Annotated in this window: 43 protein-coding genes (2 of these 43 cut by a window edge); 24 read left to right on the forward strand and 19 right to left on the reverse strand. The window is 71.3% G+C overall.

Features of this window, described 5'->3' with window-relative positions; translation table 11 throughout:
• Together solA and CF165_RS20825 are read left to right on the forward strand one after the other, a co-directional pair.
• Positions 1-1,025, forward strand: the 3' portion of a protein-coding gene (solA, locus tag CF165_RS20820) for an N-methyl-L-tryptophan oxidase (RefSeq protein WP_093949203.1). Its footprint begins 127 nt before the window's first position; the window shows 1,025 of its 1,152 coding nt (coding positions 128-1,152); its start codon lies beyond the left edge, outside the window; it ends in the stop codon at positions 1,023-1,025.
• 60 nt (positions 1,026-1,085) lie between these two features.
• Complete coding sequence (locus CF165_RS20825) at positions 1,086-2,366, forward strand: aminotransferase family protein (protein ID WP_093949204.1); 1,281 nt, start codon at positions 1,086-1,088, stop codon at positions 2,364-2,366.
• An 88-nt stretch (positions 2,367-2,454) separates the two neighbouring features.
• Here CF165_RS20825 and CF165_RS20830 read toward each other — a convergent pair whose 3' ends face one another.
• A complete protein-coding gene (locus CF165_RS20830) occupies positions 2,455-2,877 on the reverse strand; it encodes a MarR family winged helix-turn-helix transcriptional regulator (RefSeq protein WP_093949205.1) in 423 nt (140 codons plus the stop codon).
• 96 nt (positions 2,878-2,973) lie between these two features.
• On the opposite strand from CF165_RS20830, the gene CF165_RS20835 reads away from it, so the two are divergent.
• From CF165_RS20835 to CF165_RS20845, 3 genes are read left to right on the forward strand one after another with little or no spacing between them, the layout of a single operon-like run.
• Positions 2,974-3,771: an alpha/beta fold hydrolase gene (locus CF165_RS20835; RefSeq protein ID WP_093949206.1), complete on the forward strand. Its 798-nt coding sequence runs from the start codon at positions 2,974-2,976 to the stop codon at positions 3,769-3,771.
• 27 nt (positions 3,772-3,798) lie between these two features.
• Positions 3,799-4,554: an MBL fold metallo-hydrolase gene (locus CF165_RS20840; RefSeq protein ID WP_093949207.1), complete on the forward strand. Its 756-nt coding sequence runs from the start codon at positions 3,799-3,801 to the stop codon at positions 4,552-4,554.
• Positions 4,551-4,898 carry a putative quinol monooxygenase gene (locus CF165_RS20845; RefSeq protein WP_240521691.1) on the forward strand — a complete coding sequence of 116 codons (348 nt, stop codon included), beginning with the start codon at positions 4,551-4,553 and terminating at the stop codon, positions 4,896-4,898. The genes CF165_RS20840 and CF165_RS20845 overlap by 4 nt, the downstream gene beginning before the upstream one ends.
• Positions 4,899-5,018: 120 nt before the next feature.
• Here CF165_RS20845 and CF165_RS20850 read toward each other — a convergent pair whose 3' ends face one another.
• The 3 genes from CF165_RS20850 to CF165_RS20860 are packed head-to-tail and all read right to left on the reverse strand — an operon-like array spanning position 5,019 to position 11,327.
• Positions 5,019-7,418: a non-reducing end alpha-L-arabinofuranosidase family hydrolase gene (locus CF165_RS20850; protein ID WP_093949208.1), complete on the reverse strand. Its 2,400-nt coding sequence runs from the start codon at positions 7,416-7,418 to the stop codon at positions 5,019-5,021.
• A 29-nt stretch (positions 7,419-7,447) separates the two neighbouring features.
• The gene (locus tag CF165_RS20855; RefSeq protein WP_240521692.1) at positions 7,448-8,896 is read right to left on the reverse strand and encodes an arabinofuranosidase catalytic domain-containing protein; all 1,449 of its coding nucleotides are present in this window, start codon (positions 8,894-8,896) and stop codon (positions 7,448-7,450) included.
• Positions 8,897-8,927: 31 nt separating this feature from the next.
• Positions 8,928-11,327, reverse strand: a complete 2,400-nt coding sequence (locus tag CF165_RS20860; RefSeq protein WP_093949209.1) for a ricin-type beta-trefoil lectin domain protein — start codon at positions 11,325-11,327, stop codon at positions 8,928-8,930.
• A gap of 477 nt (positions 11,328-11,804) precedes the next feature.
• Here CF165_RS20860 and CF165_RS20865 point away from each other — a divergent pair, with 477 nt between their 5' ends.
• The 12 genes from CF165_RS20865 (at position 11,805) to CF165_RS20920 (ending at position 31,484) form a co-directional block, all read left to right on the forward strand.
• Positions 11,805-13,151 (forward strand): glycoside hydrolase family 6 protein, encoded by a 1,347-nt coding sequence (locus tag CF165_RS20865; RefSeq protein WP_093949210.1) that lies wholly within the window; start codon positions 11,805-11,807, stop codon positions 13,149-13,151.
• Positions 13,152-13,344: 193 nt separating this feature from the next.
• Positions 13,345-14,718, forward strand: a complete 1,374-nt coding sequence (locus tag CF165_RS20870; protein ID WP_093949211.1) for an RICIN domain-containing protein — start codon at positions 13,345-13,347, stop codon at positions 14,716-14,718.
• 15 nt (positions 14,719-14,733) lie between these two features.
• Positions 14,734-17,583 (forward strand): glycosyl hydrolase family 95 catalytic domain-containing protein, encoded by a 2,850-nt coding sequence (locus CF165_RS20875; protein WP_093949212.1) that lies wholly within the window; start codon positions 14,734-14,736, stop codon positions 17,581-17,583.
• Positions 17,584-17,648: 65 nt separating this feature from the next.
• The gene (locus tag CF165_RS53645) at positions 17,649-18,104 is read left to right on the forward strand and encodes a S1 family peptidase (protein ID WP_338023425.1); all 456 of its coding nucleotides are present in this window, start codon (positions 17,649-17,651) and stop codon (positions 18,102-18,104) included.
• 132 nt (positions 18,105-18,236) lie between these two features.
• The gene (locus CF165_RS20885) at positions 18,237-18,749 is read left to right on the forward strand and encodes an SET domain-containing protein-lysine N-methyltransferase (RefSeq protein WP_093949214.1); all 513 of its coding nucleotides are present in this window, start codon (positions 18,237-18,239) and stop codon (positions 18,747-18,749) included.
• 3 nt (positions 18,750-18,752) lie between these two features.
• Positions 18,753-22,928 (forward strand): non-ribosomal peptide synthetase, encoded by a 4,176-nt coding sequence (locus tag CF165_RS20890; RefSeq protein WP_205660921.1) that lies wholly within the window; start codon positions 18,753-18,755, stop codon positions 22,926-22,928.
• Between the two features lie 338 nt (positions 22,929-23,266).
• Positions 23,267-24,922 carry an ArnT family glycosyltransferase gene (locus tag CF165_RS20895; protein WP_240521694.1) on the forward strand — a complete coding sequence of 552 codons (1,656 nt, stop codon included), beginning with the start codon at positions 23,267-23,269 and terminating at the stop codon, positions 24,920-24,922.
• Positions 24,923-25,183: 261 nt separating this feature from the next.
• Positions 25,184-25,597, forward strand: coding sequence for a cysteine/serine endopeptidase inhibitor (locus tag CF165_RS20900; protein WP_093949215.1), 414 nt, complete (start codon positions 25,184-25,186; stop codon positions 25,595-25,597).
• Positions 25,598-25,661: 64 nt separating this feature from the next.
• A complete protein-coding gene (locus CF165_RS20905) occupies positions 25,662-26,471 on the forward strand; it encodes a glycoside hydrolase family protein (protein WP_093949216.1) in 810 nt (269 codons plus the stop codon).
• Positions 26,472-26,506: 35 nt separating this feature from the next.
• Positions 26,507-27,259, forward strand: a complete 753-nt coding sequence (locus tag CF165_RS20910; RefSeq protein WP_093949217.1) for a thaumatin family protein — start codon at positions 26,507-26,509, stop codon at positions 27,257-27,259.
• A gap of 33 nt (positions 27,260-27,292) precedes the next feature.
• On the forward strand, positions 27,293-27,904 hold the full coding sequence (locus CF165_RS20915; protein WP_276209736.1) for a tyrosine-protein phosphatase: 612 nt from the start codon (positions 27,293-27,295) through the stop codon (positions 27,902-27,904).
• 277 nt (positions 27,905-28,181) lie between these two features.
• The gene (locus tag CF165_RS20920) at positions 28,182-31,484 is read left to right on the forward strand and encodes a S8 family serine peptidase (protein WP_093949219.1); all 3,303 of its coding nucleotides are present in this window, start codon (positions 28,182-28,184) and stop codon (positions 31,482-31,484) included.
• Here the strand turns inward: CF165_RS20920 and CF165_RS20925 are convergent.
• The 5 genes from CF165_RS20925 to CF165_RS20940 are packed head-to-tail and all read right to left on the reverse strand — an operon-like array spanning position 31,459 to position 33,959.
• On the reverse strand, positions 31,459-32,022 hold the full coding sequence (locus CF165_RS20925) for a hypothetical protein (protein WP_093949220.1): 564 nt from the start codon (positions 32,020-32,022) through the stop codon (positions 31,459-31,461). The genes CF165_RS20920 and CF165_RS20925 overlap by 26 nt on opposite strands.
• Before the next feature lie 18 nt (positions 32,023-32,040).
• A complete protein-coding gene (locus tag CF165_RS51775) occupies positions 32,041-32,214 on the reverse strand; it encodes a hypothetical protein (protein ID WP_167441527.1) in 174 nt (57 codons plus the stop codon).
• Positions 32,214-32,780: a hypothetical protein gene (locus tag CF165_RS20930; protein ID WP_093949221.1), complete on the reverse strand. Its 567-nt coding sequence runs from the start codon at positions 32,778-32,780 to the stop codon at positions 32,214-32,216. Before CF165_RS20930 ends, CF165_RS51775 begins: the two co-directional genes overlap by 1 nt.
• Complete coding sequence (locus CF165_RS20935) at positions 32,746-33,270, reverse strand: hypothetical protein (RefSeq protein WP_093949222.1); 525 nt, start codon at positions 33,268-33,270, stop codon at positions 32,746-32,748. Before CF165_RS20935 ends, CF165_RS20930 begins: the two co-directional genes overlap by 35 nt.
• Positions 33,267-33,959 carry a hypothetical protein gene (locus tag CF165_RS20940; RefSeq protein ID WP_093949223.1) on the reverse strand — a complete coding sequence of 231 codons (693 nt, stop codon included), beginning with the start codon at positions 33,957-33,959 and terminating at the stop codon, positions 33,267-33,269. The genes CF165_RS20935 and CF165_RS20940 overlap by 4 nt, the downstream gene beginning before the upstream one ends.
• A 133-nt stretch (positions 33,960-34,092) precedes the next feature.
• Here CF165_RS20940 and CF165_RS20945 point away from each other — a divergent pair, with 133 nt between their 5' ends.
• Positions 34,093-34,632 carry a MauE/DoxX family redox-associated membrane protein gene (locus tag CF165_RS20945; protein ID WP_093949224.1) on the forward strand — a complete coding sequence of 180 codons (540 nt, stop codon included), beginning with the start codon at positions 34,093-34,095 and terminating at the stop codon, positions 34,630-34,632.
• 24 nt (positions 34,633-34,656) lie between these two features.
• On the opposite strand, the gene CF165_RS20950 is transcribed toward CF165_RS20945, so the two are convergent.
• Together CF165_RS20950 and CF165_RS20955 are read right to left on the reverse strand one after the other, a co-directional pair.
• Positions 34,657-35,958 carry an FtsW/RodA/SpoVE family cell cycle protein gene (locus tag CF165_RS20950; RefSeq protein ID WP_240521697.1) on the reverse strand — a complete coding sequence of 434 codons (1,302 nt, stop codon included), beginning with the start codon at positions 35,956-35,958 and terminating at the stop codon, positions 34,657-34,659.
• A 170-nt stretch (positions 35,959-36,128) separates the two neighbouring features.
• Positions 36,129-36,707 (reverse strand): PadR family transcriptional regulator, encoded by a 579-nt coding sequence (locus tag CF165_RS20955; protein WP_093949225.1) that lies wholly within the window; start codon positions 36,705-36,707, stop codon positions 36,129-36,131.
• Between the two features lie 54 nt (positions 36,708-36,761).
• On the opposite strand from CF165_RS20955, the gene CF165_RS20960 reads away from it, so the two are divergent.
• A complete protein-coding gene (locus CF165_RS20960) occupies positions 36,762-37,427 on the forward strand; it encodes a VC0807 family protein (RefSeq protein WP_093949226.1) in 666 nt (221 codons plus the stop codon).
• Between the two features lie 28 nt (positions 37,428-37,455).
• Here CF165_RS20960 and CF165_RS20965 read toward each other — a convergent pair whose 3' ends face one another.
• Positions 37,456-39,075 carry a tannase/feruloyl esterase family alpha/beta hydrolase gene (locus CF165_RS20965; RefSeq protein WP_093949227.1) on the reverse strand — a complete coding sequence of 540 codons (1,620 nt, stop codon included), beginning with the start codon at positions 39,073-39,075 and terminating at the stop codon, positions 37,456-37,458.
• Entirely contained in the window at positions 39,072-40,439 is a 1,368-nt protein-coding gene (locus tag CF165_RS20970) for an MFS transporter (protein ID WP_093949228.1), read from the reverse strand. The genes CF165_RS20965 and CF165_RS20970 overlap by 4 nt, the downstream gene beginning before the upstream one ends.
• Before the next feature lie 147 nt (positions 40,440-40,586).
• On the opposite strand from CF165_RS20970, the gene CF165_RS20975 reads away from it, so the two are divergent.
• Positions 40,587-42,299: a helix-turn-helix domain-containing protein gene (locus tag CF165_RS20975; protein WP_093949229.1), complete on the forward strand. Its 1,713-nt coding sequence runs from the start codon at positions 40,587-40,589 to the stop codon at positions 42,297-42,299.
• Here CF165_RS20975 and CF165_RS20980 read toward each other — a convergent pair.
• Together CF165_RS20980 and CF165_RS20985 are read right to left on the reverse strand one after the other, a co-directional pair.
• On the reverse strand, positions 42,262-42,699 hold the full coding sequence (locus tag CF165_RS20980) for a VOC family protein (RefSeq protein ID WP_093949432.1): 438 nt from the start codon (positions 42,697-42,699) through the stop codon (positions 42,262-42,264). The genes CF165_RS20975 and CF165_RS20980 overlap by 38 nt on opposite strands.
• 134 nt (positions 42,700-42,833) lie before the next feature.
• Positions 42,834-44,216 carry a glycoside hydrolase family 10 protein gene (locus CF165_RS20985; RefSeq protein WP_093949230.1) on the reverse strand — a complete coding sequence of 461 codons (1,383 nt, stop codon included), beginning with the start codon at positions 44,214-44,216 and terminating at the stop codon, positions 42,834-42,836.
• Positions 44,217-44,463: 247 nt separating this feature from the next.
• Between CF165_RS20985 and CF165_RS20990 the strand changes: the two genes are divergently transcribed.
• The gene (locus tag CF165_RS20990) at positions 44,464-48,483 is read left to right on the forward strand and encodes a tetratricopeptide repeat protein (protein ID WP_158226803.1); all 4,020 of its coding nucleotides are present in this window, start codon (positions 44,464-44,466) and stop codon (positions 48,481-48,483) included.
• On the opposite strand, the gene CF165_RS20995 is transcribed toward CF165_RS20990, so the two are convergent.
• Positions 48,458-50,602: a 2Fe-2S iron-sulfur cluster-binding protein gene (locus CF165_RS20995; protein WP_240521698.1), complete on the reverse strand. Its 2,145-nt coding sequence runs from the start codon at positions 50,600-50,602 to the stop codon at positions 48,458-48,460. The two genes, CF165_RS20990 and CF165_RS20995, sit on opposite strands and share 26 nt — an antisense overlap.
• Positions 50,603-50,717: 115 nt before the next feature.
• Here CF165_RS20995 and CF165_RS21000 point away from each other — a divergent pair, with 115 nt between their 5' ends.
• Complete coding sequence (locus tag CF165_RS21000; RefSeq protein WP_240521699.1) at positions 50,718-51,290, forward strand: TetR/AcrR family transcriptional regulator; 573 nt, start codon at positions 50,718-50,720, stop codon at positions 51,288-51,290.
• 61 nt (positions 51,291-51,351) lie between these two features.
• On the opposite strand, the gene CF165_RS21005 is transcribed toward CF165_RS21000, so the two are convergent.
• From CF165_RS21005 to CF165_RS21015, 3 genes are all read right to left on the reverse strand, one after another.
• Positions 51,352-52,239: a 1-aminocyclopropane-1-carboxylate deaminase/D-cysteine desulfhydrase gene (locus CF165_RS21005; RefSeq protein WP_240521700.1), complete on the reverse strand. Its 888-nt coding sequence runs from the start codon at positions 52,237-52,239 to the stop codon at positions 51,352-51,354.
• A gap of 21 nt (positions 52,240-52,260) precedes the next feature.
• On the reverse strand, positions 52,261-53,928 hold the full coding sequence (locus CF165_RS21010; RefSeq protein WP_093949233.1) for an aminotransferase class V-fold PLP-dependent enzyme: 1,668 nt from the start codon (positions 53,926-53,928) through the stop codon (positions 52,261-52,263).
• Positions 53,929-54,013: 85 nt separating this feature from the next.
• Positions 54,014-54,604 (reverse strand): TetR/AcrR family transcriptional regulator, encoded by a 591-nt coding sequence (locus tag CF165_RS21015; protein ID WP_158226804.1) that lies wholly within the window; start codon positions 54,602-54,604, stop codon positions 54,014-54,016.
• A 149-nt stretch (positions 54,605-54,753) separates the two neighbouring features.
• Between CF165_RS21015 and CF165_RS21020 the strand changes: the two genes are divergently transcribed.
• Together CF165_RS21020 and CF165_RS21025 are read left to right on the forward strand one after the other, a co-directional pair.
• On the forward strand, positions 54,754-56,223 hold the full coding sequence (locus tag CF165_RS21020) for an APC family permease (RefSeq protein ID WP_093949235.1): 1,470 nt from the start codon (positions 54,754-54,756) through the stop codon (positions 56,221-56,223).
• Positions 56,220-57,671: the 5' portion of an amidohydrolase gene (locus CF165_RS21025; protein ID WP_093949236.1), read on the forward strand. It continues 135 nt past the right edge of the window; 1,452 of the gene's 1,587 nt are visible here — the first part of the coding sequence; its start codon is at positions 56,220-56,222; its stop codon lies beyond the right edge, outside the window. The genes CF165_RS21020 and CF165_RS21025 overlap by 4 nt, the downstream gene beginning before the upstream one ends.

The following is a 57,671-nucleotide window of genomic DNA, read 5'->3' on the forward strand; positions in this document are numbered from 1 at the left end:
CCCGGAGCGCGGTCGGCGGCGACACGAGGCTGTTCCGGATGACCTACCGCGGTGGGACCGGTTACGCCCCGCTGCTGGAACGGGCGAACCTGCTGTGGCCGGAACTCGAAGCCGAGACGGGGCACGAGATCCTGACGCGGTGCGGCGGTCTGTCGATCGGCGCCCGGGACGGGGAGTACCTGCCGGAGCTGCTCGCGACCGCGACGGCGAACGGCACCCCGTTCGAGTTCCTCGACCACGACGAACTCGCCGCCCGCTACCCGCAGCACCGGCTGCGGCCGGACGACTGCGCGCTGTTCGACCCGCGAGCGGGCTTCCTCCGCACCGACCGCGCGGTGACCGCGGCGACGCAGGCCGCCCGCGAGGCCGGCGCCGAGGTGCTGGAAGGCACGGGCATCGACGAGCTCCACGAGGAACCCGGCGCGGTCGTGCTCCGGTCCGGGCCGCGCACCTGGCGGTTCGAGCGGGTGATCGTCACCGCCGGCGGCTGGTCGGCGCACCTGCTCCCGCCGCCGGTCGCGGCCGCCGTCCACCCGCGCCGGAACTACCTGACGTGGTTCGTGGCCCGGCGCCCCGAAGAGTTCGCCCCGGAGCGGTTCCCGGTGTTCATCCGGATCGAAGGCGACCGGTCCCTCTACGGCGCACCGAGCACCGACGGGGTGACCGTGAAAGCGACCCTCGACGGGCGCTCCACGCCCGCCGAGCACGCCGACCGGGTCCGGCGTGAGCTCACCGAGGAGGAGATCGCCGAGACCCACGAAACGGTGCGCGAGTTCCTGCCCGGCCTGGTCCCGAGCATCGTGCGCGCCGACGCGTTCCCGGACCTCTTCACAGCGGATCACGCGCCGCTGCTGGGCAGTCTGCCGGGGCGGCCGCGCACGGTCTTCGCCACCGGTTTTTCCGGACTGGGCTTCAAGATCGCCCCGGCGTCGGCCGAGGCCGCGGTCGCGATGGCGTTCGGCGAGCCCGCGACCGAGGTGACCGGCCTCCGCCCCGACCGCTTCGCGACCCTCGAAAACGCGTAGCGCCGGGAACGTCCGCGGTGGACGGTCCACTCCCCTCCCCCGAGCAGCCTGGAGAACACCGTGCCGGAGAACGAGTTCCGCGTCCTCGACGGGCCCGCGCTGTGGAGCGCGCAGGCCCACCTGCCGTCGGTCCTCGGCCGCCAGCTCGTCGTCACCCGGGCGGCGGGCAGCTACGTGCACACCGCCGACGGCCGCGCCCTGTTCGACGGCACGGCGGGCCTGTGGCACGCCAACGTCGGCCACGCCCGCGCGGAGCTGGCCGACGCCGCCTACGCCCAGATGCGGCGCCTCGAGACCTACCACGTCTTCGGCCGCTACCTCAACGACCGCGCGCTGGAGCTGGCCGACCGGCTCGCCGCGCTGTCGCCGGTCGACGACGTCAAGGTGATCCTCAACAGCGGCGGCTCCGACGCGATCGACGTGGCCTGCAAGCTGGCCCGGCGGCACTGGCAGCTCGCGGGGCGTCCGGCCAAGACGATCGTGCTGAGCCGGGAGTTCGCCTACCACGGCCTGCACGCCTACGGCACCAGCATCGCGGGCCTGGAGTTCAACCGCACCGGCTACGGCAGCGAGTCGCTCGTCCCGGAAACCGCGCGGATCTCGGCCGACGACGTCACCGCGGTCGAGCGCACCGTGGCCGAGATCGGCGCGGAGCACATCGCGGCACTGGTCGCCGAACCCGTCCAGGGCACCGGCGGGGTGAACCCGCCGTCGCCGGGCTACCTCGAAGGACTGCAGCGGATCTGCCGGGACAACGACATCCTGTTCGTCGTCGACGAGGTCATCACCGGCTTCGGCCGCACCGGCACGATGTTCGCCAGCGAGCGCTACGGGCTACTGCCGGACCTGCTGACGTTCGCCAAGGGAGTCACCTCCGGGTACGCCCCGCTCGGTGGGGTCCTGGTCACTCCCGCCGTCTGGCGGCCGTTCTACCGCGACTCGCCGGACACCCCGGTCTTCCGCTACGGCTCCACCTACTCCGGTCACGCCACGGCCTGCGCGGTCGCCCTGCGCAACCTCGCCCTGCTGGAGGAGGAGAAGCTGCTGCCGCGGGTCGTGGAGCTGGAGTTCCTGCTGGCTCAGGAACTCGAGGTCCTGCGCACCGTGCCCGGCGTCGCCGACACGCGCGTCGCCGGCTTGCTCGGCGGAGTCACCCTCGACGACCACCTCGGCGCCGAAGCGGTGGCGGACGAGCTCGTGGACCACGGGTTCGTCACGCGTCCGCTGCGCGGGAACACGCTGCAGATCAGCCCGCCGTTCATCACGACCGACGACGAGCTCCGGCAGCTGGTGAAGGCGATCGGCACCGTCGTCACCGAGCAGGGCGACCGGCGCGGTTAGCAGACCCGGCCGGCGCGGATGTAGTGAATGAGTCACTCACCTCGTCCGATGACAGGAATGAGTCATTCCTGTCATCCGGCCGGCACGGTCATACCGTCGGGTCGGGGCCGAGGACCGTGTCCAGCAGCGCGCCCAGCTGGTCGAGCTGCTCGGTGGACAGCCCGCTGAACGAGTCCTCGATGACGGCTTCGACGGCGTCCTGGCCGGCGGCCCGCAGCCGCTCGCCTTCCTCGGTGAGCCGGTGCTTCACGGCTCGTCCCGGCCCCGGCACGCGCTTGATCAGCCCGCGGTCGGCCATCCGGACGGCCAGCGAGCCGAAGGACTGGTCGGTCTGGAAGGTCAGCACCGCCAGCTCGTGCAGCGAGGCATCCGGCCGGCGGTGCAGGTGGCGCAGGGTGTCCCACTGGACCAGCGAAAGCCCCAGCGGCGCCAGCGCGCGGCTCAGCGCGCGGTGGTGGCGGTACTGCAGCCGCTTCACGGCCAGGGAGACGTCGGAGGGGCGGTAGGGCATGGCGGAGAGCCTACCGCAACGATGTCAGGTTGCTTATATCAGGAACCTTAGATAAGGTTCCTGATATCAATTCGTGTCGAGAGCTGAGAAGGACCGATGAGCACTCCGATCCCCGCGGGCACCCTCCGGCCCACCCACACCCGCACCCTCCAGGCCGGCGCTGACGGCGCGGTCGAGATCGCCCTCCAGGACCGCGACCGCACCCGGCCGTTCCTGCTGCTGCACGGCGGTGGCGGCGTGCAGACCATGGCCGGCTTCGCCGATCTGCTGGCCGAGCGCACCCATTCGCGGGTGCTGCTGCCCACGCATCCCGGCTTCGCCGGCACCCCGAAGGCCGCCACGCTGACCGGCGTCACCGCACTGGCCGAGGCCTACGTCTCGATGCTCGAGCAGCTCGACCTCACCGACGTGACCGTCGTCGGCAACTCCTTCGGCGGCTGGCTGGCCGCCGAGATCGCCCTGTGCCACAGCCCCCGCGTCAGCGGCGCGGTTGTCATCGACGGCATCGGCATCGAGGTGGAGGGACACCCCGTCACCGACGTCAGCGGGTTGTCTCGGACCGAACTGCTGGCGCACTCCTTCCACGACCCGCGCAAGGCCCCCGTTCCGCCGGGCGGCGGCACCGGCCCCAGCCCGGACGTGGCGGCGCTGATCGGCTACACCGGCCCGGCCATGGCCGACCCGGCGCTCGCCGGGCGCCTGGCCGGGGTGGACATCCCGGTCCACGTGGTGTGGGGCGAGAGCGACCGCATCGTCACGCCGGAATACGGCAAGGCCTACGCCGCCGCGTTCCCGCTGTCGACGTTCACCCTGCTCCCCCGCACCGGCCACATGCCGCAGGTCGAAACGCCCGAGGAACTGCTCGGCGCGCTGCTCGACCTCGGCAATGAGTGACTTCCTCTCCCTGACAAGGAAAAACGCATGAGCACACCCCTCACGGTGACCCGGATCGGCCACGCCTGCCAGCTGCTCGAGATCGACGGCATCCGGGTCCTCACCGACCCGTGGTTCACCCAGACCGCGATCTACTACCAGGGCGAGCCCGTCACCGCGACCGTCGAATCCCTGGGCCGCCTCGACGCCGTCGTGGTCAGCCACGAACACTACGACCACTGCGACCTCGACGCCCTCGTCGCCGGGGGCTTCGACCTCGGGACGCCGCTCATCGGCCCCGGCACCGTCGCCACCATCGCCCGGGACAAGGGCTTCCGCGACGTCCGGGCCATCGAGGCGTGGGAGTCCACCACCGTCGGCGGCCTCACCGTGACCGCGACCCCGGGCGAGCACGGCGTCCACGAAGTCACCTTCGTGCTCCAAGCCGGCGGCCGCACCGTCTTCTTCGGCGGCGACTCGCTGCGCGTGCCCGAGCTGGACACCATCCCGCGGCGGTTCGGCCCGGTCGACCTGGCCATCCTGCCCACCAACGGACTGTGCGTCCGCCCGATGAACATGCGCCAGGTCGTCATGGACGCCGAAGAAGCCGCCGGACTCACCGCCGCCCTGCAGCCGACCCTGGCCGTCCCCCACCACTACGCCTTCCACAGTGGACGGCTCGGCGACCGGATGATCACCCGCGGCGACCAGGACCCCCGCCACTACGCCGACGCGGTCGCCCGGCTCGCCCCCGGCGTCGAGGTCCGGCTGGTCCTGCCGGGCACCCCGGTGACGGTCCCGTGAGCGACCGCGAGTTCATGCCCGTGATCGGCGACGACCTCCCGCCCGGCGAGCGGCCGATGGTGGCCGTCGTCCGGGCGGTCCCCGGCCACGAAGAGCAGCTCGCCGCCGCCATCGTGACGCTGACCGCAGCCGTCCGGCGTGAACCGGGCTGCCTGGAGTTCCGGTCGTTCACCGACTTCGCGAACCCGGGGGTCTTCTACCTCTACGAGATCTACGCGAGCACCGACGCGTTCCGCGCCCACCTGGAGACCGCCCACGTGGCGCGCTTCTTCACCGAACTCGCCCGGCACAGCACCACCGACGCCACCGCGCTGGTCCAGCTCGCCGAGCTGCGCGTGCCGTAGCGACCGCGCGCTGAGGCCCTGGCCCGCTTCACCGCGCCGGAGCGGCGAAGCAGGCCAGGGTCCCTCTCCCTCAACGTGCCCGCCGGGCTCGCGGCGGGCTCGACCGGACGCTCCCGGGGGTCAGCAGGTGGAGCCGGTCTGGGTGAGCAGGCCCAGCCGCCACGGCAAGCTGTTGTAGTCGCCGCCGGAGCTGGGGTCCCGGCCCTGGTACAGGTAGCGGATGTGGCAGGGGTCGATGGTCAGCGTCTGGTCGTAACCGGCGCGGATCATCTCGCCGTGGCTGATGTCCTTCGTCCACTGGCCACTCGGGAACGTGACGTTCGCCGCGCCGGCGAACGGGGCGCTTTCGGTGTCGGCCAATGCCGTCCAGGGCCCGGCGATGCCGCTCGACGTCCACGACCGGAAGTACCGTCCCTGCGCGCCGATCGCCTCCACGATCAGCAGGTACTGGTTCGCCCCGGCCACCTTGTACACATTGGACGCTTCGAACAACGCGTACCTGTCCGCGTCCTGGGCGGCGATGACCGGGTCGCTCATGCCGTCCGGGAAGTTCGCGACCGACGTCTGCGACCGGTACAGGTGCCCGTTGTCGTCCGAAGAGAACAAGTGGCAGTCGGCCGCGTCGCAGATCACCCACATGTCGACCCAGTAGCCGCTGCCGATGTTCTGCTGGATGATCGTCGGCATCGACGGGTAGAAGTGCTTCGGGGCGCTCCAGCCGGCGGGGTTGGAGATGTCCGGGTTCGTCGAGTACGCGGCGTTCCCGTCCTGGTACACCAGGTACCACAGCTTCTGCGGCGCGAAGTAGAACACCTCGGGCGCCGCGCGGTAGCCGGTGCCGATCCCCGACTGGTCCAAATAGTACTGCGGGGCCGAGCCGGCCTGGGACCAGTCCGTGAAGCTCAGGTACACCATGTTGTACCCGGCCGCGTTCGCCACGCTGGCGAACACGTGGTACTTCCCGTTCGCATACACGACCGACGGGTCCTTGATCCCGGCGATGTCGTGCGTCGCGTCGGACTTCGGCGCGATCAGCGCACCGCTCGAACTCCACGCGTAGCGGGACGGCAGGGTCCCGCCACCTCCCGTCGGCACGGTCCACTGCTGGTTGGCTCCGCCGTGGCAGGTCCAGATGATCACCTTGGAGCCGTTGGCGGTCGCGGCGCCGCTCACGTCCAGGCACAGTCCCGACCGGCCGTTCGTGAGGGTGCCGTTCCCGCCGGCGGTCCACTTCTGGGTGGCCCCGCCGGTGCAGTCCGCGATGACCGCCGCCGTTCCCGCGGACGTCCCGCCGCCCGCGGTGTCGAGGCACCGCTTCGTGTCACCGGAGTAGACGGTCAGCTCCCCCGCCGCCGTGCGGGTCCACTGCTGGTTCGCGCCGCTCCCGCAGTCCCGGATCTGCAGCTGGGTGCCGGCCGTGGTCGACGAGCTGGGCACGTCCAGGCACCGGTTCGCGGCCACGGCGCGTACCGGGCCGGTACCGCCGCCGGGATCCGGGTTACCGGAGTTGAGCGCGTCGAGGACGGCGGTGTAGGCCTGTTTCTTGCCGTAGTTGCCGTCGAACAGCAGCGGGGTGTCGCCCGACCGCCACGAGTACTTGTCCGTGACGCCCCACACCGTGATGCCGGTGCAGCGGGAGACCGCCATGCAGGCCTGGGTGACCTGCCGGTACGCGTTCGCCTGCGCGGCCCCCGAGCCGCCGATGTCCAGCTCGGTGATCTGGACGTCGACGCCGAGGTCGGCGAAGCGCTGGAGGTTCGCCTGGTAGCTGCCGAGGTTGGAGTTCGAGGAGAGGTGGCTCTGGAAGCCCACGCAGTCGATCGGCACGCCCCGGTTCTTGAAGTCCCGGACCATGTTGTAGATGCCGGTGCTCTTCGCGTTGATCCCGTCGGTGTTGTAGTCGTTGTAGCAGAGCTTGGCGTTCGGGTCGGCCGTCCGGGCGGCGCGGAAGGCGTCCTCGATGTAGCCGTCCCCGAGCTTCTGCTGGAAGACCGACTGACGGCGGGTGCCGTTCTCCTCGAACGCCTCGTTGACGACGTCCCACGCGATCAGCTGGCCCTTGTAGTGCCCGGCCACCTGGCTGATGTGGTTCAGCATCGCCGAGCGCAGGTTGTTCGCGTCCAGGCCGCCGACCCACGGGGCGAGCTGCTGGTACCACACCAGGGTGTGCCCGCGGATCTTCATGCCCCGGCTCACCGCCTGGCTGACGATCCGGTCCGCGGGCGCGAAGTTGAACTGGTTGCGGTTCGGCTCGACCGTGTCCCACTTCATTTCGTTCTCCGGCGTGACGCCGTTGAACTCCGTCGTCCACGTGTTCACGTAGGCCGCCTCGCCGAGGTGGCTCGTCGAGATGGCGGCGCCGAAGTACCTTCCGGTCTGCGCCGCCGCGGCCCCGAGCGTGCTCGCCGCCCCGGCGGCCACACCGGGGGACAGCACCAGGGCGGTCGCCGACAAGCCCGCGGTGGCCAGGACGGTGACGGCGGTCCGGAGGCGCCGCCGGCGGGGTGAGCCCATGGTCATGGCAACTCTCGTTTCGTCGGGAGGCGCGGTCAGCCGAGCGTCCACTGCTGGTTGCTGCCGCCGTTGCAGGTCCACAGTTCGACCGGTGCGCCGTCGGCGGTGGAGGCGCCGGTGACGTCCAGGCACAGCCCGGACTGGCCGCCGGTGACCGTGCCGTTGGAGTTGACGGTCCACTGCTGGTTGGCCTGGCCGTTGCAGGGCCAGGTGACGACTTTCGTGCCGGCGCTGGTGCCCTGGCCGGACGCGTCCAGGCAGAGGGTCGCGCCGCCGAGGGTGGCCGTCAACCGGCCGTCCGACGTGCGTGTCCAGGTCTGGTTCGGCTGACTGGTGCAGCCGGCGATCTGCAGCTGCGTGCCCTGCGTCGAATTCGGCGCGGCGAGGCACTTGCCCGCTCCCACGGCGTGCAGCGGGCCGGTGCCCGTGTTGGACCCGCCGGTGCCGTAGCCGGCCGCGGTGATGTTGGCCTGCACCGCGTCCTCCGTCGCGTTCGACGGGTAGCCCGACGTCATGACGCCTTCGTAGAACGTGCCCGCGGACCCGATGCTGTTGTCGCCGCCGGTGCCGAGGATGATGGCGCCTTCCTTGCGCATCGGGTTGTAGCCCGAAACGTTCGGCCGCTTGCCGTCGTAGAAGGTCGACAGGCCGCCGGACTGCGCGTTGCCGCCGCGGATGGCCCAGTGGTTCGCCTCGCCCTTGATGATCGCGGTCAGGTAGCGGTGGTTGATCGTCGGGTCGTTGGCGTTGTAACCGGCGTTCACCCCGGAGTAGAGGCCGTTCTCCAGGTCGGACATGATCCACGGCCCGTTTCCGGTGCCATAGCCCCAGACCTTGATGTTGCCGAAGTAGATGGCCTCCATCGTGCCGTTGCCGTTGTCCCGGCTGTTGCGCTCGGCGTTGCCGTAGTCGAAGCAGCAACCACCGTTGTAGTGCGTGCCGTCGAAGATCGCGTACATGCCTTCCGGCTGGTCACCGGTCGCGGTGCCGGTGGCGTTGTTGTTGCGGTAGCCGGTGCCGGGAGCCACGAACACGCCGTACGCCTTCTGGCCGCCGATCGTGATCGGCGCCGCCGCCGCGTTGGCGAGGTTGTCGTAGCCGCCGGGAGCCGGGCCGGAGAACCCGCCCGGCGGCGCCTGGGTCAGGTGGTTGTTGCGGCCGGACTGGTCGTAGATAACGGTGATCAGGCACGTCGTGCCGGCACAGAACGAATCCTGGGCCGCCGCGTTCGCGAGGCCACCCGCGCTCAGCACGCCGATGTCCCGCGTCGTGTTGTCCGAAGCACGCCGCACTTGGTAGAGCGAGCCGTTGTACGCGCCGTACAGCGCCCGGGTGGTGGAATGCGCGGCCACGCACGGCGTGCCGCCCGCGGCGTAGATGTCGCACGGCCCCTGGGTGGCGGCCTGCGACGTCGTGGCCGTGCCGGCCACCGCACCCGCGGCGAGCGCCACCGCCGGCCACAACGTTCTCCAGCGTGCGTTCATCGGCGAACTCCTTTGTCCGGGCCGGACGCGGCTAGCTTCGCGTCCACTTCTGGGCGCTGCTCCCGTTGCAGGTCTGCAGGGTCACCGGCGTGCTGTTCGCGGTGCCGTTCCCGCTGGGGGTCAGGCACAGTCCGGATGGGACACCGGTGATCGTCCCGTCGCTTCCGGCGTTCCACTGCTGGTTGGCGCCGCCCGTGCAGTCCCAGATGATCGCCCTCGTCCCGGCGGTGGTGCCGGCGCCGTCGGCGTCGAGGCACTTGCTGCCGTACACCTGGAGCTGCTTCGCGGAGTTGAGGGTCCACTGCTGGTTGGTGCCGCCGTTGCAGTCCCACAGCGTCACCTGCGTGCCGTTGGTCTGGGACACGTTCGGGACGTCGAGGCAGCGCCCGGCCGCCGTGTTGCGCAGCACGGAGGTCGAGCCGCCGCCCGAGCCGGCGACGGAGAGGTTGTCGAACTGCGCGGTCTCCCCCACACCCGTGCCGATCCCGACCTGGCCGGCCGGGAAGGTGCTGTCGGTGACCGTGCCGATCACCGTGCCGTCGACGGAGGCGGTGATGGTGCTGCCGGAGAAGCCCAGTGACAGCTTGTGCCAGCTGTTGGTGCCGAGCGCGGACGTCGTGCCGGTGCGCAGCGTCGTGTTCTGCTGGCTGGTGTTGTTGCGCCGGATCGACCAGGCGCCGGTGTCACTCACCCGCAGGTAGTACGCGTTCAGCGCGCCCTGGTTGCCCGTGTCCTGCGAGCCGGCCCGGCCGAGCAGCTCGACGTACCCGGCCTTCTCCAGCAGCACGTCCGTGCTGAGCGTGTAGTTGCTCCAGGCGATGTTGCCCAGCAGCGCGTACGGATCGACGAACTTCTTCCAGGGGATCGTCTTCTGCGTCGCGGCCTGGCGCACGCACGTGCCCGCGCGGCCGGCGCCGCACGCGGCGGTCTCGAAGGCGCCCTCCATGTCCATCAGGTACTTGGCTTCCTTGCCCTTCGCGTACGACTCGAAATCGTCGCTGTAGGGCAGGTTCAGCGAGCCCTGCGGCGGGCTCGTCGCGGTGCCCTTGCCCTGCCCGGTGGTGGTCGTGACGGTGTACAGGTAGCCGGGCTGGACGGTCAGGGAGTAGGCGCCGCCGCTCGGCGTGATGTCCGTGCTGTGCACGAAGTGGTCGCCCGCGTTGTTCGAGTTGAGGTTGGTCGCCCACACGTGCACCGCGCCGGTGGACAGCCCGCCGGTGACGTTCAGGTTCAGCGTCTGGGCCGAGGTGGCGTCCATCGTCTCGATGATCGTGCTGTAGTCGGTGTTGTTCGTCGACTTCAGCGAAACGTAGCTGCCGTTGTTGCGGTTCCCGCCGAGGTAGCCGCTGGACGAGTCGAGGTACTTCCAGCCGGGCGCGGTGAACTGCGTCGTGTGCGCCAGCGCCCACGCGTCCTTGCCGACCGAGTAGTAGCCCGACCACGGCTGGTTGGCGAGGATCAGCCCGACGGTCGGCCAGGGGATGTTCGGCGTGACGGCGGCGATGAGGTCCCAGTTGAGGTAGGCGGTCATCTTGCCGTCGAGGTAGACCCGGTTGATCCCGCGGGCCAGCGGCTTGGCGCCGTCGTTGTAGTCCTGGGAGCCGTTTTCGCTGGACCACAACGTCTTCCCGGTGTTCGTGACGTTGGCCGGCACGCTGCAGGAGGTCTGCGCGCTGAGGTAGCCGCAGGTGTAGTGGGCACTCAGCACGTCGGTCGCGTTGCGGTAGGCCGTGTTGGTCGAGATCGCGCTCGCGGGGCCCCAGTCGCCCGGCCACGAGTCACCGGAGATGATCTTGACGGCGTTGTACCCGTTGGCGTTGAGCGCGTTGCGGAGGGTGACGGTCCAGTCGGCGCTCCACTGCTTCTCGTTCTGGACGCTCGTGAGGTAGTCGATGGTCAGCCCGTGCTGCTTGGCGCACCCCAGCCACGACAGGTAGTAGTCCGTGAGGTCGTTGGAGAAGAAGGTGCCGTTGCCGATCCAGCCCGGCGCTCCCCAGGGCAGGCCCACGAGCTTGATGCCGGGGTTGCGCGCCTTGGCCTGTTCCATGAGCCACCACTCGTACCCGCGGTTGCAGTCGAGATCGCCGCGGAAGTGGGCGTGGCTGGGCTCCGCGCCGCTGGTGGAGTTGGTGTCACCGCCCATTTCCACCTTGAGAATCTGCAGGGCGGCACCGTAACCGGGCTTGAAGAGGTAGTCGAGGATCTGGCCGCGCTGCGGTTCGGGGTAGTCGATCAGCAGGCGGCTGTTGCCGCCGCCCCCGCTGACCGCGCCGACGCCGTCGAACGTGCGGCCGCCGGAACCTCCGTTGATCGTGATCGCGGTGGCCGCCTGGGCGGGCGCCGCGGCGACGGCGCTGCCGGCCACCGCCAAGACGACCGCGGCAACCGTCGCCACCGCTCTCCGCACGCTCCGGGGCAGGGTCGCGGGCATGGTTGTCCTCACTTTCGGCGAAGGGCGGCACCGGCGGAACTTTCGGGGCCGACGGCGAAACAATCGAAATTTTCAGCGAAAGAGGAAACGCACTTGCCCCGCCGGGGAGGCGCGCGGGAAACCGCCCATGAGAACCCCATCTTCGTCGATGGCGACCAGACCGGGCGTTAACGCTAACAGCCGTCCTGCCGCCGAACAACCGCCGATTCCGCGCAGTCTGCACGCCTTCCGGAACCGCGCGTCCGTCGATCAAGCGACCGGACATCATCGCAGTTCACGCCCCTGACGCGGACACCCGACGTCGGCCGGTTCCCGGTTCGCGCAGATGTAATTTTCTTGCCGCCCGGGTGAGAACAGCACGGGGCCCCCTTTTCGATCCCGTCCTCCCGGGCTACAGTCCCGGATCACTGGGAGCGCTCCCAGGACGTCCGGCGCCACCCAGCCGTTCGAAGGAGAATGTGCATGCGAAGCAGGACAGTGGCAGCCGGCGGGCTCGCCGCGGTGGCCGCGACCGGCGTCATCACCGCGACCACTTGGACCGGCGCACAGGCCGCCGAATCGGCGTACTACGTCGACCCTGGCACCAATGCGGCCAAGTGGGTCGCGGCGAACCCCGGCGACTCGCGCGCCGCGGTCATCCGCGACCGCATCGCCGCGGTACCGCAGGCGAGGTGGTTCACCACCACCAACACGTCCACGGTCCGCGCCGAGGTGGACGCCTACACCGGGGCAGCGGCCGCCGCGGGGAAGATCCCGATCATGGTCGTCTACGACATCCCCAACCGCGACTGCGGTGGCGCGAGCGGCGGCGGCGCGCCGTCCCACGACGCCTACCGCGCCTGGATCGACCAGGTGGCGGCCGGGCTGGCGGGCCGTCCCGCGGCCATCGTGCTCGAGCCCGACGTGCTCCCACAGATGACGAACTGCCAGAACAGCGACCAGCAGCGCCAGACCACGGCGTCGATCGCGTACGCGGGCAAGCGGCTCAAGGCCGGCTCCTCCCAGGCGAAGGTGTACTTCGACATCGGGCACTCCGCCTGGCTTTCCGCCGGCGACGCCGCGACGCGCCTGCGGGCCGCCGACATCTCGAACAGCGCCGACGGCATCTCGACCAACGTGTCGAACTACCGCGCGACCTCCGACGAAGTGGCCTACGACAAGGCGATCCTCGGCCAGCTCGGCGACTCGCGGCTGAAGGCCGTGATCGACACGAGCCGCAACGGCAACGGGCCGCAGGGCAGCGAGTGGTGCGACCCGGGCGGGCGCGCGATCGGCACGCCGAGCACCAACCAGACCGGGGACGGCCAGATCGCCGCGTTCCTGTGGGTCAAGCCGCCGGGCGAGGCGGACGGCTGCATCGCCACGGCCGGCCAGTTCGTACCCCAGCGGGCCTACGACCTCGCTGTCGCGGCCGGCCCGGTCCAGACCACCACCCCGACGACGCCGACGACCCCCACGACCCCCACGACCCCGACCACCCCGACCACCCCCACCACCACGACCCCGCAGCCGACCGGCGGCTGCAAGGTCACCCACCGGGTGGTCAGCACCTGGTCGACCGGGTACACCGGCGAAATCGTCGTCGAGAACCGCGGGACGGCCGTCGACCACTGGACGCTCACCTTCTCCGCCCCCGGCGTCAAGGTCGACCAGGGCTGGAACGGAACCTGGACCGACACCGGCGACGTGGTCAAGGTCGACAACGCGTCGTGGAACGGCAACCTCGCCACGGGCGCGACAGTCACCATCGGGTACAACGCGAGCTACACCGGCGGCACACCGCCGTTCCAGTCACCGACGCTGAACGGGGCCTCCTGCTCCTGATCGGCACGTCCACCGAAGGCCGCTCCGGAAGGGGCGGCCTTCGGGGAACCCCCTGTTTTCCTTCGAAATCCCGCACTCCGGCGGTTCCGGCTCGGCGTGAAACGTACATGGACGCGCATTCTCGGCATGTGCTACAACCCAACAACGTTTTCGCGAATCGTCGAGATTTCCCCGCCGGCCAAAGGGGTTTCGGATGTCGGGACACCGAACGCTGTTCAGAACCGTCGTGACCGCCGCGCTGCTCGTCCTGGCGGTGGGCGGCACGCCCCCGAGCGCCGGCGCGGCCACCGCGCCGAAGACCGGCACCGCGGCGGCGGGCACGCCGAGTGCCGGCTGCGGCAAGAATCCCACGCTCACCAGCGGCAAGCGCACCATCCAGAGCAACGGCAAGAGCCGCGACTTCATCCTGAAGATCCCCGACACCTACGACAACAGCACTCCGCACCGGCTGGCGTTCGGCTACCACTGGCTGGGCGGCACCGCCGAGCAGGTCGCTTCGGGCGGGAGTGACGGCTACGCCTGGGCTTACTACGGCATGCAGTCGCAGTCGGGCAACACCACGATCTTCGTCGCGCCGCAAGGAATAAGCAACGGCTGGGGCAACTCCGGCGGCGAGGACGTCACCTTCACCGACGACATGATCCGGCTGATCGAGAACGACCTCTGCGTCGACACGACACAGCTGTTCTCCATCGGGTTCAGCTACGGCGGCGCGATGAGCTACGCGCTCGCGTGCGCCCGGGCGACCGTCTTCCGCGCGGTCGTGGCCATCGCCGCGCCCGGCGCGATCAGCGGCTGCAGCGGCGGCACCCAGCCCATCGCGTACATGGGCATCCACGGCGTGTCGGACAACATCAGTGCCGGCCGCGGGCTGCGCGACACGTTCGTCAGGAACAACGGCTGCACCCCGCAGAACGCGCCGGAACCCGCCCCGGGCAGCAAAACCCACTACCTGACCGTCTACTCGGGATGCCGGACCGGGTACCCGGTGGTCTGGGCGCCGTTCGACGGCGGCCACCAGCAGGGTCCGGTCGACGGCTGCACCGGCTGCGAGAGCGGCGCGCGGAGCTGGGACAAGGCCGAGATCTGGAAGTTCTTCAGCCAGTTCGGCGGCAGCGACCCGAACCCGCCCACCTCGCCGGTGCAGGTCGGCGTGAACTACTCCCTGGTCGCCGCGCACAGCGGCAAGTCGGCCGACATCAACGGCGCGTCCACCGCGGCCGGCGCCACCCTGATCCAGTGGTCCTCGCACAACGCGGCCAACCAGCAGTTCGACTTCCTCGCCTCCGCCGACGGGTACTACCGGATCCGCGCCCGCCACAGCGGCCTCGTCCTGCAGGTCGCGAGTTCCGCCTCCGGCGCGGACATCACCCAGCAACCCGACACCGACGCGACGACCCAGCAGTGGAAGGTCACCGACCAAGGCGGCGGCGCGGTCACCCTCGTCAACCGGGCCAGCGGCCTCGCGATGGACGTCTGGGGCGCCTCCACCGCCGACGGCGCGCGGATTTCGCAGTACGCCCCCTCGGGCAACACCAACCAGCGGTTCCAGCTCCAGCGCGCCTGAGGACGGAGAACGACGATGCCCGACCTGACCCGGCGGCAGGCGATGCGGCTCGGTGCCGCGCTGGTGCCCCTCGTGTGGACGGCGACCGCCCGGGCCGGGTCGGCCGCGCCCGCGGACGTCCGCGCCGTGAACGACCTCGCGCTGTGGTACGACAAACCGGCGGGCACGGAGTGGCTGCGCGCGTTGCCGATCGGCAACGGCAGGCTGGGTGCCATGGTGTTCGGCAACACCGACACCGAACGCCTGCAGCTCAACGAGGACACGGTCTGGGCAGGCGGCCCGCACGACTACAGCAACCCGCAGGGCGCGGGGGCGCTGGCGCAGGTCCGGCAGCTGGTGTTCGCGAACCAGTGGACGCAGGCGCAGAGTCTCATCGACCAGAAGATGCTCGGCACTCCGGCCGGCCAGCAGCCGTACCAGCCCGTCGGCACCCTCAGCCTCGCCCTTTCCGGTGGGAGCACGGTGTCGTCGTACCAGCGGTGGCTCGATCTCACCACCGCCACGACGGTCGTGACCTACGTCGCGAACAACGTCCGTTACCGGCGCGAAGTGTTCGCCAGCGCCGTGGACCAGGCGATCGTCGTGCGCCTGACGGCCGAGACACCGGGCTCGATCTCGTTCTCGGCGTCGCTGGGCACCCCGCAACGGGCGACGGCGTCCAGCCCCGACGGCTCGACGATCGGCCTGGACGGGATTTCCGCGGACAGCCGCGGGATCGCCGGTTCGGTCCGGTTCCTCGCACTGGTCAACGCCGTCGCCGAGGGCGGGAGCACCACCAGTTCCGGTGGCACGCTGAGGGTTTCCGGGGCCGACGCCGTCACCCTGCTGATCTCGGTCGGCACCAGTTACGTCGACTACCGCACGGTGAACGGGGACTACCAGGGCATCGCCCGCACCCGGCTGGGCGCCGCCCGGGCCCTCCCCTACGACTCCCTTCGCAGCCGTCACGTGGCCGACTACCAGAAGCTGTTCGGGCGCACCACCCTCGACCTCGGCCGCACCGCGGCCGCCGACCAGCCGACCGACGTCCGGATCGCCCAGCACAACACCGTCGACGACCCCCAGTTCTCCGCCCTGCTCTTCCAGTTCGGCCGGTACCTGCTGATCTCCTCGTCGCGGCCGGGCACCCAGCCGGCCAACCTGCAGGGCATCTGGAACGACCAGATGAACCCGTCGTGGGAGTCGAAGTACACGCTGAACGCCAACCTGCCGATGAACTACTGGCCCGCCGACGTGACCAACCTCGCCGAGTGCCACGAGCCGGTGTTCGGCATGATCGCCGACCTCTCGGTCACCGGCGCCCGCACCGCGCAGGTCGAGTACGGCGCCCGCGGCTGGGTCACCCACCACAACACCGACGGGTGGCGCGGATCCTCCATTGTGGACTTCGCGCAGGCCGGCATGTGGCAGACCGGCGGGGCCTGGCTCGCCACCACGATCTGGGACCACTACCGGTTCACCGGCGACGCCGACTTCCTGCGCTCGCGCTATCCGTTGCTGAAGGGTGCCGCCCAGTTCTTCCTCGACACCCTGGTCACCGAACCTTCGCTGGGCTACCTCGTGACGAACCCGGCCAACTCGCCGGAGCTGAACCACCACGCGAACGCGTCCGTGTGCGCGGGACCCACGATGGACATGCAGATCCTGCGCGACCTGTTCGACGGCTGCGCGGGCGCGTGCCAGGTGCTGGGCGTGGACGCCGCCTTCGCCGACCAGGTCAAGGCGGCCCGGCAGCGGCTGGCGCCGATGAAGGTCGGCTCGCGCGGGAACATCCAGGAATGGCTCTACGACTGGGTCGAGACCGAGCAGAACCACCGGCACATCTCGCACCTGTACGGCCTGTATCCCAGCAACCAGATCAGCAAGCGCGGCACGCCCCAGCTGTTCACCGCGGCCCGCCGGACGCTGGAGCTGCGCGGTGACGACGGTACCGGCTGGTCACTGGCCTGGAAGATCAACTACTGGGCGCGCATGGAGGAGGGCGCCAAGGCGCACGACCTGCTCCGGCTCCTCGTGCGGACGGACCGGCTGGCGCCCAACATGTTCGACCTGCACCCGCCGTTCCAGATCGACGGCAACTTCGGCGCGACGTCCGGCATCGCCGAGATGCTGCTGCACAGCCACAACGGCGAGCTGCACGTCCTGCCGGCGTTGCCCCCGTCCTGGCCGTCCGGGAGCGTCGCGGGCCTGCGCGGACGCGGCGGCTACACGGTCGGCGCGGCCTGGAGCGGCGGCTCGGCGACGCAGCTGACCATCACGCCCGACCGCGACGGCGACATCAGGGTCCGCAGCCGGCTGTTCACCGCGGACTACGAGGTCCTCGACACCACGAGCGGCGCGAAGGTCCAGCCGGTCTCCGTCGAAACCGACTTGGTCGGCTTCGCGGGCCAGGCGGGCCACACCTACCGCGCGACTTCCCTCGGCGGGCCACCGCCGGTGGTGCAGCCGGGGGTGAACTACCGGCTCGTCGCCCAGCACAGCGGCAAGCAGGCCGACATCAGCGGCGGCTCGACCGCGGCCGGCGCGGCGCTGATCCAGTGGCAAGCCACCGGCGGGCTGAACCAGCAGTTCGACTTCCTCGCCTCCGACGGCGGCTTCCACCGCATCCGGTCCCGCGGCAGCGGCCTGGTCCTCCAGGTGGCGTCCACGGCCACCGGCGCCGACATCACCCAGCAACCCGACACCGGCGCGACGACCCAGCAGTGGAAGGTCACCGACCAGGGCGGCGGCGTGGTGAGCCTGGTCAACCGGGCGAGCGGCCTCGCCATGGACGTCTGGAGCGCCTCGACCGCCGACGGCGCCCGCATCTCGCAGTGGACCGTGACCGGCGCCGCCAACCAGCGTTTCCAGCTTCAGCGCGTGTGATCACCGGCGGTCGTGAGTGCGTAACAGTGTTCTAACACTGTTACGCACTCCTGGAGGCCCGCGCCGTGCGAACGGCCCGGCGTCGGCGTTCTCGTCGCCGGCGCGGCGATGCTGGCCGCCGCCGCCCGGCGCCGGTTTCCCGTGCTCGCGCTTGCTCGCCGCGGCCCTGCTGCTGGGGTGGTACCCGGCCGCCGGGGTCACGCTCGGTCACCATCACCCGGGCGGCCGCGGCGAAGGTGAACCAGCAGGTGCTCCGGATGGGCAGCACCACCGGGCTGCACCAGGGCCGGGTCACCGCCCTGAACGCCACGGTCAACTACCCCGAGGGCCGGGTCACCGGCCTCATCCGGACCACGGTGTGCGCCGAGGGCGGGGACAGCGGCGGGCCGCTGTTCACCCGCGACGGCAGCGCGATCGGCCTGACCTCGGGCGGCTCCGGCGACTGCCGCACCGGCGGCGTGACGTTCTTCCAGCCGGTGACCGCCGCGCTCGCCGCGGCCGGCGCCCGGATCGGCGGCTGAGCCGCCGCTGCCCGGCCCCCAAGCCCTAGCAGAAGTTCGTTGAGAACGCGCTGAGAACGCTCACGAGCGAGCGTGAACCCCCTGGCACCGCGCAGCCGTGCCCCGGGAAGCCACCCCTTGAGGAGATCACGAATGACCGAGTCCACAGTCGTCACCGAGCGCCGCGCCGCCGTCGTCCGCAACGACGGCGAGTACCGGCTGGTCACCAACCAGGCCGTGCCGGCCCGCACGCTGCTGTTCACCCTCGAAGGCGAAGTCACGGCGACGCCGACGCGCTACACCGTCCAGCTCGACGCCGGCCACCACATCGACATGCCCGCCGGCTGCCCGCTCGAAGAGGTGCTGGACCGCTATTCCTGGCGGTTCATGAACCACGCCTGCGAGCCGACCGCGGTGATCCGCGACCGGTCGGTGTTCAGCCTGCGCCCGATCCCGGCGTGGTCGGAGATCACCTTCCACTACGCCACCACCGAGTACGACATGTCCGAGCCCTTCACGTGCCAGTGCGGCGGCGACCGCTGCGACGGCGTCATCCAGGGCTTCCGGTACCTGCCCCAGGAGCGGCGCGAGGCGTTGCGCGCGCTGCTCTCGCCGTACCTGCTGGCCGTGCTCGACGGCCGGCTCGCCGAACCCGTCGGGGCGTGAGGGGTGAGCGAGGCGTTCCAGCCGGACGTGACAGCCCGCGGCTCGGCGGGACCGGCGCTCCTGCACCACTTCTTCGAAGAGTCGGCCCGGCGCCGTCCGGACGCGATCGCCCTCGACGTCCCGCCCTCCGGCGGGCGGCCGCGGCGCACCGCCACCTACCGTGAGCTGCACCGCCGGTCCGCGGCCGCCGCCCGCGTGGTCCAGCAGGCGGTGCGGCGGCCGGGAATCGTCGCGATCCTCCTGTCCCGCACGACCGAGGATCTGTATCTGGCTCAGCTCGGCGTGCTGCGGGCCGGTTCGGCGTACGTCTGCGTCGACCCGTCGTTCCCCGACGAGCAGGTGGCCCACATCCTCGGCGACGCCGCGCCCGCGCTGCTCGTCACCGACCGGGCCGGGCAGGAACGGGCGGTCCGGGCCGGCTACACCGGCGCGGTGCAGCGCGTCGACGGTCCCGCCGAGCCCGCCGCCCGGCCCGTCATCGCGCCGGCGGCGCCGCCGGGACTGGCTTACGTCATCTACACCTCCGGGACCACGGGCAAGCCGAAGGGCGTGCTCGTCGGGCACCAGGGCGTGGTCAACCTGATCCGCTCGAACGTCGCCGAGTTCGGGCTCGGGCCCGGCGATCGGGTGGCCCAGGGGTCTTCGCCCGCGTACGACTCCTCGGTCGAGGAGGCGTGGATGGCGTGGGCGTGCGGCGCCACCGTCGTCGTGATGGACGACGAGACGGCCCGGCTCGGCCCCGACCTCGTGCCGTGGCTGCGGAACGAGCGGATCACCGTGCTCTGCCCGCCGCCGACCCTGCTGCGCGCGACCGCGTGCGAAGACCCGCGGCGGGAGCTGCCCGACCTGCGCCTGCTCTACGTCGGCGGGGAAGCCCTGCCTGCCGACGTCGCCGAGCGCTGGGCCCCGGGCCGCCGGATGGTCAACGGCTACGGGCCGACCGAGTGCACGGTGACCTGCCTGCGCGCCGACGTCGAACCCGGGAAGCCGGTCGCCGTCGGCAAACCGGTGCCGGGCATGCGGGCCTGGGTCCTCGACGAACAGCTCGAGCCGGTCAAGCCCGGCGAGAAGGGCGAGCTGTGCATGAGCGGCGCCGGCCTGGCGCTCGGGTACCACGGCAAGCCGGAGCTGACGGCGGAGAAGTTCCCGCGGCACCCCCGGCTCGGCCGGCTGTACCGCACCGGCGACCTCGTGCACGCCGAGGCGGACGGCACGCTCTTCTACCACGGCCGCATCGATTCCCAGGTCAAGCTGCGCGGCTACCGGATCGAGCTGGAGGCCATCGAGTCGTCCCTCGCCCGGTTCCCCGGCGTGCGCGAGGCGGCGTGCCGGGTCCAGGGCGAGGGCGCCGGCCAGGTGATCGCCGCGCACCTGGTGCCCGACGGCGCGATGCCGGACACGGCCGCGCTCAAGGAACACCTGCGCAAGGCCCTTCCGGCGTACATGATCCCGGCGGTCTTCGGCGAGGCGGGAACCCTGCCGCGCAGCGCCGGCGGCAAGCTGCGCCGCGACGACCTGCCGGTGCTCGCGACCGGGCGGCGGCACGCGGCCAGGACCACCGGAGGCGAGACCCTCGGGAACGAGACGGAGGAGTTCATCGCGGCCGCCCTGCGCGAGGTGTTGGCCACTGCGGACATCGGCGCCGACGACGACTTCTTCGACGACCTCGGCGGCAGTTCGCTGCAGGCGGCGATGCTCATCTCGAAGCTGCGCGTCAACCCGCTCACCGAGGCCATCGCCGTCCGGGACGTCTACCGTGCCCGCACGGTGTCCGGACTGGCGAAGCTGGCCGCCCCGGTGACCCACGACGAGATCGACGCGGTCGCGGCCCCGGCACGCAGCGCCGTCTCCATCACGATGGCGCAGGCGGCCTGGCTGTTCGCCGAGCTGGCGATCGCCGCGCCGATCGGCTGGTTCGCCGTGTTCGTCGCGCTGCCGTGGCTGGCCGAGCGGATCGGGCTGGTCCCGCTGATCGTCCTGCTCCCGGTCGCGCTCGTGGTGGTCGCCTTCGGCTGGACGCCGCTGGCCGTGTTCTTCGCCGTGCGCGCGAAACGGCTGCTCATCGGCAAGTTCGAGCCGATGCGGGTGCCGGTCTGGAGCGGGTTCCACCTGCGGCTGTGGATCGTGCGGCACCTGCTGCGGTTCGTGCCGTGGGGCACCATCGCCGGCACCGAGTTCCAGAACATGGCGCTGCGGCGGCTCGGCGCCCGGATCGGGAAGCGCGTGCACATCCACCGCGGCGTCGACGTCGTCCAGGGCGGCTGGGACCTGCTCGACATCGGCGACGACGCCACCATCAGCCAGGACGCCCAGCTCGGCCTGGTGCAGCTGAGCGAAGGCCACCTCACGATCGGCCGGATCACCGTCGCCGGCGGCGCCACCGTGGACGTCCGCGCGGGCATGTCCCCCAACACCCGCCTCGGCCGCGGTTCCTGGCTCGCCGCGTTGTCGTCACTGCCGTCCGGGACCGCCGTGCCCGACGGACGGCGCTGGGACGGCGTCCCGGCGTACGACGCGGGCCCGGCGCCCCGCGTGCCCGTCCCGGTCGTCGGCGGCAGCGTGCTGTCGCCGTTCGCGCACGGGCTCGCCACCATCGCCGCCCGCGCCCTCTTCACCTGGGTGTTCGCGCTGCCGCTCTCGATCGTCATGATCGCGCTGGTGCTGGCCTTCGACGTCACCTATCCGGCCCTGCTGGACGCGGTCACCCGGCCGTGGGCCCACCTGATGTTCCTGCTCGTCTTCGCCGTCGCCAGCTGCCTGTCGCTGGTGGTTTCGGTCTGGGCCGAGGCACTCTGCGCCCGGGCGCTCGGCCGGGTCGAGGAAGGCGTCATCAGCCGGTGGAGTCCTGCCTACATCCGGGTCAGCCTCAAGACCGGCCTGGTCACCACGGCCGGGAACTGGCTTTCCGGCGGGCTGTTCTGGCCGGTGTGGCTGCGCTGGGCCGGGATGAAGGTGGGCCGCGGCTGCGAGATCAGCACGATCATCGACGTCGTCCCGGAGCTGGTCGAGATCGGGCCGGACACGTTCTTCGCCGACGGCATCTACCTCGGCGGTCCCCGCATCCAGCAGGGCACGGTCACCCTCGCGCGAGTCCGGCTCGGGCACGACACGTTCCTCGGCAACCACGCCGTCATCCCGGGCGGGCAGCGCCTGCCACCGGACATCCTGATCGGCGTCTGCACGGTGGCCGACGACCGCGTCATGCTGCCCGGCACGTCGTGGTTCGGCCACCCGCCGATCCTGCTGCCGCGCCGCGAGATCGTGGAAACCGACCGCAGCCTCACGCACGACCCGTCGTTCGCGCGGGTGGTCACCCGGGTGTTCTGGGAGTGGCTGCGGTTCGCGCTGCCGGTCGCGCCGCTGGTGGTCATGACGGCCTGGTTCGCCGGAATCGCTTGTGCCGCCGGCATTCTGCCGCTCGCCGCGTTCATTTTCCCGGGCGCCGCCGTGGTGACGCTGGCGGCCGGGGTCCTGCCGTGCCTGATCGTCCTCGCACTGAAGTGGGGACTGCTCGGGCGGGTCAAGCCGGGCGTGCACCCGCTGTGGTCCTGCTGGTGCAGCCGGTGGGACTTCCTCTACGTCGCCTGGGGTGTCATCGCCGGCGGGGTGCTGTCGGCGCTGGAAGGCACCCTGATGCTGCCGCTCTACCTGCGCCGGATGGGCATGGACATCGGCAAGCGCGTGGTGCTCGGCGAGGGTTTCGCCCAGGTCGTCGACCCCGACATGCTGCACTTCGGCGACGGCGCGACGGTCAGCGCGATGTTCCAGGCCCACACGTTCGAGGACCGCGTGCTCAAGATCGACCACGTGTACGTCGGCGCGCATTCGACCCTCTCGCACGGCACGGTTCCGTTGTACGGGGCCGAAATCGGCGAGCACGCCTACGTCGCCCCGCACAGCGTCGTCATGAAGCAGGAGCGGCTGCTGCCCCGGCTGCGCTACGCGGGCGTCCCGACCAAGGAGCAGAAAGCCCCTTCGCCGCGGACGAACCCCGAGCCGATGACCCAGCCGTTGCGGCAGGCCGGGCGGCAGCGGCCGGTTCCCGAACCGCCGACGCAGGCGTTCTGGCAGTTCGACCGGACCTTCGCGGTGCCCGGCGAGCAGCCGAGGCCCCGGTCGCTGCCGGTGGGCCGGCACGCCGCACCGGCGGCCGGACCACGAAGCCGAGGAGGCGTCTGATCGGTGGAAGGGGTACCGGCGGCGGCTGGGGCTTGGGGAGGGCTGGCCGCCGTCCGGTGCCGCTTCCGCGTCGGCCGATCCGGTGACGCCGTGGTCGTCGCGTTCCATGGCACTCCCTTCCGCTGTTCTATGCTCGGTACCACGGGCGCCCGCCGGCATCGGTGAACCGGCTGGAACCGACCGCCCGCCGGGCGGCTGGTGACGGCCGGCCGGTCGGCGGGCCGGACCGGCTCCAGGCGAACCATCGGCCTTGCCGGGCGTCCTCAGAGAGTGATCACTCCCGAGGAAGGGCCGGCGATTTGGCCCTCTTGACGAGCCGGCCACCGAGCACCGAAGCGGTGACCCCCGACGCAGGCGGACGTCCGCCGGGCCGGTTGCGGCGGCACCGGCGGTGGTGGTTCGCGCTCGCCGTCGTCGCGCTGCTCGCCGAGATGGCGATCGCCATGGTCACGACGGCCGTCGAGCAGACCCCGACCATCGACGAACCGGTCTACGTCGGCACGGCGGTGTTCTCCCTGGAGCAGCACAGCCTGCGGTACAACCCGGAGCACCCGCCGCTGGGCAAGCTGATCATCGCGACCGGGCTGGCCTTCGCCGACGTGCACGTCGGCCCCGCCTTCGACGGCGACCAGACCCAGCTCGGCCGGCACGTGCTGTACGAGTCGGGCCACGACCCTGGCCGGCTGTTGCTGCTGGCCCGGCTGCCGGTGATCGTGCTGACGCTGGTGTTCGGGCTGGTCGTCTTCGCCTTCGCCTGCGAGCTGACCGGTCCGGCCGGCGGGCTGGCCGCGCTGGCCCTGTACGCGTTTTCCCCCGACCTCATCGCGCACGGGTCCCTGGCCACCCTGGACGTGCCGATGGCCGGGTTCCTGCTGACGTCGGCCTGGCTGCTGTGGCGGGCCCGGCGCCGCCCCGCCTTCTACCTGCCCCTCGCCGGGCTGGCCCTCGGCGCGGCCGTGGCCACGAAGATGAGCGCGCTGGCCGCCGTCCCGGTGGTGGTGCTCCTCGCCGTGCTGTCCGTCCGGCACGCCCGGCACGCTCCCGGCGACGGCCTGCGCAGAACGGTCCGGCACCTCGGGCTCGGCGTCGCGGCCGCCGCCGGCGTGGCGCTGATCGCCATCGCCGTGGTGTGGGCGTCCTATCTCGCCGTGGATCCCCGGCTGCGCTGGACCGCACCGGCGGGCCTGCCGCCCGCCGACGGCCTGCGGGCGCTCGCCGGGTGGCTGCCGCTGCCCCGGCCCTACCTCGACGGGATGCGTGTCCAGTTCGGCTTCGAGGACCAGGTCTGGAGCACTTTCCTCTTCGGCAGCCTCCACGTCGGCTCGCTGTGGTACTACCTCCCGGCCGCGCTGCTGGTGAAGACGCCGCTGGGCGCGCTGGCGCTCTGGGTGGCCGGCGCCGTCGTGCTTGTGGCGGTTCCCCGGCTGCGCCCGGCGGCACCGTACGTCCTCGTGCCCTCGGCGGTGCTGCTGGCCGTGGCCATGACCGGCAGCCGTGACCTCGGCGTCCGGTACGCGATCTTCCTGCCGATGTTCCTGGCCGTCGCGGCGGCCGGGGTGGTCGCGATCCGCCGGCGCTGGGCGCACGTCGCCGTGGCGGCGCTGGTCGTCTTCTCCGCGGTCAGCTCGCTGCGGACGTTCCCCTACTACCTGCCGTACGCCAACGAGGCGTTCGGCGGCCCGGCGGACACCCACCGGTGGCTGCACGACTCCAACGTCGACTGGGGCCAGGACCTGGGCCGGCTGGCCGCCCGCTTGCGGCAGGGTTACCCCGGTGAGCGGGTGTGGCTCGTCTACAAGGGAAGCGGCGTGCCGTCCGCCTACGGCATCGACGCCGCCGACCCGTTCGGCGTGCCACCCGAGGAGGTGCACGGGCTGCTCGTCGTCTCGGATTCCGCCGTCGCCAAGGCCGACAGCCGCCTGGCCACGCTGATCCAGGGAAGTACACCGGTCGACGAGGTCGGCCACTCCATCACGATCTTCCGACGGCCGTGACGGGGTGGACAAGGTCATCGCCCGCTACGCCGACCACCGGAGCCGCCGCCAGTGGTGATCCGGGACCGGACCACCCGCTGATCCGACGATTTCGGGAATACCCGAGAACCGTCACACACGATTTCCGTACTGAGCATATTCCTTCCCATTGTCAACGTTGACGGCCGATCTTGTCCGGACAGTTCCTTGTCATAGCAAGGCATTGCGCCGGCCAGTAGCATCCGGCGCGAACACGTCCGCAACACGAGGGAAAGGGACGGAATGCGCAAGACCACCAAGTCACTTGGCGTACTGGCCGCCGCTGTCACACTTCCTCTGACGATGAGCGGTACGGCGTGGGCCGACATTCCTTTCGACCAGCCGATCAACGGACGCGCCACCTACTACAACGACGCGGGCTTCGGCGCCTGCGGCACGCAGATCAACGCCGCCACCCAGATGCTCGTCGCGGCTCCGGCCGCGTACTGGACGACGGCCAACCCGAACAACGACCCGCTGTGTCAGGGCGTGTCCATCCGGGTGTCCGCCAACGGCCGGACCATCACCGTGCCGGTGGTGGACAAGTGCCCGAGCTGCGACAGCGCGCACATCGACCTCAGTCAACCGGCGTTCGCCCAGCTGGCGGACCCCAACCTGGGCAACATCGCGGTGACCTGGTCGTTCGTCCGCTCGTGACCTCCATGCCGGCCTCCGGCGCCGCCGGAGGCCGGCCGGTCACCCCTTCTCGGGAGCAAGTGGCATGAACCAGTTGAAAAAGATCCTCGTCCTCGCGGCCGTCGTCGTGGCCGCCGTCGGCGGCCTGACCGGCCCGGCAACCGCTGCCGGCACGAAGAAGGGCGTCAGCGCCGCCGCCTTTTCCGGAGTGACGACCGCGCTCGCCGATGTCGGCGCCCGGTGGTTCTACACCTGGGCGTCGGACACCCAGGGCATCACCGCAACGGCCGGCACGGAGTTCGTCCCGATGATCTGGGGCTCCGGCTCGGTCACCCCGGCTCAGCTGGCGCAGGCGAAGGCGGCCGGCAGCACGCTGCTCGCGTTCAACGAGCCGGACCTGGCAGGCCAGGCGAACATGTCCGTCGAAACCGCACTGGACCTGTGGCCCCAGCTGCAGGCGACCGGCATGCGGCTCGGCGCGCCGGCGGTGGCGTACGGCGGGGACACCCCCGGCGGCTGGCTCGACCGGTTCATGAGCGGCGCGGCGGCACGCGGCTACCGCGTCGACTTCATCCCGCTGCACTGGTACGGCGGAGACTTCTCGACCGCGGCGACCGGGCAGCTGCAGTCGTACCTGCAGGCGGTGTACAACCGCTACCACCGGCCGATCTGGCTCACCGAGTACGCGCTGACCGACTACTCCGGACCCACCCCGCGGTACCCGTCCGCGGCCGAGCAGGCCGACTTCGTCACCCGGTCCACGGCGATGCTCGACGGATCGTCGTTCGTCGAGCGCTACGCCTGGTTCTCCCTCTCGACGTCGACCACCCCGACCGGCCTTTACACGGGCACCACCCCGAACACCAGCGGCGTCGCCTACCGCGCCGCCGGTTGATCCCTCTCAGCACGGAACGAACGGAGGTCGAACCCATGCTTTCCAGGAGACTCTTCGCCGTCGCCGCGGCGATCGTGGTGGCGTTGACCGTGAGCTCACCGGCGGCTCCGGCCACCGCGGCGGGCAACCACACCGTCACGTTCGTCAACCGCTCCGGCCAGACCCTCTGGCTGGGCAGCACCGTGAACGCCGACCAATCCGTCAACTTCGCCACCCTGCCGACACTGGCGAACGGGCAGTCGGCGACCGTCACGATCCCGGAAACGTCGGCCCCCGGGCACTGGCGGGGCAAGTTCTTCGCGCGCCAGGGGTGCACGGGCACGCCGGGGCAGAACTTCCACTGCCTGGTCGGCGACTGCGGCGCCTACGCCGACCACTGCGCGACCGGTGAACAGCCCGCCAGCCTGGCCGAGTTCAACTTCGACACCGCCGACGGCCTCGCCCCGTGGTACGACGTCAGCTACGTCAACGCGTTCTCGCTGCCGATCACGATCGAGCCGGTCAACGCGAACGTACCGCCGGGTTCGGCATCGTGCGGCACCGCGGGCTGCCCGGAGAACCTGCTGCCCTACTGCCCGGCCGAAGACCGCCAGTACTCCCCCGGCGGCACGCTGGTCAACTGCGTAAACCCGAACCGCGACGCGCCCACGAGCTACAGCGACGCGATCAAGTCGCACTGCCCCAAGGCGTACGCCTGGTCCAAACAGGACACCGAGCCGGGCAACCAGACGGTGTACCAGTGCGCCTCCTGCAGCGGCTTCACGATCACCTTCAACCACGGTTCCTGAGGACAGCCGGGGTTCGGTTACGATCGCCGGGTGATGCTGGCTTGGGAGGGCTGCCTCAACGGTCGTGACGTAGGTGGTTTGCCCTCGTCCGACGGTCGCACGATCCGGTTCGGCGCGCTTCTCCGGTCGGACAGCCACAGCCGGCTGACCGCCGGCGGGATAGCGGCCGTTCGCGCCGCCGGGATCAGCCGCATCGTGGACCTCCGGTGGGCGCGGGAGACCGTGCTGGAGCCCAGCCCGTTCGCTGAGGATCCCGTGTACCGCAACGAGCCGTTGATCGGTGAACTGGCGGAGCAGGGCACCACCATGCCGGACGCCTACCGGACCATGCTCGACACCAACCAACGCCGGATCGCCGACGTCTTCGTCCGGCTGGGTGACGCCCCGTCCGGCCCGCTCGCGGTGCACTGCAGCGCCGGGCGGGACCGGACGGGCGTGCTCGTGGCGCTCGCGCTGAGCGTCGCGAGCGTGCCGCCCGCTTCGATCGCCGCGGATTACGCGCGCACCGACGGCTGCAGCGGCGACACGATCCTCCGGATGCTGAACCACCTGGACAACCGTCACGGAGGTGCGCGCGCTTACCTGCTGACGGGCGGAGCGACCGGCGCCCAGCTCGAGCGGGTAAGGAACCGGCTGCTTTCCTAGCGGTTCTTCACCCCATTCCGGACACACCACCACCCCTCTTGTCGATCAATTGTCAAGAGGGTGACGCATGGCGTAATCCGCCACCCCGGATGGTAATGTGTTCCGGTGAAACGCCAGGTCCGGACGCCGCGGGTGGGCACAATTCGAGGGGTGTGAATTTCCGACCATTCCGGGCCGCCGGACCATTCATGATCGGCGGCGCCAGGCGCGGATATTCGCCGTGCTCGCATTGTGGGGGCTATCAGGATGGGCACCGAAGAAATCGGGAGGTCCTGACATGCAGCGAAGACGGAAGACGACGGCGGGCGCGATGGCGGCCGTGGTGGTGGCGAGCCTGTCGCAGCCCCTGCCGTCGGCGGCGGCGGAACCCGCCGCCGTTTCCCCGGTTTCCGGCGATCCCGGGCGGACGGTCACGCTGATCACCGGCGACCGGGTGCGGGTGCTGCCGAACTCCCGCGGTGCGAGCCCGGTGGTCATCGAACCGGGCCCGGGCCGCGACCGGATCGGCTTCTTCCGCGAAACGAACACCGGCACGAAACCCGGCGACATCACCGTGGTGCCGTCGGACGCGCTGGCGCTGGTGGCGTCCGGCAAGCTGGATTCCCGGCTGTTCGACGTTTCCGAGCTGCTGCGGCAGCACCTCGCCGACTCCGCGCCACAACTCCCCCTGATCCTCACCGATTCGGCCGAAGCCACCCAGGCTCCCCCCGCCACCACGACGGTCCGCGACCTGCCGAGCGTGCACGGCACGGCCCTGCGCCAGGACAAGCGCCGTGCCACGGAGTTCTGGACCTGGCTCACCACGCGGGCCGGGGCCGGCAAGGTGTGGCTGGACGGCCTGGCCACGCCGGCCCTCGACGTCAGCGTGCCGCAGATCGGCGGCCCGGCCGCCTGGCAGGCCGGCTACACCGGCAGCGGCGTGACGGTCGGCGTGCTCGACACCGGCGTGAAGGCCGACCACCCGGACCTGGCCGGCAAGGTCCTGGAAGCGAAGGACTTCACCGGGACCAGGCCGGACGCGAGCGACGACCTCGGGCACGGCACGCACGTCGCCGGCATCATCGCCGGAACCGGAGCGGCCTCCGGAGGCCGCTACCGCGGGGTGGCGCCGGACGCGCGGCTGATCAGCGGCAAGGTCTGCGTCGCCTACGGCTGCCCCGAGTCCGCCGTGATCGCCGGCCTGGAGTGGATCGCGCCGAAGGTGCGCGTGGTCAACCTGAGCCTCGGCGGCGACGCGACCGACGGCACGGATCCGGTGTCCCAGGCGGTGAACGCGCTGACCGCCCGTTACGGCACCCTGTTCGTCGCCCCGGCGGGCAACGACCGCTCGCTCGACCTGCCCGAACCGGGGCCGGTCGTCGCACCCGCCGCAGCGGACGCCGCGCTCGCGGTCGGCAGCGTGTCGGCTCAGGACACCACCAGCGCGTTCTCGAACCGTGGCCCCCGGCCCGGCGACTACGCGCTCAAGCCCGACATCGCCGCGCCCGGCGAGGGCATCGTCTCGGCCAGGGCCGCGGGCACCCGCGACGGCGACACCGCCCCGGTCGACGACAACTACGCCAGGTTGTCCGGCACGTCGATGGCGGCGCCGCACGTCGCCGGTTCGGCGGCGCTGCTGCTCCAGCGGCACCCGGACTGGCTCGCCGACCGGCTCAAGTCCACGCTGACGAGCACCGCCCGCGCCACCGCCGACGTCGTCGAGCAGGGCGCGGGCCGGGTCGACGTGGGACGCGCGGTCACCCAGCAGGTCACCGCCACCACCGGCAGCCTCGGCTACGGCTTCGTCGCCTGGCCGCGCACCCCGTCCGTCAGGAAGACCGTGACCTACCGCAACGACGGCGACGCGGCCGTCACCCTGGCCCTCGCCACGACGTCCGCGCTGTTCACGCCGTCGGTGCCGTCCGTGGTGGTCCCCGCCCGCGGTGCCGCCGACGTCGGCGTCACCCTCCGGCCGGGCACGGACGGCGCCGGGCAGTACGGCGGCAGGCTGACCGCGACGGCGCCCGGGATCACCGTGCAGACCGCGCTCGGCGCCTTCCTGGAACCGGAAAGCTACGACGTGTCCGTCCGGCTGATCGGCCGGGACGGGCGGTTCACGGCGGGCGTCGCCACGCTGGTCGACACCGGAACCGGGGCCGCGTTCGGCGTTCGGCCGTTCCGCTCCGACGGCACGGCCGTCGTGCGGGTGCCGAAGGGGCGCTACGACCTCAACGCGTTCGACGTGTCCGGTGATCCGACGGGCCAGACCCGGCCGGCCGCGGTGACACTGCTGTCCCGGCCCGGTCAGCCGGTGACCGGCGATGTCGCGGTCACGCTCGACGCGCGGGCGGGCAAACCCGTGCGCGCGGCGGTCGATCGCGCGGACGCGCGGCTGCAGGGCGGCGAGCTGGGCCTGGTGTCCGGGAATCCGGGCGGCACCCGGACCAGCACGCTCGCCTGGACCGTCCAGCCGGGCAACGAGCTGTACGCGGTGGGCTCGGACCGCGAGGTCACCGACCACACCTACGCGCTGTACTTCCGGGCCACCCTGGCCGCCCGGCCACCCGGCGTGGATCCGGACGGTTACGTCTACCAGCTGGCGCTCCTCGAACGCGGCCGCGTTCCGGCCGACCCGGTCTTCCGGGTGCGCGACCGGGACCTCGCCGTGGTCGACACCCGGTACCACACGCAGGGAAAGCCGGCGGACGCGCTGCGCGTCGACGACTCCACGTTCGGTTTCCCGGGCGCCGACACCGGCACGTACCTGGTCTCGGCGCAGACCCTGCCGAGCCGGCGCACGGAGTACTACACCGCCGGGCCCGGCGTGAGCTGGCAGCACACCGTGGCGGTGTACCCCACCCCGCTGACCGACGCGGAGAACAACTACTCGTACCGGACCTACCGGCCCGGCCCCCAGCGTTCCGGCTGGAACCGCGCCCCGGTCGGGCCCGCCTTCGGTGCGCCGCAGGACGGCTGGGGTGTGCTCCGCGCCGGGAACCAGCTGACGTACGCGATCCCGCTCGTGTCGGGCAGCGACCCGGAGCAGTACACCTCGCCGCCGGGCGGCCTCACCGGCACGGCGACGCTGTCGCGCGACGGCGTCCCGCTGGGTACCACCGCGAGCCCGGCCTCCGGGGCGTTCACCATCCCGGACGGCGCGGGCACCTACACGCTGCGGTCCGTCGCCACGCGCAGTGTGCCGTGGTCGGTGGTGGGGACCGGGGTGGACGTCGCGTGGACGTTCCACGAGCCCGGTCTGGCCGCGCCGGCGAAACCGTTGCCACTGCTGGTGGTCCGGGCCGAGGGTGCGGTCGACGACCAGAGCCGCGCCCCGGCCGGGAAGCCGTTCGTGCTCGCGCTGACCGCGCAGCGGCAGCCGGGCGCCGGGGAGTTCCGGCTGGCGGAGCTGCGGGTCGAGACGTCCGCCGACGACGGCACGACCTGGACGTCGGTGCCTGCCGTGCGCCTCGGCAACGGCGGGCTCGCCGTGGTGCGCAACCCGGCGGGCGAAGGGTTCGTGTCCCTGCGGATCACCGCCCGCGACACGGAAGGCAACGCGCTCACGCAGACGGTGATCAGGGCGTACCAGACGACACCGTGACGGCGACCGCGGCGAGCGGCACGACGAAGGCGGCCCCGGTCAGGAACCTCAGTTCCCGGCCGTGGGCCCGCCATTCGCCGTCCCAGCCGCTTTCGCCGTCGTAGCGCAGGTTCGCGGTCGTCATCAGGGCCCGGCCGAGCCCGAACCCGGCGCCCGCACACAGGGCGGCGGGGACCGAAGCCGTGAGGGCCACGGCGACCGCGGCGACGTACGGCAGGCCGCTGGGCAGGTAGGTGCGGGCGCCGGTGCCCATCTCGAACCCGAACTGCAGCGGCCCCAGGTGCCGGCCGAGGCGGAACACGGTGTCCGGCACCAGCCGCCGGTTTTCCGGCAGCCGGAACGACCACACGCCCGTTTCCCGCAGCAGCACCGCACCCAGCGCGGCCGCCACCACGGCCCAGCGGACGAAGCCGGGAAGGGGCGCGCGCAGCAGGGATCCGCCCACGAGGAGGACCGTCGCGGTCAGGGCGCCGCCGCAGACCAGGCCCGCGCAGAACGCCAGTACGGGAGTGCCTCGCCAGACCGGCGAGCTCAGCACGAAGGCCGAGTTCCGGCTTCAACTGGAGCCGCTGGTGGCGAACCCCGCGGCCGCGCACAGGACGAGCCACGCGCTCGGCAGCAGCCAGCCCGGCCCGGCGAGCAGGAGTGCGCCCGTCACGCCGGCCGCGGCGAACGCGAGGCCGGCGGCGATCGTCAGCGGGTGCCACCGGCGCCGGGAAGTCCCGGGCATCAAAGGGCGGCGCGGCAGATCGTCAGGTACGTCTGGCCGGTGTACCCGCCGCCCCAGAAGGTCGAGAAGCCGTCCGAGCAGCGGTAGACCTTCTGGTCCGGGGTCGTCCACCGCCACGCGTTCTTGCCCACGAACTGGCCGCACGTGTTGGCCACGGGCTGGTGGTCGACCTGGATGCCGCCCTCGTTCCAGGTGCCGTACTTGTGCCATCCGGCGTCGCAGTAGGTGCTTCCACGCCAGAAGCCGCCGAAGCAGGCGGCGTAAGCGCTGACATAGGCACCGCTGGTGTCGGGCAGTTCGGCGTAGCCGGTCGGATAGGCGTCGTGGCAGTCGTTGCGGTCGAACCCCGGCATGCCGTACGGGCTGAACTCGGCGTTCGCCTTCCGGACGCGGGACAGGCCCGACCAGTCGAGCGCGGTCGCGCCGAGCGTCAGCGCGCCGAGCGCCACCGCACGCAGGAACGTCCTCCTCGTGCCGCCGGCCTTCAGCTTCCGTCCCGCGCGGGTGCCCACGGCATCCGGCCCGGGCCGGTCAAGACCGGGAATGCGCGCCAACTCCAGCGTCACCGCTATCGCCTCCTGCCTTCGGGACGGCCCATTCGGCCAGGGTGGTGTCCACTTCGCCGGCCCGGACCGGGAGCAGCATCCGGCGGACGCGGCCGGTGTCGTCGAGCAGCATCAGCACCGGCGGCGAAAGGTGGGAGACCGCACGCCAGGCTTCGCCGTCACTGACCACCGGCAGGCCGCGGGCCAGGTCCGCCCACGTCGCGAGCGGTTCGTGGGTCAGCAGGGTCGCTTCCGCGCCGAGCCCGGCCAGCCGTTCGACCACGGTCAGGCACAGCGGGCAGCCCGAATCGACCGCCGCCACGATCCGGCCACCGCCTCCGGCGAACCGCGGGCCGAGGACCAGGTCCGGGGGCACGGCCACGAACCCGTCCGTGGTCCGGGTGACCACGCCGCGCAGCAGCCGGACCTCGCGCAGGACGGCGGCCAAGCCGAAGAACAGCAGGAGGATCGCCGCCCAGGTGAGGACGGTGAGCGCGGTCGACGGGGTCATCGGCGGTCCCAGGCGATGTCGATCTCGTCGAGCCAGTCGAGCCGTTGCCGCTCGGTCTTCGCCGCCGTGTCCGCGAGGTGGACCTCGGCCACGCCCGCGGGGCAGCCCAGGACGAACGAGCGCGCGGCATCCCCGGCGTACACGGACTTCCAGACCTCGCCGTACCGGGTGCGGGCGCCCGCGTGCCGCGGGAGCAGCCCGGCGGCGTGGCTCGGCGCGGGGATGGACAGCGCACCGTGGTCCTTCACCACGACCACGAAGTGCTCGTTCGCCGGATCCAGCAGCGTCGCCGCGCGGGGGGCGACGGTCATGCCGCCGGCGTGGTCTTCGATCCGCAGCGAGCCGAACAGGGCGAGCACGCGGTCCCGGCGGGGAGCCGGTCCGGCGTAGACCGTCATCAGTTCGTGGTACGTGCCGATCAGGGTGGCCAAGGACGACTGCCCGTCGCGGGCCTCGGCGACGACCACTTCCCGGCCGTGCACGACCAGGCGTTCGCGGGTTTCGGCCGGCGCGACGTACGTGCAGGCGAAGTCGTGGTAACCGCGCGGCCCGATCTGGAACCCGGTGCCGAACGAACCGCCGACGAACCGGACTCCGGCCACCACGTGGGAAACGGGGGCCGCCGCGGAAAGGCCGACGGTCACCCGGTCACCGCTCGGCGCCACCAATCGCAGCCGTTGTGTCGCCATGAGACCTCCGATTCCCCGGAATCCGCCCGGTGAGACTAGCCGACGGATTCCTCGGCGGCCACGATCGTTCCGCAACGGTTTCCGAATTGCTCCGATCGGGGGCGGTACTTTTGTCCGCGAATACAGTGGGTCCATGAACGTTTTGTGGCCGCCGGGAATGACCGTCCTGACCGCACTCGGGGCGATTCTCCTGTTGGTGGCCGGTGTGGCGCACGCCGCGCGGCCGCGGCAGCACCGGGCGGTGCTGCGGGCGCACCGCTTGCTGCCGCCGGCGTGGACGGCTTTCGCGGCGGCGGCGACCGCCGGGGCGGAACTGATCGTCGGCGTGGCCGTCCTGGCGCTCCTGCTCGCGGACCCGGTGGCCGCGGCCCTGCCCGCTGCCACCCAGGCGGCCGTGTACTGCGCTTTTGCCGGCTACGCCGCGGTGCTGCGGACGCGCCGGCCGGGCGTGCCGTGCGGCTGTTTCGGCGCGGAGGAGGTGTCGTGGGCGGTGGTGGCCCGAGCGGTCGTGCTCGCCGCGGGCAGCGCCGGATGCGCGGCTGCCGGCGCGGTCGCGGAAGTACCGGACCGGTGGTCGTGCGTGGCGGCCGGTGTCGTCATCGCGATGGCCGGCCACCTGGTTCCCGCCTGGCGCGAAACCAGCGAACGAAAATCCGGCCGTTCCGGTCGATGATTCTTCCACCGCGGCTTGTCCGCATTACCGGCGAATACCCGCCGGGAAATCACTGACAGGCGAGGGCGCGTTTTCCCGCTTTCGGACCGGCGGCGGGGCAGGCAGCCGCAACAACGTCCCGAACCGGCCGGGTCCCTGTTCCCGCAGCGCGGCGACGGCCGGGGGTTCGTGGCGCGCGCAGTTGGCGAGGATGCCGAACACCAGCATGGTGACCAGCAGCGACGAGCCGCCGTAGGAGATCAGCGGCAGGGTGACGCCGGTGACCGGCAGGAGGCCCACCACATAGCCGACGTTGATCGCCGCCTGGCCGACGACCAGCAGGGTCAGCGTGCCCGCGACGATGCGGATCCAGGGATCCTGGGTGCGGCGGGCGATCCGCATCCCGGCGACGGCGACGCCCGCGTACAGCGACAGCACCGCGATACCGCCGACGAAGCCCAGTTCCTCGCCGATGAGCGCGAAGATGAAGTCGTTGGCCACCCCGGGCAGGTAACCCCAGTTCGAGCTGCCCTGCCCGAGCCCCCGGCCGAACACTCCCCCGTCGGCGAGCGCGTACGACGCCTGGATCGCCTGGTACGAACCGGAACCGGGGTCGGGGGCCGACGACAGGAACGAGAGGACGCGCGCCAGCCGGTAGTCCTCGCTCAGGGCGAGCACGGTGAAGCCGGCCGCCGCGCCGAGGACCAGCGCCGTGAACAACCGCGCGGGCATGCCGGCGAACCACAGCAGGCCGAGCGTGATGATGCCCAGGGTGATCGTGCCGCTGAGGTTCGGCTGCGCCATCACGAGCGCGAACATCAGCAGCGTCACGGGGACAACGGGCACCAGCAGGTGCCGCCACCGGTGCAGCAGCCGACCTTTGGCCACGAGGACGTGCGCGCCCCACAAGGCGAGCGCGAGCTTGGCGAACTCGATCGGCTGGACGGACTGCCCGGCGACGACGAACCAGCGCTGCGCCCCGCCACCGTCGGAGCCCAGTGGCGTCAGCACGACGACCAGCATGCCCAGCGAAACGAGCATCGCCCCGCCGGACCACCGGCGGATCGTCGCGAGCGGCACGCGCAGCCCGAGCCAGAACACCCCCGCACCCAGTGCGACGTAGGTGATGTGCTTGACGAACAAGCCGCCCTGGCCGGGAGTGCGCGGGTCGTAGGACGCCACCGACGACGCGCTCGACACCATCACCACCCCCACCACGGTGAGGAGCCCGGCCAAGGCCAGCACCAGGTGGAACGACGCGAGCGGCCGGGTCGTCCACCCGGTCAGCCGCTCCCACAGGGCGGCGACCGGTGGCCGCCGGACGCCGGCACCTCGCTGCGCGGGCACGGGAGAAGCCGATCGTGGTGGCCGGGGCACAACCCGTCCTCCTCTTGTTCCGCTGTGGTCCGGTCCGAGCTTGCCAGGCCCGGCTGGCAAGAGGCTGAGAACCCCACCGGACTCGTTCACGCCGGCCATACCCGCCGTAGGGGACGACTGTCCACTGAGGACTACGTCGGTCAGGCGTACGGCTCCCAGGTCAGGTCACCGGCGCCGATGTCGCGGGACACCGCGCGCACCCAGGCCAGTTCCGCGGAGGTGGTGGTCTCGAGGTACTCGTGCTCGAGCAGGTGCAGCCGGGGAACCCCGTACTCGCGCGACGCGGTGAGCACCGCCTCCGTCACGGTGAGCCGCCGTTGCAGCGCCTCGGCCCGCAGCTCCAGCCGTGCTCGTGCGTCCTCGGGGCTGAGCAGGTGCAGGAAGGACACCACGGCGGGGAACAGGGGGAACTCCCGTGCCGGAGTGGCCACGTGGTCGCGCAGGCCGGCCAGCAGCGTCTCCCGGCCGGGTGCCGTCAGCTCGTAGACGGTGCGCTCGGGGTGCCGCGCATCGCGTTCGACGGCGCGGACCCGGATCAGCTCGTCCCGGGCCAGCCGGTCGAGGGACGCGTGCAGCCCGGACCGGTTGCGCACGTTGACCACGAGGCCCACGCCCCGCTCCCGCATGAGCTGCTGCATCCGGTAGGCGTGCATCGGCTCTTCGGCCAGCAGCGCCAGAACCGCGATCGCGACGGGAGAAAGCTGTCCACGAGAAGCCATAGTGCGTACTATACTAGTCCAGTACGTACTATCGGAGAACGGGAGGAGCCCGTGATGTCATCCGTGGCGCAACGGCCGCCGAAAGCCCGGTCGGGCGGCCTGCTGGCCGGCTTGCTGGAGATCGTCCTCTCGATCGGTGGCTACTACCTCTTGCGCGCCTTCGACGTCGGCGTCTTCTGGGCGCTCACGGTGCCGGCCATCGCGGTCGCCGTCGTGGCCGCGGTCGTGACCGTCCGCCGCCGCCGGACCGACCTGATCGGTCTCCTGGTGCTCTGCGAGATCGCCGCGACGATCACTGTTTCCCTGGTGACGAACAGCCCCCGCGTGGCGGCCCTGCGCGTGGCGGCGTACGTCCTCGTCGCCGGCGTCTTCTGCCTCGCCACGCTCGTGCACCGGACGCCGCTCGCCCACGCGAGCTCGATGTCCATCGCGACGTTCGGGGACCCGAAACGGGAGCGGGCCTTCGAGCGCGCGTGGCGGGAGATCCCGGAATACCGCCGGTCGCAGCGGCTGCTCACGGCCGCGCTCGGCCTGATCATGGTCGCGACGGGCGCGGTCAAGGCGTACCTCCTGCTTTCGGCGCCGGACAACGACATCGCGCACGTCGTCGACGTGTGCAACGTCCTGACCTTCGTGATGATCGGGTTGGTGGCCGCCGTGAGCGCGGTGTTCATCCGGCGGCCCCGGAAGATCATCGAGGGGCTGCTCGCCGAAGAGTGACTGCGACCGCCATCTATTGCCGACCGGGTTACGGGCGGGCGCAGGCGAAGCTCGCGGCAACGTCCGGATCACCCGCGCGATACCGGGGCCAGCCCGGATAGGCGCACAGGGGACGGGTGCGGTGGTGGGACAGGTCGGTCACGACCTCGTTCGCGGGTGGCTGTCCGGCTTCGGTCCACCGCTCGAGCACCGTGAGGGAGTCCCAGCCGGCCGCGAACGCCGGCGTGCCGAAATTGGCGTGGTTCGCCCCGGGGACGACGTAGTAGCGCAGGAACGCACCGGTCTCCCGTGGCCCCAGCACGGCGCGGACCCGCTCGTAGTAGTCGCTCGTCGAGAGGGGTGAGACCAGCTCGTCCGCGGCGCCGTGGAGGAGGATCAGCTTCCCGCCGGCGCGGGCGAACGGGCGCAGGTCCGCGTCGTTCCGGTCCTCCACTGTGGACAGGAAGCTGATCCGGCCGAGCCACCGGCCGGGGTGCCGGGGATCCACTTCCAGCGGGCTGTGGCGCGGGTCCCGGGTCAGGAAGTACTTGACCCACTGGTCCCAGTACTGCGTCCCGTACCCGCTCGTCACCGGCATCGGGTCGGCCGGCGCGGTGGTGCCGAACCCGAGGAACGGGGTCCGCATGTCCGCCCCCGAAAGGAACGGGAAGCCCGGGTACCCGGTTTCGCCGCTGGCGATCCGGTACGGCCACCGGAACGGGGAGGACATCGCGGTCACGGCCCCGATTTGGGCGTCCGACAAGCAGGCCGGCCCGGTATCCGCTCCTCCCGGGCAGCGGAGCGTGCGCGGATCGAAACGACAGCCGCCCGGGTTCGAGACGACCTTGTCCCGGACACCGTCCTGACCGTCGCACGCGTCGACGACGCTGTCGTAGAGCAGGGTCTGCTTCCCGGGCCCGGGAAAGGCGCCGGGGCGCGCCAGGATCTGCGTCATGTAGCCCAGGTCCAGGATCTCGGCGAGGTTGTTCCACGCCGGGTACGCCGAGATCACCCCGTCGAACGCGGCCGGCCACCGCTGGGCGACGACGAGTGCCTCGCGGCCGCCGGTCGACCCTCCGGCGAAGAAGACTTCGGCGGGCATCGCCGCGTAGGCGTGCCGGATGAGGAAAAGGCTCGCGTCGCGCGTTTTCTTGAGGGCGTCGCCGGCCGCGAAGTTCCGCAAGGCCTCGTCGTTCACGCCGAACGAGCCGTCCAGTGACGGCGGGGACGCCGGGTTCTGCCGGTGGCCGGAGTCGCTCGCGAACGTGGCGTACCCGCGGGCCAGCGGCACCGGCCGGTCGGCGGGACCGAACGGCACGTTCGCCGTCAGGTCCGGGATCGTGCCGTCGAACCCGCCACCGCCGAACATCATCGCCTTGTGGTTCCAGGCGCGGGGCAGCGCGACACGCAGCTTGATGGCGGGCGCGGCCGGGTCGACGGGAAAGAGGTCGGCGTCGACCTGGCAGTACTGGCCACGGACGGGATCGGACACGACCGAAACCGCCGTGACGCGACCGCCGGTGGTCGGCAGGCTCATGACCGGCACGGGAATCCGCAGCCCGGCCAGCGCGGCACACGCCGGCACCGCCGAGGCGGCCGCGGCGGGTCCCGGCACGCTCGCCGCCAGCATCAAGGCCGCCGACACGGCGAGCCGGCGTGCTCTCCTCATGGCCGGCCGCTCCGGACCTCGCGGGACGGCTGGTGGAGGTGCGCACCCGGGACGGCGAGCGGATCGGCACGGACCTCGGCGGGGTTCGTCTCGGGCAGGAACCACGCGCTGGCGAAGGTGATCAGCCCCATCGCCGCGATGTAGGCGGCGACCGGCAGGGTGCTGCCGGTACCCGCGATGAGCGCGGTCATGAGGAACGGCGTGCCGCCGCTGACGACGATCGCCGACAGCTGGTAGGCCAGCGACGCGCCCGAGTAGCGGACGCCGGGCGCGAAGAGTTCACCGAGGAAGCTCGCGATCGGGCCGTAGGTGAGGCACTGGAACACGAAACCCACCGTCACCGCGACGAAGATCAGCGGCAGTGACGCGGTGCCGACGAGCCCGAAGTACGGGAAGGCCCAGACGGCGACACCCAGCCCGCCGACCAGGATGAGCGGACGTCGGCCCACCCGGTCCGAGAGGTGGCCGGACCACGGGATGATCGCGAGCATCGCCACGGAACCGGCCAGCACGACCGCGAGAAGGGCATTGCGCTCGAGCTTCAGCGTGCCGGTGCCGTAGCTCAGGAGCCCGGAAATGCTGACGTAGAACAGGCTGTTGGTGGCCGACAGCAGCCCGCACCCGAGCAGGATGGTCCGCCACCGGGTGCGGAGGACCTCGGCCAGCGGGGCGCGGGCCACCGGCTTCGACACCGCCCGCTGCAGCTCCCGGAACTCCGGGGTGTCCTCCACCCTGGCCTGGATGTAGAGCACCACCCCGAACATCACGACGCTGAGCAGGAACGGGATGCGCCAGCCCCAGCCGAGGAAGGCGGCGTCCGGCATCAGGCCGCCGGCGGCCACGAAGATCAGGTTCGAGAGGATGACCGCGACCGGGACGCTGGTCTGGCCGAAGGTGCCGGCGAACCCGCGTCGCTTGGGCCCGGTGGATTCGGTGAGCAGCAGCACGATGCCGCCCCACTGGCCGCCGGCCGCGATCCCCTGGACGAAGCGCAGGGTGACCAGCAGGATCGGCGCGAGTACCCCGACGTCCGACGCGCTGGGCAGACAGCCGATCAGGAACGTCGCCGTGCCCATCAGCGCCAGGCAGGCGACGACCACCGGCTTGCGCCCGTACCGGTCCCCGAGGTGCCCGGCGAGCACGCCGCCGACCGGCCGCGCCACGAAGCCGGCCCAGAAGGTGCTGAAGGCCAGGAGGGTTCCGGTCAGCGCCGACGCGTGCGGGAAGAACACCTTGGGGAACACCAGCGCGGCCGCGGTGCCGTAGAGGAAGAAGTCGTACCACTCGATCGAACTGCCGATGAGCCCCGCCGCGAGCAGCTTGCGGAAGGCCCGGCGCCGGGTCGTGGTGAGCGGGATGGCCATGGATGCCGCCTTCGTCGGGGAGCGCAGGCAGGTGATGGCGGTGATGGTAGGGCGCCGTTACGCTGCGGGCTGAGGTGTGGACCACCCACTCCTCCCGCCGGAACGGTGGGTCCTTCGCCCACCCGATGCCGAGGAGGGACGGCTCCCGTGACCAGTGCGGCGGAACCGCGCCGTCAGCGTGAACTGGCGTCGTTGTACGCGACCGTCAAGTCGCTCACCGCGCTCGGCGAGCTCGACCAGGTCCTGCAGTCGATCGTCCACCACGCCCACGACCTGATCGGCACGGACTTCACCTACCTTTCGCTGGTCGGCGCGGACGGCAGGCTGTCGGCGCGCGCGTCGGAAGGCACGATCTCCGCCGGGTTCCTCGCGGCGACCATCCCGGCCACCGTCGGGCTCGGGGGCAAGGTGCTGGCTTCCAAGAGCCCGCACTGGGTGCGCGACTACGCCACCTCGACGCTCATCCAGCACGATCCGGACTTCGACCGCCTGGTCGTCACCGAGGAACTGGTCGCGCTGCTCGGGGTGCCGCTGGTCGTCCGCGGTGAAGCGGTGGGCGCCCTGTTCGCCGCGGACCGCTCCGAACGGTCCTTCCAGGCCGAGGAGATCGCGCTGCTGAACGCGTTCGCCGACCACGCCGCGGTCGCGCTCGACAACGCCCGGCTCTACGAAGCGAGCCGGACCGCCTTGCGGGAGCTGCGGGTCGCGTACCGCAAGATCGAGCGGGCGCAAGCGATCCACGAGGCGCTGACCGGTGTCGTGCTGGGCGGCGGGACCCCGGCCGACGTCGCCCAGCACCTCGCCGACCAGCTGGGCGGAAGCGTCACCCTCCTGGACCGGGCGGCGGAGATCGACCTGGCCGGCGTCGTCGAAGACGCACGCCGTTCGGGCCGCTGCGCGGTATCGGTGCGCCCGGACGGAACCACCCGCAGCGTGGCGGCCGTGCAGGCGGGCGACAGTTACCTCGGCGCGCTGGTGTGGCGCCGGACCGCGGCCGGCCTGCCGGACGACACGGACCTGCGGACCCTCGAGCGGGCCACGCACATCCTGGGGTTGCTCATCCTCAAGGAGCGGGCCGTGGCCGAGGCGGGCGAGCGGCTGAGCGGAGAGCTGCTGACCGAGCTGATGGTCGGCAGTCCCGGGATCGGCCCGGCCCAGCGCGCCCGCGCCCGGGCGCGCGACATCGACGTCGACGGCCTGGATCTGGTCCTGGTGGCGGACTCCCCCGCGGCGCCGCCGGCCGACCTCGCGCGGCACCTGCACGACATCGCCCGGGAACGCGCCGGGCTGGCCGGCGAGCACCTGGGCCGGGCGACGATGATCCTCCCCGGCGCCGTCGACGAGGCGACCGTCACGGAAGTCCACAAGAGACTCCGGCGGACGCTCGGCGCCGCCGTCATCGTCGTCGGGGAACGGGCGGGCGGCCACGACTGGGCACGGGCGTTCTCCCTGGCCGGGCGCTGCGCCGCCGTGCTGCGCGCGCTCGGGCACACCGACGTCGGCGCCACCACCCGTGAACATGCCTTGTACGCCATGGTCTTCGACCCCGAACGGGCCGGCGAGCTCGAGCGCTTCCTCGCCGGCTCGATCGGCCCGCTCCTCGAGTACGACCGGCGGCGGGGCACCGACCTCGTCGGCACCCTCACCGCCTACTACGGCCACCGCGCCAACGTCGCCGCGACCGCCCGCGCGGTGCACCTGCACGTCAACACGCTGCTCAAGCGGCTGGACCGGGCCGGCACGGTCCTCGGCTTCGACTGGCGCCACGAGAACGACCTGGAACTGCGGCTCGGGCTCCGGCTGCACCAGCTCCGGTCGGCCGTCAGTTCTTCTTCAGCTCCTCGGCGAACATCACGATGATGCCGCTGGGACCGCGGACGTACGTGAGCTTGTAGACGTCCTCATAGGTCGCCACGCCACGCAGCGGACGGCAGCCGTGCCTCGCGGCTGTCTCAAGGGCTTTGTCGATGTCGTCGACCGAGAAGGCGACGCGGTGCATGCCGATCTGGTTGGGAGGAGTGGGCTTCGATTCGATCGCTTCCGGGTGGATGTACTCGAAGAGCTCGAGGCGACCGTGACCGTCCGGCGTCTGGAGCATGGCGATGTGGGCGTGGTTGCCATCAAGGCCGACGGCGGTGTCGGTCCATTCACCACTGACCGTGTCACGGCCGACGACCGTGAGACCGAGGTCGGTGAAAAAGGCGATCGCTGCTTCGAGGTCGCGAACGGCGATGCCGACGTTCTCAAGTTTGATGGCCATGCGCTGCATGTTACCGAGCAGCGCCGGTGGCGAGCCGGGGCTCGATCGAACCGGCGCCCGCTCGCCCCGGCGACGTGAGTGACTCGTTCGCGAAGCTCCCTTTTCGCGAACGAGTCACTCACACCCCTCGTCCCTCAGGAGGCGCTGCAACTGACGCTGGGCCAGTTCCGGTTCCCGTTGGTCATGATGGTGACGCCCCAGTTGTCGCCGTTGCCGTTGGGTTTCGCGATGAGGACCTGGCTGCTGGGCCAGCTGGCGCTGATGTTCCAGGTGGCGCTGATCCTCTCGGGGCTCGGCACGTTCATCGTGACCGTCCACGAACTCGAGCCGCTGACCGAGACGTTGAGGTTGTACCGGTCACTCCACGACTGTCCCGCCGACAGCGTGGCGGTGCAGCTGCCGCCGCCCGGTGGCGTGGTCGTGGTCGTCGGTGTCGTCGTGGTCGTCGTGGTCGTCGTCGGGCCCGTCGGAGTGGTGGGTGTCGTCGTCGGGCCGACGACGTTGAGGGCGTTCAGCACCGAGTTGTAGGCGGCCTTCTTGTTGCCGCCGCCGTCGAACAGGAGCGGGCTCTCGCTGGACCGCCAGGAGTCGCTGTCCCGCACGCCCCACACGGTGATGCCTGCGCAGCGCGCGACGTTCATGCACGCCTGGGTCAGCGCCGTGTACTGCGAGGTGGACGCGTTCGTGACGTCGACCTCGGTGAGCGCCACGTCGACGCCGAGCGCCGCGAAGCTGGAGATCGTCGTCTGGAAGTTGCCCGGGACCGAGCTGCCGCCGGTGAAGTGGGCCTGCAGGCCGACGCAGTCGATCGGCACGCCGCGGGACTTGAAGTCCTGGATCATGCGGTACACGCCCTGGGTCTTGCCGTAGCTCCAGTTGTCGATGTTGTAGTCGTTGTAGCAGAGCTTGACCGACGGGTCGGCCGCACGCGCCGTCCGGAACGCGACCTCGATCCAGTCGTTGCCCGTGCCCTGCAGGTTCGACTGACGGCGGCTGCCGTCTTCGTTGAACGCCTCGTTGACCACGTCCCAGTACGCCAGTTTGCCCTGGTAGTGGGCCATCACCTTCTGGATGTGGTTGATCATCGCGTTGCGCAGCGTGCTGCCGCTCATGCTCTGCATCCAGCCCGGTTGCTGACCGTGCCAGGCGAGGGTGTGCCCGCGGACGCGGGAGCCGTGGCTGACCGCCCAGTTGTAGACCTGGTCGCCGCCCGAGAAGTTGAACTGGTTCTGGTTGGGCTCGGTCGCGTCGATCTTCATTTCGTTTTCGGGCGTCACCATGTTGAACTCGCGCGCCGCGATCGTGGTGTAGGCCGAATCGCCCAGCCGTCCGGAGGCGATCGCGGTGCCGAAGTACCGGCCGGACTGCGCGGCGGCGGCCCCGAGTGTGCCGGCCGCGGCATCGGCGCCGGGCGCCGTCACCAGGACAGCAGCCGTGGCCGCCACGGTGGCCACTCCCGCCACTACTCGGGCGGCCGGCGACCGCCACCACCGCCGTCCCGACGAACTCCCTGCCATCCGTGGTCTCCTTCCGGGCGCACGCCCAGGAGACGCCCGACGGCGATCTGGACGATCGATGAAGTTCACCTGCTGTCAGCAGGAGAGCACGGCGCGGGAGCACCACGCAAAAAGTTTCGAACGAGTTTCGAAAGCCCGGCAGCGGTCGCGAGACTCCCGCAGAAGGCTGCCGACGCGGGCGAGCACCGGCACACTGTCCTGAGCCACCGTGGCGCGCGCTTCGACGTAGCCGGGAGGATCCGTGTCCGTGGACAACACCGTGACCGGGACGGCCGGCGCGGTCGTGCAGGCGAACACGATCCAGGGCGGGGTGCACTGGCACGTCGACGCGCCCGTCGAATTCCCGCAACCCCGGCAGCTTCCCGCGTCGACGCGTGACTTCGTCGGGCGCGCGGCCCAGCTCCGCGAGCTGGACACGGTGCTCGCGAGCGACGACCGGCCGGGAACCGTCATCGTCTCCGCGACCGACGGCGCCGCGGGGATCGGGAAAACCACGCTGGCCCTGACCTGGGCGCACCGCGCCGCAGAGCGCTTCCCGGACGGTCAGCTGTACGTCAACCTGCGCGGTTTCGAACCCGCCGGTACGCCGATGCCGCCGGAGGAGGCGCTGCGTGGCTTTCTCGCCGCGTTCCGGATCCCCGCGGACACCATGCCCGCCGAGCTGCACGCGCTCGAGGCCCTGTACCGGAGCCTGCTGGCCGGACGCCGGCTCCTGATCGTCCTGGACAACGCCCGGGACAGCGAACAGGTCAGGCCGCTGCTGCCGGGCAGCCCGACCTGCGCCGTCGTCATCACGAGCCGGAACCGGCTGACCGAACTGGTGGTGCGGGACAGCGCCCGGCTCGTCACCCTCGACATGCTGTCCCGCGACGACGCACGCGAACTCCTCGCGCGCCAGCTCGGTGACGAGCGGATGACCGCCGAGCCGGCGGCCGTCACCTCCCTCATCCGGTCGTGTGCCGGTCTGCCCCTGGCCCTGACCATCGCCGCCGCACGCGGCGCGGCCGATCCGCAGTTTCCGCTGACCGTCCTCGCCGACGAACTCGAGGACGAGCGAAGCAGGCTCGCCGGCCTGGAAGCCGGGGACCCCCGCACCGACCTCGAGTCGGTCTTCTCGTGGTCATACCGGTCACTGTCACCGCAGGCCGCCGGATTGTTCCGCTGCCTCGGCGCGCAGCCGGGAACCGACGCCGGCCTCGAAGCGATCCGCGCCTTGACAGGCAGGTCTGCCGCGACGGCGAGAGCGCTGGTCGCCGAGCTCGTCCGGGCGAACCTCGCGGATCAGTACCTGCCGGGCCGGTACCGGATGCACGACCTCCTCCGGCTCTACGCCCGGCACCTGAGGACCGCCGAGGATGCCGAGCCGCTGAACCGGATGCGCACCTGGTACCGCGACCGCGCGGCCGCCGCGGTTTCGTGGCTGGATCCGACGCTGGCCGTCGACCGCCACTTCCGCACGTGCAGCGAAGCGATCTCCTGGCTCGAAGCTGAGCGCGGGAACCTGGTGGCGATCGTCCTGGACGAGGGGAATCCCCGGCTCTCGGCCGAACTGGCCTGCCTGCTCTCCCCGTTCTTCCACGAACGCTCCAACTTCGACGAATGGCACCGCACCTTGACGGCCGCCTTCCGGCTGGCCGACGGAGACCGCCAAGCCGTGGTCGGCAGCCACCTGCGGCTCTTGAAAGCCGTGGTGCACACGCACGTCGACCTGGGTGACGAACAATCCGGCGACGCGCACGCTCTGGTCTACCTCGCGAAGGCTCGACTGATGTCCGGACGCGCCCGTCAAGCCCAAGAAGCCGCGACAACGGCTTTGGGCCGCCTTCGGACGCTCGGCGACCGGCGTGCCGAAGGGTGGGCCCTGCTGGTCCTCTCCGATGTGTACGGCTATCAGCTTCTGTTCGACGAAGCGACCGATGCCCTCGAGCAGGCCTCGGAGATCTGGCGGGGGCTCGAAGATCGTTGGTTCGAAGCGGAAACGCTCATGCGGAGAGCGAAGGCGGATCGCTACCGCACCCAGGTCTCCGACGCCGTCGAATGGCTTGACCGTGCGTATGCGATCTACGACTCCTTCGGCGACTTGACCGGCAAGGCGAAAGCGGTCAGCCTTCGCGGCAGCATCGTGGGACAGTACGGCGACGCCAAACAGGCCTATGAGGCTCAGTTGCTCGCCCACCGCTTCGCAACGGACGCAGCCGACCTCCGCCTCGAAGCAGCCATTCTCGAAGAACTGTGCGTAGCGGCGAGGCAAGGGGGAAATATTGCGGCTTGCCGGGCTCACCACGACCGCTGGACGGCGGTTGCCGAAGCGCTCGGGGATCCCGAAGGGGTCATCGCCGCGTCGAGGGCCCGGGGAACGACGTACTCCCATTTCGGTGACCACACGCGCGCCGTTTCCCTCCTCCGGGAACAGCGAGAACGAGCACGCGGTCTTCGCATCGAAACCGAAGGATGGACGATCTGCGCGCTCGGGGACGCCTACTTCCGGCAGGGCCGGGTCACCGACGCACTTCGCTGTTATTCGGAATATCAGAAGCTAGTCCAAGGGCACAGCGAACTTCTGGAACACGCATTGCACGCACTCTTCGACCTGTACCGCGAAGCCGGCAACCTCGCCGACGGTATCTCCTGCGCCGAACGCCGCATCGAATTACTCCATCACAGAGGAGATCCCGGACGCGAAGGCATCGCCTGGGACGACGTGGGTTACGCCTGCTCCGACTCCGGCCGCTACCGAGAGGCCATTGCGGCGCACACCCGAGCGCTCGATCTCCGTTCAGCGATGGGCATGGATTCCTACCGGCGCGGCTGGGGTCTCGTTGATGTCGCCTGCGCGTACCTCGAGACCGGCAGGTTCGACGACGGTCTCGAGGTACTCCACACAGCTTGCTCAGTCCGCGAAAGAGCGGGAAACTCCTTCGGGACCCATCAGGTCGTGGGCATGATAGCGAGCGCGCACATCGCCCGGCGTGACTTCGACTCCGCGCGCCCCTTCGTCGAACGAATTCTCCGGCTGCCGTTCACCGTCGACGAACCGGCAGTCGAGACCTTGCGCGGGGTATTCCGAAGCTATTCCGGCCAGTACCGGTTCGATGACGCCGAAGTGTGCTACCGGCGAGCCCTGCCGGCAGCGCGGCTTCTGGGCGACCGGAACGTGGAAACGAACCTCCGCTACATCGCGGCTGAATCGAGGCTCAAAGCGGGGCGAAGTGCGGAGGCTCTCGAGCTGCTCCGTCACGACCTCGACCTCGCCGAAGCGTCAACGGACTTCGCGACTGCCGTGCAGCTCCGCCTCGAGATCGCCACCGCGTTGACCGGCCTGCGTCGACTTGGTGAAGCCGAACACGAAGTGCGGCAGGGGATCCAGGCGGCACGGGCGACGGGAAGCGCCGGTGACCACGTGTGGTTCCTGAACCTCCGCGGCCGGATCCACCGGAAGCAGGGCCGGTTCGAGAAAGCGCGGCGAGTCCTCGCCACCGGTGTCGGCCTGGCCGATCGCCACGGCGACCTCGCGGCCAAGGCCGAACTCCTCGCGGGCCTGGCGACGACCTGCCTCGCAGCAGGCGATCCGCGGGCCGCGGCCGAGGCGCAGCGCGCGCGTCTCGAACTGGATCGCGCCGGGGGCGACGACCGGAAGGTCGCGGTCACCCTCGCCGAGCTGTCCAGGGCGTGCGGCGCGGCCGCCGACCGGTCTTCGGCGGCCCGGTTCCTCGACGCGGGCGTGACCTTGGCCCGGCAGCTGGAGGACCCGCGCGCCACAGCGACCGCCCTCGGCGCGTGCGCGCGAGCCGCGGAGACCCTGGGATCGTTCGCCGACGCCGCGCGATACCTCGTCGAACAGGGCGACCTCAGCCGGAAGGTGTTCGATCTGGGCGAGCAGGCGAAATCACTCTCGGACCTCGCCGAACTCCATCGCCGCGCGAGCCACCGCGCCGAGGCGCGCGAACTCCACCAGCGGAGCCTGGACGTGCGCCGGGAGCTCGGTGACCCGCCCGGCATCGCCGACCAGCTTCGCCGGCTGGGCGTGGTCGTCGCGGAGCTCGACGAACTCGACGAGGCGGCCGGGCTGCTGACCGCCGGCTCCGCCATGGCCGGAGACCTCGGCGAGCTCGCTCGGCTCGCGGACGCCTGCCGGGCCCTCGCGGCCGTGCACGAACGCCGCGGCGACACCCGGCGAGCCGGGGAACAGCTGGCCCGATGCGGGTCGCTGTCCCGGCGGCTGGCCAGGGAGAGCCCGGCCGTCACGGCTCGGCGATGTCCAGGGTGACTTCGGTCAGCGGACGGCCCACACACGTCAGGACGAAACCGCCGGCCTGCTGCTCGGGGGTCAGGCAGTTCGGCCCGTCCATGGCGACCTCGCCGCCGCGGAGCTTCACCATGCAGTCCCCGCAGTTGCCGACCGTGCACGAGTACGGCATCGGCAGCCCGGCCGCCAGCCCGGCGTCGAGCAGGGTCTGGCCGGGCTCGACCACCGGGGAACCGACCTCGCGCGGCCCGTCCTCGACGATCATCTTCCGCGGCACGGTGACCACGGTGGTCACGTCCGCCCCGCTGGTGTAGCGCTCCTGGTGCACGTGCTCGCCCGGCACGCCGCGTTCGGCCAGGACCTTCCGGACCAGGTCCATGAACGGCTCGGGCCCGCACACGTAGTACCGGGCCTCTTCCGACGGCCGCAGCCCGGCGAGCCAGTCGTGCGCTCCGGCGGCGTCGAGCCGTCCGTGCTCCCGGGTCAGGACCGGGGTGACCGTCAGCCGTTCCGGATGTCCCTGCGCCAGCCGGGAAAGCTCGCCGGCGAAGATCATCTCCGTCTCGCTGCGGCTGCTGTGGAGGAGCGCGATCCGGCCGGTCGACGGCGCCGCCAGAAGGGTGCGGATCATGCTCATCATCGGCGTGACCCCGCTGCCCGCGGCGATCAGGACGACCTCGTGCGCCGCCGCCGGGTCGACGTGGAACGCTCCCGAAGGACCGCGCACGAACAGCCGGTCGCCGGCACGCAGGTGCCGGTGGACGTGGGCCGAGAACCGGCCGCCGTCGACGTGCTTGACCGTGACCTCCAGCCGTGGCGCCCCGGGCGCCGACGACGCCGAGTACGCGCGGCGCACCGGCCGGCCGTCGATGTCGGTCACCAGCGTGAAGAACTGCCCGGGCCGGAAGTCGAAGGAGCCCGGGCGCCCGGCGTCTTCCAGTACGAGCGTGACCGCGCTGGGAGTCTCTTGGCGCACCTCGACGATCCGCACCTCCCGCAGGGGATTCGCCGCCGCGGGCCCGGCGGCGGACCGCCGTGAACGGGTCTCGACGTCCTCGTAGCCTTCCTTCCGCAACCCGGACCGGTACGTGCGGTTGATCACCGGCCGCAGCATCCGGCCGATCCCCGGGATCTTCGTGACGACCTTGAGCAGGCGGCCGAGCAGACCGGCATCGGCCATGTTCGCGGCGAGGTGGTTTCCGGCCACGGCCATCAGGTCCGGCACCTCGCCGGGCCCGGGGCGGGCCGCGGTCCACACGCGCGAGCGGGCGAGGGCGTCACTGGCGGTCACTTCGGCGTGTTCGACGTCGATGAGCAGCGCCGCGTGCGGCGGTGTCCCGCGCAACGCCATCGTCTCCAGCAACGCGGGATCGTCGGTGATCGAACCCCGGCCACGCACGTGCAGCACGCCGGTCCGGCCCGGGACGAGGGCGGCGAAGGAAAGCCGGTCGTCCCGGAGGAGGTTGTACAGGCTGTCCGCGCGCTTGTTGCCCTTCCGGTCCGGGATGACGAGCGTGCGGCCGTCGAGGATCCGCGCGACGGCCTGCCGGTCACCGCGCGGACTGGTGTCGGCGCCGCCGGAGTCGTCCCAAGTGGACAGAGCCAGGAACGGGGCCGCGGCGAGGAACTCCGCGACGCCGGGGTTGCCCAACGGACCCTCGCCCCAGACCTCGGGTACCGGCCCGGCGGGCGCGGGCGGCTGCCACAGGCGGGAGCGGATGACCGCCTGCGCACAGTGCACGTAGGCCTCCTGGACGTCCACGAACGTCTCGGCACCCTTCCGTTTGGCCACGGAACCGTTGACGCGCAACACTTCCCCGACGCCCGGCAGGAGGAAGACGAACGAAACCGGGCCGTGCGCCTCGCCGTCGGGCAGGGTGAACGACATGCGCGTGGGCGAGTGCACGCGGACGAACCCCGGCGTGCCACCGACGAACGTCGTGCGGCTGACGCCACCGGCATCGCGGTAGCCGAAGGCCGCGAGCGGGCAGTGCGCCAGGACGTCCCGGCAGCCTTCGTCGAGGGCGCCGACCTGCTTCAGCATGATCATCGACGGCGGCTTGCCCAGGATCGCCTCGACCTCGCCGGCCGTCGTGATGCGCGGGAGCGCGCTCACCGAAGTCTTGTTTTCGCTGCTCACCGCACTATTATGAGTAATAGCTCAGATACTTGCTACTCGCTTTTGCCGCCCTTGGAGGAGACCAGGGATGCCCACCGGAAACCGTCGCTTGGAGCCACGTCGGAAGCCCCGCCAGGTGCGCGCCGAACTCACGCGCGAGCGCATCCTCACCGCGGCTGCTCACGTTTTCGCCGACCACGGCTACGCCGCCGGCACCACCAACCGCATCGCCGAGCGCGCCCGCATCTCCATCGGCTCGCTGTACCAGTACTTCCCCAACAAGGACGCCATCCTCGCCGAGCTCCTGATCCGGCACGTCGACCGCGGCACCTGGACCGGCGCCGACGAACTCGACTTCTCGCCCGGGACGCTGGAGACGACGGTCCGGGCGCTCGTCCGCGACGCGATCGACAACCACGACGACGATCCCCAGCTGCTCCGGGTGATGATCGAGGAGCTGCCGGCCTCCCGCGAGCTGCGCGACACGATGGACCGGCACGGAAAGCTGCGCACGGCCCAGGTCCGCGACGTCCTCCTCCGGCACCCCGACGTCCACGTGGGCGACGCGGGCGTCGCCGCTGATCTCATCCTGTTCACCGTCGAGATCAACACGCACAGGTTCATGGCCGCCCCGCGAACCGTCCCCGTCGAGACGTTCGAGAACGAGCTGGTCGCGATGGTGACCCGCTACCTGCGCGGGGACCAGTGACGCAGCCCGGCGAACTCCCGCTGCTTGTCGGCGGGCATCGTCCCGATCACGGCGAAGGCCGCTAGCTCAGCACCGCCACGATCCGGGTGCCGGGCGCAAACGCCCCGGCCTCGATGCGGGCGAACAAGCCGTAAAGCATCTTGGCCTCGTACACCCGGTCGGGCGTGATCCCGTGGCGAGCACTGAAGTCGGCGATGAAAGCGTCCAGCTCCGGCTTGCGCTTGGCATAGCCGCCGAAGTGGAAGTCGTACTCGATGGCCCAGTTCGACGTCACCTCGCCGACGGCTTCGCGCTGCAGCCGCCGCACTTCGTCGTCCAAGAACTGACCGCCCTTGAGCACCGCGAAGCCGAGGACACGCTGCTCCACGCCGAGGCCGGCTGCGATTCCGGCCAGGGTGCCGCCAGTGCCGCAGGCGCAAGCGATGACATCGAACTCCGTCGTGATCTCGGTGGTCAGCTCGGCGCAGCCCCGCACTGCCAGGCCGTTGCTGCCGCCTTCGGGCAAGACGTAGCACGGGCCGAACTGCTCCGACAGCTGCGCGAGCACGTCCGGCTCGGTCTTGCGGCGGTAGGTGGCGCGGTCGAGGTAGGTCAGCACCATGCCGCGGCTGGTGGCGTAGGCCAAGGAGTCGTTGAGCGGCAGGTGCTCCTCACCACGGATCACCCCGACGGTCTCGAAGCCCAAGTAGTGACCGGCAGCAGCAGTCGCCCGGATGTGGTTGGAGAACGCCCCGCCGAACGTCAGGAGCCGACCGAAGCCGTGCTCCCGGGCCGCCTCGAGGTTGTAGCGCAGCTTGCGCCATTTGTTCCCCGGCACTTCGGGATGGATGAGGTCGTCGCGCTTGAGCAGCAGTTCGACGCCGTACGGCTCCAGCCGCTGGTCCCGCAGCCCGACGAGCGGCGACGGCAGGCGCACGAGCTCTGCCAGGTCGCCCTCGCCGAGGTTCACGCAGGTCAGCGTAGTGGCAGTTCATGACCCCCCAGCGGCCGCCACGCACTCCGGCGGCAGCTCGAACCACTGCGCGTCCTCGAAGCCGCCGGCCGCCCGGCCGGGCTCCGGGCCGCTCGCCGCGCCCAAGATCCGGTCCGCGTCTTCGAGCTGTGCCGGCAAAGCGGTCTCCGGCAGCGTGTCCTCGGCGGGCGGCTGGCGCACACCGTCCGCGGTGTACCGCAGGCCGGACAAGCTCAGCCGGGGTTCCGTCGCGCGGTGGTGGCGCCACCGGCCGGTCACCGGGTCGAACCGGTAGTCCGGCAGCAACCGCCACCCCCGCGCCGCGACCTGGCGCACCGCCTCGATCACGTAGCCGGCCACCGCGTCGGACATCGTGTAGTCGAAGCTGATCCGCACCCAGCCCGGCTTGCCGCCTTCCCGGCCGGCGAGCACCTCGTCCCGGAACCGCCGCGAGCGGTCCGGGCCGATCCCGAGCAGCCGGTGGCCGTAGGGGCCGGCGCAGGAACAGCCACCGCGGACCTGGATGCCGTACAGGTCGTTGAGCAACGCCACCACGTAGTTGTGGTGCAACAGCTTCCCGCTCGGGCCGCGCACCAGCAGCGACACGATGGCCACCCGGTCGGCGCCGGAGTTGCCGAGCACCTGGAGGTTCGGCTCGGCCGACCACGAGGCGAGGGCGCGCCGCAGCACCGCCTGCTCCCGTTCGCGGACGGCCTCGACGCCGACCGCCTGCTGCAGGCCGAACACCAGCCCCGCCCGGACGGATTCGACGATCGCCGGCGTACCGCCTTCCTCGCGGTGCGCGGCATCGCCGATGTAGTGGTGGTCCGTCGCGCTGACGTAGTCCACGGTGCCGCCACCGGGCACGCTCGGCACGCGGTTCGCCAGCAGTTCCCGGCGCACCACCAGCACCCCCGGGGTGCCGGGACCTCCGGCGAACTTGTGCGGCGACAGGAAGATCGCGTCCTTGGCGGAACGTCCCCCGTGGTCCATGCGCACGCCTCCGTGCGGCGCGGCCGCCGCGCAGTCCCAGAACGCGAGAGCGCCGTGCGCGTGCAGGACGTCGGTGATCGCCGCGGTGTCGGTGAGGACGCCGGTCACGTTCGACGCCGCGGAGAACGACCCGATCTTCAGCGGCCGGGCGGCGTGGCGGGCCAGTTCGTCACGCAACGCGGGCAGGGACACGTGGCCGTCGGCGTCCTCCGGGATCGTGACCACGTCGCAGATCGATTCCCGCCACAGGAGCTCGTTGGAGTGGTGCTCGTAGGGGCCGAGGAAGACGACCGGCCGGTCCTCGGGAGCGATCGCGCCGGCCAGGCGGTCCGCCAGCGCGGCCGGGATGCGCAGGCCGAGGATGGTGATCAGCTTGTCGATGGCGCCCGTGGAGCCCGAGCCGGTGAAGACGACGACCGTGTCCTCGCCGCCGCCGACGGCGTCCCGGATCACCGAACGGGCTTCCTCGCGCAGCGCGGTGGTCTGCGCCGCGGTGGCCGAGGAATCGCTGTGGGTGTTGGCGTACCAGGGAAGGACGTGGTCGCGGACGAAGTCTTCGATGAACGAGACAGCGCGTCCGGACGCGGTGAAGTCTGCGTAGGTCACGCGGCGGCGGCCGAAGGGGCCGGCCATCGCCAGGTCGTCACCGATGATCGACTGCCGCACCTTTCGCATCAGCGCGTTCTCCGCCACCGTTCCATTGGAGGACACCCGACGGCCGGGCGGCAGAGGAAAACGGGCAGTTCTCGTGGCCTGACGTGCTCCGGGCCGGAGTGGATCACCTCGCGGCCAGCCGTACGCGCAGTCCCGTCAGCAGGGCGTCCAAGCCGAGGTCGAACGCCTCGTCGGCGCGGTCGCGGCCCCGCGGCGCGGCGCCGATCGCGGCGCCGAGGGTGGGCAGGTCGTCCCGCTCGAGCCGCCAGACCTCGTCCGGCGCCGCGAGGTCGAGGGCCGCACCCAGCGCGTAGCAGTCCAGCGCGCCGATCCACAGGACGATCTCGCGCACGGGAACGCCGGTACGGCGCAAGAGGACCGCGATGCTTTCGTAGGCGTGCAGAACCGGCCCCGCGGTCATCGTCTGCTCGTTCAGCAGCGGGATCAGGGCGGGGTGCTCGGCCAGCACCCGCCGGTAGCCGCGCATCCACCGGCCGATCTGCTCGCCCCAGTCGCTCTCGTCCAGCGGGGGCGGGTCGATCGCCGTGGCCATCCGTTCGCGCAGTGCCTCGACGATCGCGGTCCGGCCGCTGAAGTGGTGGTAGATCGAGGACGCGCTCACGCCGAGCCGCGTGGCCAGCTCGGCCATCGTCAGCCGCCCGGTGGCGTCGACGCACGCGAGGGCGGCATCGAGGATCGCGTCGGTATCGAGCAACCGTTTTCGTCGCTGGACCACAAACCCTCCACTATATCGGTCGCCACAGACGGTAGCGGTCGACGAAATCCTTGACGACCCCGACGCGCTGGCGCATGCTTAAGCGAATATCGTTCGGTTAAGCATCCCAGGCCCGAGAGGACGCCACCATGGCCGGATCTTCCCCCGACCCCGCACCCGACTCCCTCAAGCGCGGCGTCCTCGGCACGCGCAGCCTCGTCTTCATGGTCGTGGCGGCCGCGGCCCCGCTGACCGTCATGGCCGGTGTCGCGCCGCTGGCCATCATGATCGGCGGGATCGGCGCCCCGGCCGGCTACATGGGCGCCGGGATCGTGCTGGCGGTGTTCGCCGTGGCGTTCACCCGGATGACCCGGCACGTGGGCAGCGCCGGCGCTTTCTACGCCTACATCGCGAAGGGCCTCGGCAAGACCTGGGGGTTCGTCGCGGCCCTGCTGGCGCTGATGTCGTACAACACCCTGCAGATCGGGATCTACGGGCTGTTCGCCGCCCAGGCCAAGGCCACGCTGGCCGACGTCTTCGGGCTGGACGTCCCGTGGCCGGTCATCGCCCTCGCCGCCGTCGCGCTCGTGCTGCTGGTCGCCTGGCTGGGGATCGACGTCGGCGCGAAGGTGCTCGGCGTGCTGCTGGTCCTGGAATCGGGAATCCTGCTTTTGATGGCGATCGGTGTCCTGACGCACGGCGGCGCGTCCGGCGTCGACGCGAAGTCGTTCGCCCCCGGCGCCCTGTTCACTCCCGGCATGGGCGGCGTGCTCGCCTTCAGCTTCGCCGCGTTCATGGGCTTCGAATCCACCGTGCTGTACCGCCGCGAAGCCCGGAACCCCGAGCGCACCATCCCGCGCGCCACCTACATCGCTGTCGGCTTCATGGCCGTCTTCTACTGCTTCGTCGTCTGGTCGGTCATCCAGGCCTTCGGCAGTGGCCAGGTCGTCAGTGCGGCCGCCGGGGACATCGGCGGCCTGTTCTTCACCGCCATCGGAACGTACGTCGGGTCCTGGGCCGCCACCGTCATGCACCTGCTCGTGATCAGCAGTGTCTACGCGGCCCAGCTCGCCTTCCACAACGCGATCACCCGCTACACCCACGCCCTCGCCCAGGACGGGCTCCTGCCCGCGTGGGTCGGGAAGGTCCACCCGCGGTACGGCTCGCCGTACCGGGCGAGCATCGTGCAGACCGTGCTCGCGGCCGCCGTGATCGCGGTGTTCGCGGTCGCCGGGGCCGACCCGTACACGCAACTGCTGCTGTGGGTGAACACCCCGGGCGTGGTGGGGATCCTGGTGTTGCAGACCCTGACCGCGATCGCCACCGTCGCGTACTTCCTGCGGCGGAACAAGGCCGCGAGCACCCCGGTCGCGGTGGCCGCCGGCATCGTCTCCTCCGTGCTCCTGGCGGTCGCGACCTTCATCCTGGTCGACAGCGTCGGCCTGCTCACCGCCGCCTCGGCGACCCTGAACGTGGTGCTCGTCAGCATCGTCCCCGCGACGATGCTGATCGGCGGCGCGGTCGCCGTCTGGCTGCGCAAGCGGCGGCCCGCCGCGTACGCGCGCATCGGCGAAGGCGACGGCGAAACCCAGCCCGCCCCCGAAGGGATCCCCGCGTGAACCTCATCGTCTGCGCCGACACCGTGCACACGCTGGCCGGCGACGACCGGCCGGTCGAGGCGATCGCGATCACCGGCGGCGTCGTCACCGCGGTCGGCACCCGCCGGGACGTCCGCGACTGGCGCCGTCCGGTGACCGAAGTCGTCGACCTGGGTGCCGCCACGGTGACCCCCGGCCTGGTCGACGGGCACCTGCACGCGGTGATGGGCCTGCAGCTCGCGGCCGGCGTCGACCTGTCCACCGCCCGCTCCCTCGACGAGGTGCGGCACCTGCTGGCGGTTGCGGCCGCCGAACGGCCGCCCGACGACTGGGTCCAAGCGTGGGGCCTGGACCCCAACGTCTTCGGCGGCCGGCCGGTGACCAGCGCCCCGATCGAGGCCGCGACCGGCGGCCGTCCCGCCTTCGTGCGGCTGTTCGACGCCCACTCCGCCCTCGCCACCCCGGCCGCGCTGCGGATCGCCGGCGTCGACGGCCCCCGGCGGTTCGCCCAGCGGTCGAGCGTCGTCTGCGACGAAAGCGGACGGCCGACCGGCCTGCTGCTCGAGGCCGCCGCCATGGACCTGGTCGCCAGGCACGTTCCCCGCGAACCGGTGGCGGTCCGGGCCGCCTGGCTGCACGCGCTGCTCACCGAGATGGCCGCCCACGGCCTCACCGGCGGCCACGTCATGGACCTGCTCGACGACAGCGCCGAGGTGGTGGCCGCCGCCGAAGACCTCGGCGACCTCCCGCTGCGCCTGCGGTTCGCGCCCTGGTGCGACCCCGGGGCCGACGTGGACGAGCTGATCGCCCTCCAGGGTCGACGTGGCCGCCGCTGGGAGATCGGCGGCGTGAAGCTCTTCATCGACGGCACCATCGACAACGGCACGGCGTGGCTGGAGCAGCCCGATTCCCACGGCGAGTCGACGGACAGCTTCTGGACCGACCCGGCCGCCTTCACGAAAGCCGTGCACGCGCTCGCCGCGGCCGGCGTCCCGACCGCGACCCACGCGATCGGCGACGCCGCCGTGCGGTACGTCCTGGAAACCCTCGACGGACTCGGCCGCCCCGCGGCGGCACCGCACCGCATCGAGCACATCGAGACGCTGCCGACCGAGCTGATCGGCCGGTTCCGGCGGCAGGGCGTCGTGGCGAGCATGCAGCCGACCCACAGCCACTTCACCCGGGCCGACCACACCGACAACTGGTCGTCCCGCCTCGGCGGCGAACGCGCCGGCCGGGCGTGGCGCTGCCGCGACCTGCGCGACGCCGGCGTCCCGGTCGTCCTCGGCTCCGACTGGCCGATCGCCCCGTTCGACCCGCGCGGCATCCTCGCCGCCGCCCAGCTGCGCCGTCCGGCCGGCGAACCGGAAATCCCGCCGGTGCAACCGCAGCAGGGCCTGACCCCGTTGATGGCACTGGAGGGCTACACGTCACTGGCCACGGCGGCCGCGGGTGGCATCGCCGGAATC

Origin of the sequence: Amycolatopsis vastitatis (genome assembly GCF_002234595.1) — a bacterium.
GTDB classification, from domain to species: Bacteria; Actinomycetota; Actinomycetes; order Mycobacteriales; family Pseudonocardiaceae; genus Amycolatopsis; species Amycolatopsis vastitatis.

Bases quoted from the DNA above. Each gene is read 5' to 3' on its own strand.
- CF165_RS20915 (WP_276209736.1), top strand. From the start codon at position 27,293: ATGCTGGCTTGGGAGGGCTGCCTCAACGGTCGTGACGTAGGTGGTTTG.
- CF165_RS20870 (WP_093949211.1), top strand. From the start codon at position 13,345: ATGTCGGGACACCGAACGCTGTTCAGAACCGTCGTGACCGCCGCGCTG.
- CF165_RS20850 (WP_093949208.1), bottom strand. From the start codon at position 7,418: ATGACCATGGGCTCACCCCGCCGGCGGCGCCTCCGGACCGCCGTCACC.
- CF165_RS20920 (WP_093949219.1), top strand. From the start codon at position 28,182: ATGCAGCGAAGACGGAAGACGACGGCGGGCGCGATGGCGGCCGTGGTG.
- CF165_RS20875 (WP_093949212.1), top strand. From the start codon at position 14,734: ATGCCCGACCTGACCCGGCGGCAGGCGATGCGGCTCGGTGCCGCGCTG.
- CF165_RS20860 (WP_093949209.1), bottom strand. From the start codon at position 11,327: ATGCCCGCGACCCTGCCCCGGAGCGTGCGGAGAGCGGTGGCGACGGTT.
- CF165_RS51775 (WP_167441527.1), bottom strand. From the start codon at position 32,214: ATGCCCGGGACTTCCCGGCGCCGGTGGCACCCGCTGACGATCGCCGCC.
- CF165_RS20900 (WP_093949215.1), top strand. From the start codon at position 25,184: ATGCGCAAGACCACCAAGTCACTTGGCGTACTGGCCGCCGCTGTCACA.
- CF165_RS20855 (WP_240521692.1), bottom strand. From the start codon at position 8,896: ATGAACGCACGCTGGAGAACGTTGTGGCCGGCGGTGGCGCTCGCCGCG.
- CF165_RS20980 (WP_093949432.1), bottom strand. From the start codon at position 42,699: ATGGCCATCAAACTTGAGAACGTCGGCATCGCCGTTCGCGACCTCGAA.
- CF165_RS20835 (WP_093949206.1), top strand. From the start codon at position 2,974: ATGAGCACTCCGATCCCCGCGGGCACCCTCCGGCCCACCCACACCCGC.
- CF165_RS20935 (WP_093949222.1), bottom strand. From the start codon at position 33,270: ATGACCCCGTCGACCGCGCTCACCGTCCTCACCTGGGCGGCGATCCTC.
- CF165_RS21020 (WP_093949235.1), top strand. From the start codon at position 54,754: ATGGCCGGATCTTCCCCCGACCCCGCACCCGACTCCCTCAAGCGCGGC.
- CF165_RS20830 (WP_093949205.1), bottom strand. From the start codon at position 2,877: ATGCCCTACCGCCCCTCCGACGTCTCCCTGGCCGTGAAGCGGCTGCAG.
- CF165_RS20955 (WP_093949225.1), bottom strand. From the start codon at position 36,707: ATGGCTTCTCGTGGACAGCTTTCTCCCGTCGCGATCGCGGTTCTGGCG.
- CF165_RS20970 (WP_093949228.1), bottom strand. From the start codon at position 40,439: ATGGCCATCCCGCTCACCACGACCCGGCGCCGGGCCTTCCGCAAGCTG.
- CF165_RS20905 (WP_093949216.1), top strand. From the start codon at position 25,662: ATGAACCAGTTGAAAAAGATCCTCGTCCTCGCGGCCGTCGTCGTGGCC.
- CF165_RS20840 (WP_093949207.1), top strand. From the start codon at position 3,799: ATGAGCACACCCCTCACGGTGACCCGGATCGGCCACGCCTGCCAGCTG.
- CF165_RS20945 (WP_093949224.1), top strand. From the start codon at position 34,093: ATGAACGTTTTGTGGCCGCCGGGAATGACCGTCCTGACCGCACTCGGG.
- CF165_RS20885 (WP_093949214.1), top strand. From the start codon at position 18,237: ATGACCGAGTCCACAGTCGTCACCGAGCGCCGCGCCGCCGTCGTCCGC.
- CF165_RS20960 (WP_093949226.1), top strand. From the start codon at position 36,762: ATGTCATCCGTGGCGCAACGGCCGCCGAAAGCCCGGTCGGGCGGCCTG.
- CF165_RS20940 (WP_093949223.1), bottom strand. From the start codon at position 33,959: ATGGCGACACAACGGCTGCGATTGGTGGCGCCGAGCGGTGACCGGGTG.
- CF165_RS20985 (WP_093949230.1), bottom strand. From the start codon at position 44,216: ATGGCAGGGAGTTCGTCGGGACGGCGGTGGTGGCGGTCGCCGGCCGCC.
- CF165_RS20910 (WP_093949217.1), top strand. From the start codon at position 26,507: ATGCTTTCCAGGAGACTCTTCGCCGTCGCCGCGGCGATCGTGGTGGCG.
- CF165_RS20965 (WP_093949227.1), bottom strand. From the start codon at position 39,075: ATGAGGAGAGCACGCCGGCTCGCCGTGTCGGCGGCCTTGATGCTGGCG.